The organism is Aquimarina aquimarini, assembly GCF_900299535.1.
GTDB lineage: Bacteria > Bacteroidota > Bacteroidia > Flavobacteriales > Flavobacteriaceae > Aquimarina > Aquimarina aquimarini.
The window spans coordinates 1-57,671 of the sequence record NZ_OMKE01000036.1 but is presented as its reverse complement, the minus strand read 5'-3'; the positions used below and the strand labels follow the sequence as shown (position 1 = coordinate 57,671).

General features: G+C 32.3%; 42 protein-coding genes (1 of these 42 running past the window's edge). 37 read left to right on the top strand and 5 right to left on the bottom strand.

Features of this window, described 5'->3' with window-relative positions; genetic code table 11:
- The 11 genes from DG508_RS15205 to DG508_RS15155 form a co-directional block, all read left to right on the top strand.
- On the top strand, positions 1-725 hold the 3' portion of the coding sequence (locus DG508_RS15205; RefSeq protein WP_199912795.1) for a TssN family type VI secretion system protein. It extends 145 nt beyond the left edge of the window; only the last 725 of its 870 coding nucleotides appear in the window; its start codon lies off the left edge, out of view; its stop codon occupies positions 723-725.
- 579 nt (positions 726-1,304) lie between these two features.
- Positions 1,305-1,691: a type VI secretion system tube protein TssD gene (gene tssD, locus DG508_RS15200; RefSeq protein WP_108868971.1), complete on the top strand. Its 387-nt coding sequence runs from the start codon at positions 1,305-1,307 to the stop codon at positions 1,689-1,691.
- 782 nt (positions 1,692-2,473) lie between these two features.
- Positions 2,474-4,258 carry a type VI secretion system Vgr family protein gene (locus DG508_RS15195; protein ID WP_108868970.1) on the top strand — a complete coding sequence of 595 codons (1,785 nt, stop codon included), beginning with the start codon at positions 2,474-2,476 and terminating at the stop codon, positions 4,256-4,258.
- Positions 4,248-5,330 (top strand): DUF2931 family protein, encoded by a 1,083-nt coding sequence (locus DG508_RS15190; RefSeq protein WP_108868969.1) that lies wholly within the window; start codon positions 4,248-4,250, stop codon positions 5,328-5,330. The genes DG508_RS15195 and DG508_RS15190 overlap by 11 nt, the downstream gene beginning before the upstream one ends.
- Positions 5,331-5,337: 7 nt before the next feature.
- Entirely contained in the window at positions 5,338-6,804 is a 1,467-nt protein-coding gene (locus DG508_RS15185) for a T6SS phospholipase effector Tle1-like catalytic domain-containing protein (protein WP_108868968.1), read from the top strand.
- Positions 6,805-6,818: 14 nt separating this feature from the next.
- Positions 6,819-7,709 carry a hypothetical protein gene (locus DG508_RS15180; protein WP_108868967.1) on the top strand — a complete coding sequence of 297 codons (891 nt, stop codon included), beginning with the start codon at positions 6,819-6,821 and terminating at the stop codon, positions 7,707-7,709.
- Complete coding sequence (locus DG508_RS15175) at positions 7,702-9,234, top strand: DUF4280 domain-containing protein (RefSeq protein ID WP_108868966.1); 1,533 nt, start codon at positions 7,702-7,704, stop codon at positions 9,232-9,234. Before DG508_RS15180 ends, DG508_RS15175 begins: the two co-directional genes overlap by 8 nt.
- Before the next feature lie 68 nt (positions 9,235-9,302).
- The gene (locus DG508_RS15170; protein ID WP_234418243.1) at positions 9,303-9,890 is read left to right on the top strand and encodes a hypothetical protein; all 588 of its coding nucleotides are present in this window, start codon (positions 9,303-9,305) and stop codon (positions 9,888-9,890) included.
- A gap of 7 nt (positions 9,891-9,897) precedes the next feature.
- The gene (locus DG508_RS15165) at positions 9,898-11,919 is read left to right on the top strand and encodes a M23 family metallopeptidase (RefSeq protein WP_199912794.1); all 2,022 of its coding nucleotides are present in this window, start codon (positions 9,898-9,900) and stop codon (positions 11,917-11,919) included.
- Positions 11,920-11,924: 5 nt separating this feature from the next.
- Complete coding sequence (locus DG508_RS15160; RefSeq protein WP_108868964.1) at positions 11,925-12,620, top strand: hypothetical protein; 696 nt, start codon at positions 11,925-11,927, stop codon at positions 12,618-12,620.
- A gap of 89 nt (positions 12,621-12,709) precedes the next feature.
- Positions 12,710-12,976, top strand: coding sequence for a hypothetical protein (locus tag DG508_RS15155; RefSeq protein WP_108868963.1), 267 nt, complete (start codon positions 12,710-12,712; stop codon positions 12,974-12,976).
- 311 nt (positions 12,977-13,287) lie between these two features.
- Here DG508_RS15155 and DG508_RS15150 read toward each other — a convergent pair whose 3' ends face one another.
- The 3 genes from DG508_RS15150 to DG508_RS15140 are packed head-to-tail and all read right to left on the bottom strand — an operon-like array spanning position 13,288 to position 17,645.
- The gene (locus DG508_RS15150) at positions 13,288-14,643 is read right to left on the bottom strand and encodes a DUF5458 family protein (protein ID WP_108868962.1); all 1,356 of its coding nucleotides are present in this window, start codon (positions 14,641-14,643) and stop codon (positions 13,288-13,290) included.
- An 11-nt stretch (positions 14,644-14,654) separates the two neighbouring features.
- On the bottom strand, positions 14,655-15,104 hold the full coding sequence (locus DG508_RS15145) for a hypothetical protein (RefSeq protein ID WP_108868961.1): 450 nt from the start codon (positions 15,102-15,104) through the stop codon (positions 14,655-14,657).
- Positions 15,105-15,164: 60 nt separating this feature from the next.
- Positions 15,165-17,645, bottom strand: coding sequence for an ATP-dependent Clp protease ATP-binding subunit (locus DG508_RS15140; protein WP_108868960.1), 2,481 nt, complete (start codon positions 17,643-17,645; stop codon positions 15,165-15,167).
- 474 nt (positions 17,646-18,119) lie between these two features.
- Here DG508_RS15140 and DG508_RS15135 point away from each other — a divergent pair, with 474 nt between their 5' ends.
- Positions 18,120-18,719 carry a hypothetical protein gene (locus DG508_RS15135; protein WP_159090856.1) on the top strand — a complete coding sequence of 200 codons (600 nt, stop codon included), beginning with the start codon at positions 18,120-18,122 and terminating at the stop codon, positions 18,717-18,719.
- A 54-nt stretch (positions 18,720-18,773) separates the two neighbouring features.
- Here DG508_RS15135 and DG508_RS15130 read toward each other — a convergent pair whose 3' ends face one another.
- Positions 18,774-19,760 carry a fasciclin domain-containing protein gene (locus tag DG508_RS15130; protein ID WP_108868958.1) on the bottom strand — a complete coding sequence of 329 codons (987 nt, stop codon included), beginning with the start codon at positions 19,758-19,760 and terminating at the stop codon, positions 18,774-18,776.
- Between the two features lie 284 nt (positions 19,761-20,044).
- Here DG508_RS15130 and DG508_RS15125 point away from each other — a divergent pair, with 284 nt between their 5' ends.
- From DG508_RS15125 to DG508_RS15075, 12 genes are all read left to right on the top strand, one after another.
- Entirely contained in the window at positions 20,045-21,487 is a 1,443-nt protein-coding gene (locus tag DG508_RS15125; RefSeq protein ID WP_108868957.1) for a lipopolysaccharide biosynthesis protein, read from the top strand.
- A 67-nt stretch (positions 21,488-21,554) separates the two neighbouring features.
- Entirely contained in the window at positions 21,555-22,973 is a 1,419-nt protein-coding gene (locus tag DG508_RS15120) for a glycosyltransferase family 39 protein (RefSeq protein ID WP_108868956.1), read from the top strand.
- Positions 22,974-24,743, top strand: coding sequence for an asparagine synthase-related protein (locus DG508_RS15115; RefSeq protein WP_108868955.1), 1,770 nt, complete (start codon positions 22,974-22,976; stop codon positions 24,741-24,743).
- A gap of 22 nt (positions 24,744-24,765) precedes the next feature.
- Positions 24,766-24,900: a hypothetical protein gene (locus DG508_RS21390; RefSeq protein WP_255412578.1), complete on the top strand. Its 135-nt coding sequence runs from the start codon at positions 24,766-24,768 to the stop codon at positions 24,898-24,900.
- Positions 24,901-24,995: 95 nt separating this feature from the next.
- Complete coding sequence (locus DG508_RS15110; protein ID WP_108868954.1) at positions 24,996-26,027, top strand: ATP-grasp domain-containing protein; 1,032 nt, start codon at positions 24,996-24,998, stop codon at positions 26,025-26,027.
- A gap of 184 nt (positions 26,028-26,211) precedes the next feature.
- A complete protein-coding gene (locus DG508_RS15105) occupies positions 26,212-27,132 on the top strand; it encodes a glycosyltransferase family 4 protein (protein WP_108868953.1) in 921 nt (306 codons plus the stop codon).
- Positions 27,129-28,136 (top strand): lipid II:glycine glycyltransferase FemX, encoded by a 1,008-nt coding sequence (locus DG508_RS15100; protein ID WP_108868952.1) that lies wholly within the window; start codon positions 27,129-27,131, stop codon positions 28,134-28,136. Before DG508_RS15105 ends, DG508_RS15100 begins: the two co-directional genes overlap by 4 nt.
- Positions 28,133-29,197: a DUF354 domain-containing protein gene (locus tag DG508_RS15095; RefSeq protein ID WP_108868951.1), complete on the top strand. Its 1,065-nt coding sequence runs from the start codon at positions 28,133-28,135 to the stop codon at positions 29,195-29,197. The genes DG508_RS15100 and DG508_RS15095 overlap by 4 nt, the downstream gene beginning before the upstream one ends.
- Positions 29,198-29,204: 7 nt before the next feature.
- Positions 29,205-29,966 carry a polysaccharide deacetylase family protein gene (locus DG508_RS15090; RefSeq protein WP_108868950.1) on the top strand — a complete coding sequence of 254 codons (762 nt, stop codon included), beginning with the start codon at positions 29,205-29,207 and terminating at the stop codon, positions 29,964-29,966.
- Positions 29,967-30,250: 284 nt separating this feature from the next.
- On the top strand, positions 30,251-31,387 hold the full coding sequence (locus DG508_RS15085) for a sugar transferase (RefSeq protein WP_108868949.1): 1,137 nt from the start codon (positions 30,251-30,253) through the stop codon (positions 31,385-31,387).
- A 40-nt stretch (positions 31,388-31,427) separates the two neighbouring features.
- Positions 31,428-32,204: a polysaccharide biosynthesis/export family protein gene (locus DG508_RS15080; protein WP_108868948.1), complete on the top strand. Its 777-nt coding sequence runs from the start codon at positions 31,428-31,430 to the stop codon at positions 32,202-32,204.
- Positions 32,205-32,209: 5 nt separating this feature from the next.
- Positions 32,210-34,543 carry a GumC family protein gene (locus DG508_RS15075; RefSeq protein WP_159090855.1) on the top strand — a complete coding sequence of 778 codons (2,334 nt, stop codon included), beginning with the start codon at positions 32,210-32,212 and terminating at the stop codon, positions 34,541-34,543.
- Between the two features lie 105 nt (positions 34,544-34,648).
- On the opposite strand, the gene DG508_RS15070 is transcribed toward DG508_RS15075, so the two are convergent.
- Entirely contained in the window at positions 34,649-34,858 is a 210-nt protein-coding gene (locus DG508_RS15070; RefSeq protein ID WP_108868946.1) for a hypothetical protein, read from the bottom strand.
- 561 nt (positions 34,859-35,419) lie between these two features.
- Between DG508_RS15070 and DG508_RS15065 the strand changes: the two genes are divergently transcribed.
- From DG508_RS15065 to DG508_RS15005, 13 genes are all read left to right on the top strand, one after another.
- A complete protein-coding gene (locus tag DG508_RS15065; RefSeq protein WP_108868945.1) occupies positions 35,420-39,055 on the top strand; it encodes an amino acid adenylation domain-containing protein in 3,636 nt (1,211 codons plus the stop codon).
- Positions 39,052-40,152 carry a saccharopine dehydrogenase NADP-binding domain-containing protein gene (locus DG508_RS15060; RefSeq protein WP_108868944.1) on the top strand — a complete coding sequence of 367 codons (1,101 nt, stop codon included), beginning with the start codon at positions 39,052-39,054 and terminating at the stop codon, positions 40,150-40,152. Before DG508_RS15065 ends, DG508_RS15060 begins: the two co-directional genes overlap by 4 nt.
- Before the next feature lie 192 nt (positions 40,153-40,344).
- Positions 40,345-42,618, top strand: a complete 2,274-nt coding sequence (locus DG508_RS15055; RefSeq protein ID WP_108868943.1) for a bifunctional Gfo/Idh/MocA family oxidoreductase/class I SAM-dependent methyltransferase — start codon at positions 40,345-40,347, stop codon at positions 42,616-42,618.
- A gap of 3 nt (positions 42,619-42,621) precedes the next feature.
- Positions 42,622-43,344 (top strand): VOC family protein, encoded by a 723-nt coding sequence (locus DG508_RS15050; RefSeq protein ID WP_108868942.1) that lies wholly within the window; start codon positions 42,622-42,624, stop codon positions 43,342-43,344.
- 34 nt (positions 43,345-43,378) lie between these two features.
- A complete protein-coding gene (locus tag DG508_RS15045) occupies positions 43,379-48,322 on the top strand; it encodes a non-ribosomal peptide synthetase (protein ID WP_108868941.1) in 4,944 nt (1,647 codons plus the stop codon).
- Positions 48,323-48,426: 104 nt separating this feature from the next.
- Positions 48,427-49,794 (top strand): MATE family efflux transporter, encoded by a 1,368-nt coding sequence (locus DG508_RS15040; RefSeq protein ID WP_199912793.1) that lies wholly within the window; start codon positions 48,427-48,429, stop codon positions 49,792-49,794.
- A 239-nt stretch (positions 49,795-50,033) separates the two neighbouring features.
- The gene (locus tag DG508_RS15035; protein ID WP_108868939.1) at positions 50,034-51,176 is read left to right on the top strand and encodes a trans-sulfuration enzyme family protein; all 1,143 of its coding nucleotides are present in this window, start codon (positions 50,034-50,036) and stop codon (positions 51,174-51,176) included.
- 290 nt (positions 51,177-51,466) lie between these two features.
- Complete coding sequence (locus DG508_RS15030) at positions 51,467-51,751, top strand: hypothetical protein (RefSeq protein ID WP_108868938.1); 285 nt, start codon at positions 51,467-51,469, stop codon at positions 51,749-51,751.
- Positions 51,752-52,006: 255 nt separating this feature from the next.
- Positions 52,007-53,086: a serine hydrolase domain-containing protein gene (locus DG508_RS15025; protein WP_108868937.1), complete on the top strand. Its 1,080-nt coding sequence runs from the start codon at positions 52,007-52,009 to the stop codon at positions 53,084-53,086.
- 255 nt (positions 53,087-53,341) lie between these two features.
- Positions 53,342-53,833: an SMI1/KNR4 family protein gene (locus DG508_RS15020; RefSeq protein ID WP_108868936.1), complete on the top strand. Its 492-nt coding sequence runs from the start codon at positions 53,342-53,344 to the stop codon at positions 53,831-53,833.
- A 358-nt stretch (positions 53,834-54,191) separates the two neighbouring features.
- Positions 54,192-54,515, top strand: a complete 324-nt coding sequence (locus tag DG508_RS15015; RefSeq protein WP_159090854.1) for a hypothetical protein — start codon at positions 54,192-54,194, stop codon at positions 54,513-54,515.
- A gap of 123 nt (positions 54,516-54,638) precedes the next feature.
- Complete coding sequence (locus tag DG508_RS15010; protein WP_108868934.1) at positions 54,639-56,735, top strand: leucine-rich repeat domain-containing protein; 2,097 nt, start codon at positions 54,639-54,641, stop codon at positions 56,733-56,735.
- Between the two features lie 304 nt (positions 56,736-57,039).
- Positions 57,040-57,606: a hypothetical protein gene (locus DG508_RS15005; RefSeq protein ID WP_108868933.1), complete on the top strand. Its 567-nt coding sequence runs from the start codon at positions 57,040-57,042 to the stop codon at positions 57,604-57,606.
- Positions 57,607-57,671 lie beyond the last annotated feature (65 nt).

Sequence of the window (57,671 nt, the reverse complement as noted above, 5' to 3'; positions counted from 1 at the left end):
TACTGGTGGTATTACTGTTATTTGCTGCTACAGCCTTATTAAGTAACGAGAGGGTCTTGAGTAATATCCCGCTTAATAACTTTATAAGTTTTCAGGTGGTATTTTTGATATTAGGAGTTTTACATGTTTTAGCATTGCGTAAGTTTTTTCCTGATTTATCAGAGACACCAACATCTTTTTGGTCAGAATTTCTATATACAATAGTTACAGTATGTATGGGGTTGATATCTTTTGTATACGTAATAGGGTTGTATAAAGCTGAGTATACCTATATTTTTATTGCAGCAGTAATTGCTTTTGTGATTCCTTTTACTGTAGTAAAGTTGTATGAGTTCTCATTATCCATACCAGTGCCGATATATAAAAAGTGGTTTTATCCTCTAGATAAAAAAGTAAAAGACCCAAAAGATGATGAATTGGTAAATCCATTGGTTATTTCATTTGAATTTAATAAAGGAAGAAATATTGAAGAGATTAGTAATTTTAGATTAAAAGCTCCAGAACGAATGGAGTTTGGTAAACTATTTTATTTCTTTATAAATGATTATAATGAAAGACATCCTGGGGGAGAGATAAGTTATATAGATAATGGGAATAGCCCATCTGGATGGATTTTTTATACCAGACCTAACTGGTTAGGTTTTCAGAAATTTATTAATTACAATAAGACGGTAGAAGGAAATAATATCAAAGAAAACGATGTGATCATTTGCAAGAGAGTATAATGTAAATATTAAAATTTTAGTATAAACAAGCTTTAGCCTAAGGTTAAAGCTTTTTTTATTTTAAAAAATAAGAATAATAAATATTGTGTTTTAGTATTACGAGAGTTTTTCATGATTTACCAGAAACTCCGTGATGTCTTTTTGGTCAGGATTTTTATATACGATAGTTTATAGTGTGTATGGGGTTAATGTCTTTTGTGTAAACCATGCTTCTTAATCAATACATGTGGGTGTGTGTTGTAGTAGTAATTGCTTTTATTTGATATAAGTTTATTAATTATGAATATGACGGTAGAAGGAGGTAATGTTAAATGGTATGGTGTAATTATTTGTAAAAAAGTATAATTAAAATGTTAAAATTTTACTAAAAAAAAGTTTTGGATTTAGGTTAAAGCTTTTTTTTTTAGATAAAGTTAACAATAACTAGTGTTGGTGTTTTTTATTTGTACTATTTTTCTTTCATTTTTTGCTAGGTGATTGTAAATGTATTGTGTTGGTTATAAAATTTATATACATTTATACTGTGCAAGTCACGTTTATTATTATTTATATTTATTATTAATTTTTAAAAAATTTATTATGTCTTTTAAAGCGATATTTAAAGTGTCAGGAGAAGAGTTTAATGTGTTAAGTTGTAGTTATGGTTTACTGCAAGAAGTTGATCCAACTGGGCGTCCATCTTCTGTAACTAGAGGAGGTAAAATAACATTAACTGTAGAGTCTACGGCTAATACAAGTTTAGCTGAGTGGATGTGTAATAATTTTGAGATGAAAGATGGTTCTGTCGTTTTTTACAAAAGAGATACAGATGCAAAAGCTAAAGAGTTAAATTTCAAGAATGGTTATGCTGTAAAATATGTGGAAAGTTTTGATGCGGATGGTAAAAATCCTATGACAGAAACTCTTACTATTTCAGCTAGAGAAATTGGTATAGGTAATGGAGAACATAGAAATGAATGGGTATAAGCCATTTTATTTCTGAATAGAATAATTTATCAAAAGGAGTGTTTTTACACTCCTTTTGTATTTGGTGTGCTTATTTTTTGTTTTATAAAAATTAAGTAATTCTTAAGGGTTAATTATACAAGTCTAAATCGTCAAGGTTTTTTTATTTGGGTTACTTATTAAAATATATCTTCAATTTGTAGGAATGTTTAGTTAAGAGTTAGTTGGTAAATGACATGTGAAATTTTCTTTTTATTTCTTAATTAAGTCAAGGTTAGTTTTAGGTAACCATCTCTCAAAAGAAAAAAACGTACAATATATTCTCGGATTGCTTTTTAATAGAGATACTTGTGTGTCTACAATTATAAATGTAGAATAGTTTGTATGTAGAAGGCTACTGGCTAAAGAAATCAGAAGTAAAAATCTACTTGATTATACTGCTAAGTGTATGATGTTAATTCTAATGAATTAAAATTACCTGATAAAGCCTACCGTATTATAGTGAAATACATAAAACAAATTCAGAAATTGGTTTTATAAAATAAACAAATGCACAGAGTATAATATAAAATATAGAGTATTTGATGTTATTGAGTAAAAAATAATTCAAATAGCTCTTTAATATGAAAAGCAATTTTATAAGGATAAAAACACGTTGATAAAATAAAAATACGGTTGTGTTTTATATGAGTGTATTTTTTTTAAACAGAGCTACGTTTCTATTTGCCTAGAGTATATAAAAATGTTAATTTTATATGGGCAGAGTGTTTATCCTCATTTTATTCTCTTAAAAACAAAACAATATGGCTTTACAATCCAACATACAAATCTATATAGGAGGTACTTTAATTCCTACATATAAAAGGTTAATATTAGAGCAAGACCTTGATTCTCATCATCTTTTTACCTTAGTCTGTCGCATGGATATACTAGAAAGATTAGACCAAGAAGTAGCCTCAGAAAGTAAAAATCTGTTAGGTGAGATTATTACACTACAGGTAAGTGCTAGAGAAAATTTCTCAGGATATCGAGATCTTGAATTCAAAGGAGTGGTTGTAAAAGTAAATAATACCAAAGGTTTTGATAACGGGGATGAAGATGTTATAGAAATAAAAGCTCAAAGTGCGAGTGTTATTTCAGATGATGGACCCCATTTTGCCTCACATAATGATACTAATTTGGCAGAGATATTAAGTAAAACATTTCAAGGCTATGATCAATCCAAATTAGAAACAAGATTTAGTCCAAGAACTACTGCAAATATACACTATAGTGTACAGCATCATGATAGCTCGTATCAATATACCAGAAGATTGGCGGCGCAATATGGAGAGTGGTTTTATTATGATGGGAGAGCCTTGGTTTTTGGAGAACCAGTGAACAATGAAGAGGTAACACTAATTTATGGGCATGACCTTAAAAAATTCACTTTAGAACTTAATCCAATACCTAATAATTTCAAGTACTTTACCAATGATTACCTGGTAGATGAATTACATGAAAAAGCGACTACAGAAGTAAGCACAGGAGTAAACGGTTATAATAGTTTCACTAGTAATAAAAGTGATGAGATGTATGTGAAAGAAACAAATGTATATCTCAACTCATATAATGACAGAGAACTTAAGCAACGATTTGATAAGCAGGTAGAGCAACAAAAGAAAACTCGTGAACTTAAACAAGTTTTGGTAAAAGGTATAAGTGATAACCCAGGAGTTTATCTAGGTCAGATTATAAGAATAGAAGAGGCGTCAACAGGGCAAGGTAGTTATCGTATCACCAAAGTAACGCATACAGCTTCAGAAAACGGAAACTATATCAATAATTTTGAGGGAGTGACTGCAGAGATTGATATATCACCAAGTACCAATCCAATGCTTTTCCCTAGAAGTGAATCTCAAACAGCAATTGTTACAGAAAATGCAGACCCTGATGGATTAAGTCGTATCAAAGTACAATTTCCTTGGCAAAAACCAGACGGAGAAATGACTCCATGGTTGCGAATGATGACACCGCATTCTGGTGGAGAAAAAGGGTTTCATTTTATCCCAGAAGTAGGAGAAGAAGTACTAGTTGGTTTTGAAGGGGGCAATGCAGAACGTCCTTATATAATGGGGGCATTGTATACAGGAACTCAAAACCCTCAAAGTTGGGGTACTCAAGCCAATGATGTCAAAGCAATACGTACCCGAAGTGGCCATACTATAGAACTTAATGATAGTAAAGGAACAGAGTTTATCTCAATAACAGATAAAAACAGAAATATTATTCACATTGATACAGCAAATAATGATATTACAATTTCTGCTGGTGAAAATATGACATTTAATGCCAAGAATATGCAAATTAATGTCGAAGAAAATCTAGATGTTTCTATAGGTAAAAATAAATCAGAAACGATTACAGGAGATTCTTTTATTAGTGCTACAAATGAAGATAAGCAGATAGGAGAAACAATGAAAGTAATCAGTAGTGAGTATAAACAAGAAGCTCAGGAAATTTCTACTGATGCCAGTGGAGAGATTAAAACCAATGCTGGAGGGAAAATTACTATTGCAAGTGCAGAGACTGTAGAGTATGGTGAATAATCTACAGAGATTACGTGCTGTTTTTCTGGTTTTAGTAATTACACTTACTACTATAAGTGTAGTGTCATGTCAAGATAATAATCCCAAAAAGGAAAAAATAACGAACGCAATAGGAATGAAAAAATACGAATGGAGGCCATCAGCCTGTGCACCAAAGTTTTCTCCTGTTCAAATACATAAAGGTAGTTTTATATATGAGAATGAGGAAAGCATTTACATTCCTTCTGGTCATACTCTAGATCAAGGATGGGGAAAATTGGGAGCAACTCATATAGTGGGGGATGATAGTAAGCCTATTCCTGTAAAATTAGAAATAACTTGGTTGTCATACTTAGAAAAGAAGTTTTATAAAGGAAGCTTTGATTTGCCAAGCAAAAAGATAGAAACATTATTTGCAGAAGGATACATGGATCGATTAGGGCAGAAAAAGACCTATAGCAGGATAAATGTAGGGTTGGCTCCAGGAGGAATTGTTGTTGTATGGCTTATGGGAAATGGGTGGTCAACAGAGGTAGACCGTTTTGTAGCATCAGAGACAGAAGTTACTATACAAGAATTTGCACCCTCAGCAATGATGACTATAGAGGAGTTTATAGATGACACTCTAGAAGAAGATTTTGATGAAGAAACAAAATCTAAAATGAATCCAGAGCAAATTCCCTACGGGATATGGGATACGTACAGAAAAAAGTATAACTGGAAACCTGTAGTAATGTATCAGGAACCAGATGATCTTAAAGAAATATTAATAGATTTTGTGAATGGAGAGAGTTTAAATACGATAGGAGATAACCCTGTGTTGGGGCAAAATAAAGAATGGCCTATAGCAGATTATTTTAGATTAAAGTGGAAAGATAAAAATAACAACGATTACGGAGCCAAAATCTTTTTTGACTATCGTGAAACTCAAGAAGCTTTTGAGAAAGTATATCAAAATCCAAAAGCAAAGGAAGTTGAGTTAATACTAAAAATAGATAAATATAACAGTGATATAGAGCTTAGTGTAAAGAGTGATTCAGAAGTGATAATGCTGGAGAAAGCTAGAGTAAAAATATACGAAACTTCTAATTAATAGCAGTATGGGAAGTATTGGATTAACAGCAGCTTCTACTGGAGCAGCATCAGAACAAACAAAAAACGTGTTAAGTGGCATTAATGTTCAAACGTCACCAGTTCATGTTGGTAATGCTGAGTATGAAGAATTGATACCAGAAGAGAGTGTCAATGTATCGGCAGCAGTCTTTTTTGATGGGACAGCTAATAATAGAGAAAATACAATCATACGGTTAGAGTATGAAAAAAAGAAAAGAGGAGAACCGTATAATAAAGAATTAGTTTCCAAATATCGTGATTGGTGGTGGGGTACTCCTTGGAGCCCTAATAAAACAGGAAGTTACGATAATGATCATTCTAATATATCTAGGATAGAACCAGCATATCAACCCGTAAATGAAGAGAAAATAAAGAAGCTTTCTGTTTATATAGAAGGGATAGGGACAGAAAATGAAGGGTCAGACTCTAAGATAGGAATGGGTATGGGAACTGGCTCTACTGGAGTAAAAGCAAAAGTAAAAAAAGGATGCGAAGAAGTAGCCAATGCGATAGCAGATTTAGGAGTTGATGATATCAATATTTTATACATAGATACCTATGGGTTTAGCCGTGGTGCTGCTGCTGCAAGAAACTTTATTCATGAGATTACACAGCGTAAAGGAGCAGTAAAAGAGGTAATAACAACAGGATCTGGAGAATATGCTCCAGTTACGACTACAATTATTAAGTATGAAGATGATTATGGCCCGCTAGGTGAATTTTTGAAAGAAAAAGGAGTCAAAGTAAAAACTCTGGTAATACACTTTGCAGGGTTGTTTGATACAGTAGCCTCGTTAGGAATTAATCACGATAATGATACCTCAGAATTAAAATTAAATGCTGTGAAAAAATCATTAAAAACATTGCAATTAGCAGCAGATGATGAACATCGAAGTAATTTTAGACTCACTAATATAAATAGTACAGGAAATCGAGGAGTAGAAAAGTTTTTGCCAGGAGTACATTCAGATATTGGAGGAGGATATGTGCATAATGCAGATGAAGAAGTACGACTTGATTATGGTGTAAATCTTAATACGTTGAGAACAGAAAGAGATTTCTTGATAGAACAAGGATGGTTTAAGCCTAAAGAAATTGAAGTTAGTGATTTTTGGGGAACAATTACAGGTGATAGAAAAGGACTGAGTAATAGGTATAGTTATATACCATTACAAATAATGGGCAAATTTTCTGTAGATAGTAATGTGAATTTTTTAATGGGTAAAATCACCAGATCATATCCAATTCCATCAGAGCTTAGTGAAGCAAAGCAAAAATTAGACGACTATGTGTTTAATGGTGGAGAAAAACTATCATTTGATGACCCAGCAAACAGAACATTAATAAAATTATTGCGCAATCGATACTTTCATTTTTCTGCCCACTATAGTGGTATTGGTATGGGGCCAAATAGAGTAAACGGACAAAGACAAAGAGTAACACAACCAGGATAATATAAAAAGAATACATGCAACGAACCCTGTCTCATACTACGCAGTCTCTTAAGCTTAATGAAGAAAGAGTAACTCGAGGCTATACAGCAGATATATGTACAGAAATTACTCAAAATAAAGTAAAGAGCTATAATAGAACAGGAATAGAGTTTGATCTTACGTATTCTGGTGTTGATGAAGGAGGATTATTCATCTATAAAATAGAAATAAGAAAACGCTTCTTGTTGAATAAAAAGCAAAAAATGATCAAGAGGCTTACCAAGGCACAACAAATAGCACTTAGAGTAGCAACCATAAATGATGTTCTAGAAGTAAGAGTTAATAAAAACTTTAAGTTAATTAAGGTAGTTAATACAGAACAAATTAGAGAAAAGTGGCAGGCTATAAAAAATGACTTTCTAGAAGAATTTCCAGATATGGAAACGATGGTAGATAATTTTGATTGGCAATTAGAAGAAGAGAACATTCAGCAACTATTTGTTGAAGATAATTTTTATTCCTTCTTTTTTTCTGACTTGTTTTATCATGGATTTAAAGGTAAAGAGCCTATTCATGACAAAAAAACAATAGCAAATGCTTTGAGTACAATTGATATTCCAATTATAGCACAAAAAAAGATAAGAAATAAAAATATAGCGTTTACAGATGTTACCATAGTAACAGGAGCAGAAATAGATACAGAACACCCTAAGTTCTCATTGGCTCAGTTGAATGCTTTTTTGGGGCAATTGTCGGTTATAAAAGGAGATCGACATGAATTACATTTTGATTACAAAGGAGTGTATAAAACCAAACCAGATCATGGATTGGTGACTCAAGGAAAACTAAAATATGCCTTTGAGGTAGAAAATCTTTATAAAAAAGAAACTACAATAACTTTTAATCTGAAAAAAGAAAATGAGTAGTAAAATATATGTATTAGACGGCGCATTATTGCAATGCAATCAAGGATTTGTTCCTGCCAAGCTTTTGGTTACAGAAAATCAAAAAGTAAAAATACAAGGCCAGTTCAAAGCAACTGATATGGATGTACAAGTACCTGCTACTTTTGGGCAATGTAAATTAAAGCCAACTAATAGCGGATACTTACCTTGTATTCCTGGGTTACAACGATGGACAAAAACAACAAAAACATCAACACTAGGGGGAGGAAAAAAATTTCTATATGCAGATTCAGAGTGTATGTGTGGCACGGGTGGTAAAGTAACCATTATGCAACCAATGCAAATCAATACTGCAGGAAGTATACAAGAGCAATTCAAAGAGATTGCAATGACCATTCCTGGTGCAATGTTGGGTAATGATAAAGCACCAAAGATTGTAGAAACCTATTGGATGGATGAAGAAGGAAAGGAGCGAATCGATGAAATAACATTTGATCAGAAAGCTGCTATGTTTGTGAGAACAGAAAATATGAATGTAGGGGAAAGAGTAGAGGTAACCGTTGAAGAAGAAGAAGGCAATGCATTTTGTAATGGAGAAAGCACAAAAGTGTTTTCTGGCACTGTGCGAGCAGATGGTACTGTAGCTCTTAGATTGGTAACTATAGATACTAATCAGGAGGTTTCAGATAATAATTCTGGAGCAACAGCCCAAGCCAGTAGCTCACAAAATGATACTGCTGTAGCTGGAGAAACAAATGAGAAAGAAGTTCTAGAGACGGGGGTTATCAATAAAGGTCAGCGTATTAATGAGAACGGAAAAATCATAGTTGTCAATAGTCAATTGCAAAGAGCATATGATTGGATATATGCAGATACTCCTAGTAATAGTGAGATGAAAAGAAATGGGATGACGGATTTTGATGTAAAAAACGTCAATCTCACAAAGTCATACCCTACGGCATACCTTAAGGCTGAATTCAAATCTGTTTTATGGGGTTTTTCTGATATAGAAGATGGGTTTGGTAAAAATGGAAGAGATCTAGCGAATCATTTTTTTACTGGACAAGGCCAACCATTTATTTTTGGACCTGATTCCAACCCTGTACAAGAAGTAAAAGATTCAGATCAATTTAAAAGTAAATTTTTACCCGCTTTAGAACAAGAATTAGTCGATCGATATAAAAGTAATAAGTATGTTACCAGAGATGTTAATCGACCCTATAATTTCAAGACCAGATTGCCGTATTATAGTGCATTGCAGGGAATGAATCCCAATGTAAATGAGGTAGCAACTTTTGTAGGAGGAATTCAAGGATGTCTGGCTAATTATGAGATTTATAAACAAGACGGAGAAATACAGGCTACGATTACGAACCTTTCTTTCTTTGACACTTTTGGAGCAGGCTGGGAAGATGGAGGGGCTGATGGTACTATGAAACAATGGATTCCTGGTTTGGTAGCTATGTTTTGTCTTCAACATTTTAAAAATGTAGGAGATAAAACCAAATTTCAACCCTTTGCAATAATGCTAAATATAGAATTATGATAAAGCAGGTAGTGTTCCTTTTTTTTATAAGTATTGGCTTTTTTGCTTGCAATAGTCAAAAGCAACCGATGGATATACGGTATACATCAATAAATGACTATGATGCAAATTATATTTTCAACCTAGAAAATAATACAAAAGCACTCAAAAAAATAGACCAATATGCACAAGACATGATTAAAGGTCAAATGCATATTGTAGATTCTCTTAAAAACTCTGATTATATAAAAAATACATCCAAGACATATGATGAGCATAAGCTTGGAACTTCACTTTCTCTAACAGCTACAGATGTGTATTTGTATACTCCTCCAGGAGAATTTTCTTTTGATCAAGTACAAGATGAAAACTTAGTAATAAAGTATGAGTTGGATGAAGAAAAATTTACAATAAGAGATATTATTGTAGGCAATAGTTACCAAGATTCTTCTATAAAAGTAGAGTCTTCTGTAAAAGAAAATAATTGTAAATTGATAGTAAGTACAGCTACGCTGAATTTACAGGGGTTATACCAAATTTTTGAAAAAATAAGAACATCAACTTATCACAAGCAAAAAGAACAATTCACATACTTTGTTTATGATGCAAATGATACTAATGTATTAGATATAATATATAAAAATAACGGATCATCACTTTTACTACACTATAAATAGGGCACATATGAGTACTACAGAACTTAGAATAAAGATGAAGAGTATAAGGGCTTCTGGTAGGAGTTTTTCTATCAATGTCCCTTTGGTTGCAAAAAATGAACAGGAGCCTGAAATTATATCGGCTTATTTTGCAGAAAAGAAAATAGAAAATGTAAAAGAGGCTGCAGGAACCTATACTTATACTTTTGCAGGAACAAATAATACGAGTACAGAAGGTAAAAAAAGTAGTATAGCTACAGTCATTTTAAAAAAAGTGAATGCGAGTGTTAAGAAAGATAAAAAATACACCTCTCAAGCACTTGTTAAAGAAAAACTTAAAGAAGACTCTTATAAAAAAGGAGATACTGTTACCATAGATTTAAAACAAGATGTAGAAAAAGTATCATACCCAAAAATTACATCTGCTCCCATGGGATATCAAGTATATCTTATTACAGAAACACGTAATTTAAAAGATAAAAAAGCTAGAGTAAAAATTTATGAAAAAGAAGAAGGTCTTAAGCTCTTAAAAACAAAAGATGATACTTTACCAGTATTAGTATTTGCCAGAAAAGAAGATACAACTACCAATACAGAAGCTAGTGATTGGATAGAGATTGATGTAAAAGAAGAGAATGGCAAAAAAGAAGGAGGAGCCCTTGTGTTGCATAAAGAAGACAAAGGGGATAAGATTGAGGTAGGAATCAAAAAAATACAATTACGCCCCAAAGAAGATAAGATCAAAGCAGAAGGCGAAGATGCTCACATAAGTTTTGAAGGCTGGCAAGAAGCATTGTATATACGTGAAGATGAAACTGAAGAAGGGAAAAAAGCCAAACAAGAAGCCGAAGAAAAAGCTACAGCCAGAACAGCAGAAACCTTTGTTAACCTGACCTATGATGCTAGTGCATCTAAAGTAAGTTATCCTAAAAAAATAAGCGGACCAAGAACAATTAGTATTGAGAAAGAGGCTGTGTATACAATAGATACTTATGGTGCATCTGCAAATGAAGAAGATAAAAATAATATTCGGTGGTCTTTTTATGTACAAGGAGACCCAGAAAAAACTACCGCAGATAAAGAAAAAACGTATATCAACGCTAAAAGCAAATCTGGATTATACACCTATGCCAAAACAGAGCTTGTAGCAAATAAAAATAAACTAACCCTAGTGTTTGATGAAGCATTGGTTGGTAAAAAAGTGCAGATTGAAGCGTTTAGAGGCTCACCAGACCTTAATAATAAAAAAGATTATGTAAGAACAACAACAGTTGAGGAGGATAATAAAGGCTCAATCGTTAAAAAACTTGATTCGACATCTCTTTTTCTCGCTACAGAATGTGATAGTGTAAAAAATGCAGGAGAAAAAAATAAGAAAGATTTTTTCAAAACTTCTGGTTTTTTTAGGCTTAAAGCTAAACCACTATGGACTGATCCTATAAAAGATGCTGAAATAACATTGTACAACTTTTCAGGGACATATAAACCTAAAGGAAGTACCTTTGGGAAAGTTCGTTTAAAATGGAATAAAGCCAAAACAAAATTAGTTCCAAAGGCACATACAGGTTTGGATGTATTTGCAGAAAAAGGGACGGATTTATTTGCATGTTTGGATGGTAAAGTAGAAAGAATTTACGGGAAGAGTAATGATAAAAGCTATGGAAATGTTATTGTAATAGAAGTTGATGATGCAAGTTATTTAGAAAAATCAAAAAATAAGTATATAATAAAATACCCTAATGAAATCGAAAAAGGACCAAGCTTTGATTTAAAAGGAAAAATTTATTTAAGATATGCTCATGTTCAAAAAGCAACAATAAAAGTTGGAGATAGAGTTAAATCAGGTGATAAAATAGGAGTTTCAGGAGTAACAGGTAATGCAAGTGGAACAAAAGCTCCTCATCTTCACTTTGAGATAGCAAACCTGCCAAGGCCTGGAAGAGGTCTGGTTAATAGATGCAATCCTGCATTTTATGTGAACTTAAAAGGAGAGAGTAAAGCAAATAAAAGTCATCAAAAGAAAGTGGCTAATACAAAACATAAAATTTAATTGGTATGAGGGTTTTATTATATTTTCTTGTTTTTATACTATGCTTTAGTTGTAAAAAAAATGTTTCAAAAGCTGAGATAACCAAAAAGGTTAGTATTGTAGAAAAAAATGATTTGTCTCAACCTGTAAAAAAGGACGATGCAATCAAGGAGTATCCAATTGAATATGTTAAAATAAAACCAGATTCAATTAAAAATGATTTTCGTATTGATTCTATACGGGTGGATCAATCAATTTGGATAGATTCTGTTCAATTTATTGTGGGAACAATTGATGATAATAAGAACGGGATTCATCTTTTAGTACTAAACAAAGAAAATAAATTATTATACAGGTCTAAGGGGCAACAAGATAGTTGGTATTATAGGCTTAATTTTTTCACTTCAAAAGAAACTGACAAAATAATAACGGTTAATGAAACTGGTGCTGAAGAAAGTTGGGGTGTTGATATTTATGAATATAGTGGTGGAATATACAAAGAACTTGGAAGTTTAGACGTGATGGCATTAAATGAGTATGGGGAAAGTTTAAGTATAATTCAATATATAAAAATAAAAGAGATAAAAAATAATAGTATTGAGGTTTCTTTTAAAGATGATGTAAAAGTATATGAAGATGAAGCTGAAAAAACTACTCTTGGAAAAGATCTGAAATACAGGTACGAAGATAAAAAACTAATAAAAATTGATGTTCAAAATTAAAGCTTTTTATCATCCGATTTTGTAAACTATAAAAATGGGCAAAAGTTTTGGTAAAGCTGTCTTTTTGTGATGTATTAAAATAATACAACATGAGTATTATTAAAGTAATATTGTTGTTAGTATGTATTTCATGTAATAATGCTCATAAAAAAGATATAAGTAATAGTTGGATAGGAGATAAAATATATTTCCTAAAAATCAAGACAAGTAATAATGGGGTGAATTTATCTCAAATCGATATCGCTACACTGTATGGTATTAAATTTATAGGGATGGAGCTTCTCCAGAATACGATTAATAAAAATCCTTACAAAGGATATGTTGTTGATTTTGCTGGGGCTTGTTGTCTGTATTGATAATAGAGAAAAAAGAGGTGTTGTTGTATAACTATTATGACCCTACTATTAATCTAAAACTTTCAATAAAAAACACAAGTTGGTAGGTAATAAGTTAGTGTTGGACTTTGATGATCTAAATATTTCAAAACTTGGATTAACTAATGTAGAAAAGTATTATAGAAAATCAAAAGAAATGACTAAAATACCTGTTTGAGAAAGAATTAATAGAAAACTTTAACCTTTAGATTAAATAGATGGAGTTTTACTACAAAAAAAAGAGACTGGATATACCAGTCTCTTTTATATAATTAGTGTTGAACCATTATTAATTATTGTTGCTCGTATTCAGAATTCCATTCTGATCCATCATCTCCTTTTTGTCCATCCATTTTAATCATAAAATTTTTGGCAGGAAAATAAGGCTTCATATGGATATCCAAGTGTACTTTATCTTTCTGCACTGGATCTTGCTCAAAACGTCTTATGGTAAAATCTTCGATCAGTTTATCTGGTCCTGTAATACCATCTAAAAATTTCACAATTTGTCCCATAAGTTCTTTACGGGTTCTAGCATTAAAGTTTTCAAAAGCTCTTCTGTTTAAGAAATCCATCAATACTTTGGTTATATAATCAAATACACGTACAACAGAGTATGTTTGTAAACCAAGGTTATCTCCGTTAAACAAAGTTTTGGCAGAGAATGCCATTACTTTACCGTATTCATTTACCATAGGTACCAGGCCTAGTTTTTCTAGTTGAGCAATTTCACCTTTTTTAAGGTCAAAACGTACCCCATCTACCTCATTCATTCCACCAAACTTCTTACCAGCTGTAACCTGAGACATCAATGTTTTATAGATTTTTCCTGCTAATGCACTTGATGGGGGAACAAACAAATCATCTTCTTCTCCTACTTCATCATGTTTGCCTCTACCCACAAGCCAGTTGCATGCCATAATTACATTAGAACGATACTTATCACCGCCTGTAAGATTAGCAGATTCAAAAAGCTCCATTACATCATCTGGCTCATCAAGGTGCTCAAAATCGGTCACCATCATTACCTTATTTTCATAAGCTATTTTTGCCCATTTTTCAACTACTTTGTTAGATCCTAAATAACCAGGAACGACTAGAAGCCCGTAGTTGTCTCTAAGGTCAAGACGATCATATCCTTGTACTAGTTCTTCTTGTACTGCATCGATAAACCTTGTGTTGTCAAGATCTTTAAGCTGTTCTAGTTCTGCATTAAGAATATTAATGTTTTTTATCTTTTGAGACTCTGTGTTTTTGAAAAACAAAGCTACAGATCTATACGATTGTTCTAGTTCTCTGGTTTGTTCTAGAGCGGTACCTAAATTTTTCTTAAGAGATGCTGCTGCTACCTCTGATTTTTTCTCTGATTCATCTACCATTGCTGATAAATCATCTGAAGAAGAGAGGATATCATTCCATATTTCGAGAGTCTTTTCTAGTTTTTGGCGCTCTAATTTTTTTGAAGATTCTGTAAGAAATATTTTCTTTCTTGCTTTACGATCAGGATTCATGTTCTGCACATCATCTATACATGCTTCTATCAAATCAAACCCACCATATTTGGCTAGTTTTTCTTCATTTATCTTAAGCTCCTGAGCAGGATTCTCTATTTTGATGCTGTTATCAGCTTTCTTTCCTAATAATGCCATGTATACTTTTTTTATCCTTGTTGTTGTAATTCTGCAATTAAAGATTGAATAGATTTCAAAAGTGCTTCTTTTGCATCGGGATCAGCTAATGCACTTTTTAAAATTTTATTTGATTTAAGTTGTTTGATAATTTTAAGATACTGATCCTTTTCTGTATCTAAGTCATTTAGGTATTTACTTTGCTCGATAATTCCTTTTTTACCAAAATTACCTAAATGGCTAAATTTTAAAGTTTCTTTTGATTCTACTCCATCAGAGCTTTCAAAATCAACTTCTACTTCTGGCTTATAGTTTTCAAAAACATCATCAATAGATTTCAAACCAGTAACCACTTTAGGTTTTAAAGGTTGATCACTTGTTAGTTTTTGAATAAGCAGTGTTTTGTTCTGACCAATTTCAATTATTGCTTCACTTGCGTCAGTTTGTACTTCTGTTCCTCCTAATCCGTATGTATTATCCATGGGATACGTTTTATGGTTGCTAAATTATAAATATACTAAAATTTATTACAGATTATAGAATTAACTATAATTCCATACTAATTTTTCCTCTTTTACGTCTAATTTCACGACACTTCCCTTGCTTACTTTGCCAGTAATTATCTTTTTTGACAACGATGATCGCAGTTCAGTTCGTATAATACCTCTCAAAGGTCTTGCTCCATATTTTGGTGTAAACCCTTTGTGGGCAAGATACTCTTTGGCTTCTTCTGTTAATTCTAAAGTAATCTCTTGCTTGTCTAAAGCTTTATAAAGATCTTTCATTTGTATTTCAAAAATCTTTACAACATTATCTTTTGTTATAGGGGAGAAAGGTATAATTTCTGTAAGTCGCCCTAAAAATTCTGGTCTGAAATGTCTAGACATTATCTCTAATAGATCAGTAGATTTAGGGATTTCTCCCGCTGTAAATGATTTGACTACATGCTCACTCCCAATATTTGAAGTAAATAAAACTACGGCATTAGAAAAATCTCCTGTTTTTCCTAAACGGTCGTTTAATTTTCCTTCATCAAGAATTTGAAGAAAGATATCAAATACAGAAGGGTGTGCTTTTTCTATTTCATCAAACAATACGATAGAGTATGGTTTTTGTCTAATTTTATTTACTAATAGCCCACCTTCTTCATATCCTACATATCCTGGAGGAGCACCATATAGTAATGCTGCAGAATGTTCTTCTTTGAATTCAGACATATCAAACCTAATTATAGCTTCTTCTGTCTGAAATAAGAATTCTGCAAGAGATTTTGCTAATTCTGTTTTACCCGTTCCTGTGGGGCCTGTAAAAAAGAAAGAACCTATAGGAAGACCAGGTTTACTTAATCCTGATCGGGATTCTAGAATAGCTTCTGTTATAGTTTGTATTGCATGATCCTGACCAATCACTCGTTTTTTCAAACGATCTTCCATAGTCAATAAACGTTCTTTTTCATCTGCTTGGAGTTTACCTACTGGGATACCTGTCTTATTTGCAATAGTTGCAGAAACATCATTTTTATCAATGTTTTCTTTCTTTTTGTTGGCTTTGGTCAAAAATATTTCAAGGACATTTTCTATTTTTTCAATTCCTTTTTCTATTTTTTCAATGCCTACAAACTTATCTTCATCACCAAGATCAGCAAATAATAAATAACTGAACGTATTTTTTAGATTATCCCATTGCCATTTGAGATCTACGATTTTATCAGCTTCGTCTTTTTCATTATTTGTAATAGCTTCAATCTCTTGTTTTACATTTTCGATTTTAGCAATGGTGGTTTCTAGCATATATCTAGTAGCAGACATTGTTCTGTCGATAAGGTCGATGGCAGAGTCTGGTAAGCTACGTTCTTTATTAAATCTCTTAGAAAGACGAATAGCTTCTTCTATAGTCTCATTATCAATACCTAGATTATGATGTTTTTTATATTTATCGATAGTGTCAGAAATCATAGTAAGTGCATCTCCTTCAGAAGGTTCTTCTAATGATATGATTTCAAATCTTCTAGATAGCCCTTCATCACTTTCTATATGTTTTCTAAAGGCATCATTGGTTACAGTACCAACAAAGGTAATTTCTCCTTTGGCCAATTCTGATTTTAGAATATTGACTAAGCCTTGGTTGCCACTATCTTTATCTGTAAGATTGTTTATTTCATCTATTAATAATATGGGTTTCTCAAATCCTTTTAAAGCATTAATAATTTTTTTGAATCTATCTTCTACCTCACTTTTATAACTAGCTCCCGAAACTAGATGTACAAAATCTAATTCAAAGATTTGAGCATTTTTTAGTGCATCAGGGACCGTGCCATTTACAATAGTTTCAGAAAAACCATCTAATAATACTGATTTACCAACACCTGGGTCTCCAGTAATAAGGACATTAGGTTTAGAGTGTCTACCCAATATTTCCATTACCATTTTTATTTCTGCATCTCTCCCTGAAATATCATTCAGAGTTTTATTTTTTGCTTCAAAAGTTTTGTCAGTACAATATTCGGCTAAGATTTTAGTATCTACCTTTTTATGGGTAGTAATTCCATTTTTATTTACAACTCCATTTGCAGTATTTGGTGCAGGCATATTTACTGTAGCTGCTATTAAAACTTCATCTGCTTTAAGAGGAAGTGTTTTTAATTGCTCATATGAGAACCCAACACCTGGCGTACAAATAGAAATTAATAAAGAAAGGGGGGTGATTTCATCTTCCCCTAATTTTAACTTGATACTATCAGCTTCATTAAAAATAGCTTCAATCGATTTATCGCCTTCAATTACATCAGGTATATTTACAGCTCTTGGTAATGCCTCTATCCTTACGTCAGACCACTCTTCAAAATAATAAATATCGCCGTCAATTTTATCAAAAAAATCTCTTAGACCAGCGTCTTTATGTATAAGGGCTTTTAATAAATGTGCGGCATTATATTGGTTGTTATAATATTCTTTGGCAATTGATTGCGCTATATGAATAGTATTTTTAACTTCTTGAGAAAGCTGATGATCTAATGTATGCATGAATTTATTTTAAATAAATCAAATGGTTATAAATAAAAAAATGTTATCACTTTTGTAATTGAAAAAATAGAACTACATATTTATAGCATTTATACGTATTGTACATGCAAAATAGTCCTTAGTTTAATGATGGGGATTTAAAAAACTTTACCAAATATAATAAAACGATCATTTTTTTTGCTATTTGTTCTTAGCTTTTTATTAAGATAATCCAAAAATGTGTCTTCTTTTATTAAATAAGAGAAAACTATTCTGGATCATAATGATGCTCTTTTTTTATGATATACTCATGTATTAATATTGTTATTAGTTTACATACAAGTATAGAGTGAGTGGAAATAATAAGTTATAGTCAGTTTATGTCTATTCCTGTCGTAATTCTAAAGGTATGATATATCATATTGTACATGTATAATAATTCATTGATAAGTATACTATTATACAATCTTATAGCGTTATTTTAAAAAGTCTGTGATGAAATTTATTAATTTTTTTAGTTGCTTTTTTTTAATGCTAGCAATTACCCCTATTAGAGCGCAAGGATATAAAACTCAAGATAACCCATGGATTCTTGGGATAGGCGCAAATATTGTATATGATCCTGGAGCATTGTTTTCAGGCTTGTTTGATATAAAAGATAATTATAATTACCATAGCCCAGTTAGGATATCATTAGAAAAAAGATTTAATGATGATTATGGGTTTGAGGTGTCAGGTAACTTTAATAAGTTGTTAGAAGGTAAGGTTGTAAATGGAGGAAAATTAGAAGATGAGATAGATTTTTTGGCAGTAGACGGTATGTTTAAATATTATATAACCAATGCGTATCAGAATAAATATAGAGCTATTTATGAAGGATATTTGGCGACGGGAATAGGAGGGAGTTTTTATAACGGATCAGGAGCAAAAACAGCCAATCTAGCAGTAGGGTTTAATATCTATTTATCAGAGAGTATTAGATTTAACGCACAAGCCACTGGAAAAATATCTATTGATAATAGTGCCGTAGGAACTAATTATATTCATTATAATCTTGGCTTTATTATAAGGCTTGAGGATTCTCATTTTAATTAAATAAACCGTTACCAACAGATAACGGTTTATTATGACTAATTTACAATTGTTTGCTTATTTGATTAAAACAGCATCAATAACATGAATGTATCCATTGGCAGTTTCTACATTAGAATGGATAATTTGTACTGTATCATTAACTGTAAATAAGGTGCTATTAAATCCAATAGTAATATCCTCACCAAACAAAGGAGAGAATATCATACGATTGTGTATGGCTCTGGTATCAAATTTTCCTTCTACCACATGGTGTAAAAGAAGATCTCTAAGAGCATCACCATCTGGGAGTATTCCTATCATATCAAAAGCGTTATTTGTAGGAGCAAATACAGTATAAGGAGCATCTGATTTTAAGGTAGCAGAAATTTCAGTTTCTTCTAATGCACTAACTAGCTCAGTAAACCTACTATCACTAGCCAAAATATCTACAATGGTTTCTTTTGGGGTAAGAATTTCTTTAACATTGGCAAGCCATGTTCCTGTACTTTTAGTAGAATCGGTTGTATACATGTCAAAATTACCAATAATACCACCGTTATCAGGGTTAGCATACCCAATACCACGTAGAAGAGTATTGTCTGGTAATTCGAGAATAAGATAAACAGTGTAGTCTGCTAATATTGCTCCTCTAGCCTGCGATACTTCTCCATTTCCAGAAACGTAAGTTCCTCTTAGAGCCTTAAAAACATCCCCATAATAAGTGATGTCAAAGTTTAATTCGCCATTCAGGTTTGTCTCTGCATGGTCACCATCATTAACAGTTCCATAAAAATAATAAGTGGCACCTTCTCCGCTATAGAGCCTGCCTGTTTGTTTTTCAGAAGCTACTCCAGTAACTTTTTGACCTCGATGTAGCATTTCTCCAGGAATACCCCGTGCAGTCATTTTTTCAATTTTATCAAAACTAATAAGCTTTGATTCAGTAAGCTTTGTTACTTGTGGTGAGATTTCTTCTGCGGATTCGTTTTCGCAAGAAATTGTCATAAATACCGTAGTGATCACTAATACTAGTGAAGTTGAATTTCTAAATAAACCTTTCATAGTTGATGAGTTTGTGTGATTAAAAAAATTAAAAAGTTTGTATGAATTTTGGGTATGAAAGGAATATTAGGTAATGATAAAAATAAGAAATGATTTAATAGTTTCTATATTTTAACAGGGTTTTATAATATGTAAGAATAATCTGTTAAATATTTAGTTATGAGAATGTAAGCTTTTGTAATAATATGTGGTTCGTATAAAATATAGAAATAAAAAGAGCGTTATTATGGCTTAAATCACATTTTAAAAAACTAGGTATTTGAAACAAAAATATTATTTCTGCGGTGAATAGTCTAAAAAGTAAAGCTGCCAATGGTGTTATATGGAGTGGTATCGATAAGTCTTCTACAATGCTTATCCAGTTTGTTTTTGGAATTATTCTTGCACGACTACTATTACCAGAAGACTTTGGACTGGTTGGGATGATTACAATTTTTATAACAATCTCTCAAGCTATTGTAGAAAGTGGATTTAGTAGAGCATTAATTCAAAAAAAGGATGCAAATCAGATAGATTACTCAACTACATTCTTTTTTAACTTCTTGATTAGTATTGTCGTCTATGCAATACTATATTTTACAGCACCGTTTATCGCTAATTTTTATAATGAGCCTATATTAATTGATCTGGTCAAAGTTGTAGGACTTAATGTTATTATTTCTTCGGCAGCAATTGTTCATCGTACAATTTTAATCAAACAAATTAATTTTAAAACACAAGCAATAGTAAATATTACAGCTGGACTTACTGGGGTTGCTGTTGGAATTAGTTGTGCGTTATCAGGTTTAGGGGTTTGGTCACTTGTATTACAATATTTATCAAGGAACTTTATGACTTCACTTTTGTTTTGGGTGATGAATAGTTGGAAACCATCATTTGTTTTTAGTATTCAAGCATTAAAACAACTTTTTGATTTTGGGTCTAAGATTTTGGCCACGACACTTTTATATGCGGCTTTTCAAAATATATACCTTGTTGTGATAGGGAAGATTTATAAATCAGAAGAGTTAGGGTATTATACACGAGCAACGTTATTCAAGCAGATTCCAGCAACACTGGTTACTACTATTATACAGAATGTATCATTTCCGATATTGGTAGATGTTATCGATGATAATGAGCAGGTGAAAAAAGTAATGAGAAGAAGTGTCAAGCTAACTGCTTTTTTACTTTTTCCTATGATTATTTCCTTGATCGTTTTTGCACATCCGTTGGTTTTGATATTACTAACAGAGAAATGGTTACCTACTGTTATCTTATTACAGATATTGACAATAGGAGTTATTTTTTTCCCCATTAATGCTATTAATACTAATCTATTGAATGCGAGAGGAAGGTCTGATTTATTTCTAAAATTAGAAATTATAAATAATACAATTACTATTCTCACACTAGCAGCAACTTATCAGTTTGGAATGACAATTATTGCTATAGGATATGTTTGTGTATCCTGTATAGGGTTTTTCACCTATGCTTATTATACTGGAAAGTACATTGGGTATTCAGGAATCAAACAAATTATAGATATGCTACCTTATATTTTTGCTAGTGTTTTGTCTGTTGTAATAAGCTATTTTGTATGGAGTTATATAGATAATAGAGGTGTATTTTTGGGAGGAGGAGTGGTAACAAGCGTGATAGGGTATATAATATGTTCCTATCTATTTAAGTTTAAAGAATATGAGGATATCAAAAACAGTATTCAATCAAAATTAAGAAAATCATAAATTATTTAAAAAAGAACTTTAAAAAATAAGATTAATATAGAGTGAAAATATATCTAAATCACTTAGTATGACATGGACAAAAACATATTCTGGTATAGCTCTGCTATTTGCGATAATCGTAATGGCAACGCATATATTGTTATTTCCTGAATATACCATGCCATTATTAATCCTATTAGGAGGATTGGGTACAATCTTTTTATTCTTTATTGCTTTGCCACACTATAGCAAGTATTGTGCTACTACAAACAATAATACGGGATTTATTAAAAAACTCTTTTTGCATAGTATTCTTTATAGAATACTAGGGGTAATTATGATGTATGTATATACTATGTTTTTTGATGAAGTGAGTTTGCCATTTGAGATAGGAGCGATTGATTCTATAAATTATGATGCATCAGGAAAAATGGTTGCAGAGGCTATAGAGAAGGGAAATGGTATTTTTAAGACATTATCTGGATTTTGGAAAGGGCAATCAGACTATGGGTTTTCAATTGTAATAGGAATTTTGTATTACATATTTGGTTCCTATACCATTGTAATAAAATTTTTTAATATTCTTATAGGGAGCTTTACTGTAGTTAGAATGTATCAAATTACACGATATATTTATGATGAAAAAAGAGCTAGACTTACTGGGATTCTTATGATGCTCATGCCTCCTTTTTTGTGGTTTGGGGCCATGATATTAAAAGAAACACTTTTGATATTCATTATTGTAAACATAGGTTATTTTGTAACAAAGCTTATGTATACAGAGAAGTTTAAACCTTTTGTTTTTGGTTTTATCATTTTTCAGATTGTAATTACATTGTATTTTAGAACATTTATTGCACCACTACTATTGGGATGTATTTTACTTCAGCTTATTTTTCTAAAAACAAAAAGAAAACACTATCGTATTTTATCTGTATGTATTTCGTTACTCCTTGTTTATGGTAGTTATACTATAGTAGAGCAATTAGGGATGAAAGAAAATATAGAAGCTATTGTAACAGCTAGTCAAAATCAATTTGATAATGAATTAAGCCATACAGCCAATACCAGAGGTATTTCATATACAAAAGCAATAGTAGCGCCTTTACTTTTTGCAGGAGCTATTGTAACACCTTTTCCCTCTTTGTTAGATTTTGAAGAAGTTCAACTAGGAATTTTTGCACATTTTCAGAATGAGATTATACGTAATAGTTTATACTTTTTTATGTTTTTTGGTTTGTATAGAGTTATTAAGTATCCTCCAAAAGCAAGTGTTTTTATTTTAAGTTTTGTAGTAGGATATATTCTGATTTTGGCAATATCAGGAATATCTTTTCAAGATAGATTTCAGTTATTGGCACTACCTTTTTTACTCATTTTTATGGCGGATGGTATAGTAACAGACTACCCTAAAAAGATAAAACATTGGAAAATATACTTGTTTTTCATTTTTGCAGCCATATTAATGTGGAACCTGTTTAAATTATCAAATAGAGAACTTTTATAAATGATAGATCATTTTATTATAACAGCATCAAAGAATACTGAGCCAGATAAGTATCAAATAGGGCTTACAGAAGATTGGATATTGACCACGCAAGGAAGTAGGTATACTCACTATCATGAAGATGATGTAACAATCTTTGTCTTTGGAGATTATATAGGAGAAAAAGAAGCTCTTTTTAATTGTCATTCAGATGATATCCCTAAGCTTAGAGGTAACTTTTATGCTATTGTAGTTCATAATAAAACGATTAAAATATATAGTAGTTTTCTGAATGTATTACCAATTTATTACACTACAGATAACAGCTGTTTTTCATCATCAATTCAGTATATTAGAGAAAAATCAAAAAAAGAATTTTCGATAAATAAAAAGTTTATATTAGAGACGCTATTGTTTAATTATGGCTTTTTTAATAGAACATTATATCAAGAAATACAATTAGTTCCTTGTAATTCTTTTTTAACCATATTAGAGGATAGGTTAGAAATACAAAAACATTTAGATACGGTTTCTATGTTTACTCAACACCCTGCCAAAGGAGCAAAAACTGTTGATCGATTAAGCGATTTATTTATAGAAACCACGAGTCATTATTTTCCAGATACCAGTTTTGATATTGCTTTTACTAGTGGATTTGATGGTCGAACTTTGGTAAGTTGTGCTACATTTCATAATAAAGACTTTAAAACTTTTTCTTTTGGGAGGCCTGAGAATGATGATGTATCCATACCCAAAGAGAATGCAACCAAACTTAATATACCTTATAAATATTATGATTTAGGAAGTGATGAGTATCTAAATCAAGAATATATACATAAAGCAATCTCATATATCCACCAATATCCAGGAGGGAATGGATTTATTTATCCACATTTTTTATATAGTACAGAGCAAATAGCCAAAGAATCAGATTACTTGCTTTCTGGTATTGTTGGTAGTGAGTTATTTAGGGCATTACATCTTACAGGAGCAGTAACTTCTACTACATTAGCAGATGTCTTTATAAGTAAGACCTCACAAGAAATAAAAGATAAAATAACGAATGCAAAAGCATTAAAAGTAATACAAAAAGAAAATTATAAAACAGAACTTCAAGAATTGATAGATGAGGTAATAGTATATAAAGAAGCAATACCTAATCACCTTACAGAGAATCAGAAGTTTTATGTTTTTGTATTTGAAGAGATTTTTAGAAAATTTTTCGGGCAATGGGTTAGTATACAAATGCAACATGTCAAAGTACGAACCCCTTTTCTTGATTATACATTTATCAAAGAATTACTTACCACGCAATATGCAGGAGCAAATAATGATTTTTTTACAGAAAACCCTTTAAAACGAATGAAAGGACAGTATCTATATGCAGATATAATAAAAAAGACAAACTGTACAATTTACCATCAAATAACAGGAAAAGGATATCGCCCTAAAGATGTAAGAGAGTCAATATATCTGTATAAAATTATTATTCCATTCATAAAAAAACGTTTTAAACGAAAAGTGAAAACCCCGAATCTAGATAATTTAGGTATCATATCAGGAACATTGACACATAAAAAAATAATAGAAGAGGCACTCAATAACACCTCTTTTTTTGACGCATCTGTCTTAAGTAGTATGCTCGATACTATATCACCACATACCCCAGAAAAAGAGCGAGATACATTACTTATGGCAGTGTCTATTTTAATAGCTATACAATATCAACCAAAAACAAACTCAAAACACCTTTCACACTATGAATCAAACAATGATGCATACCAACTGTAATCAAAAGTTAGGTATCAAACACATGAAAACTCCATATCGCAATATGGGTAAAGACAAGCTAGCTGGTTACTTTGCAGAAAAAGAGCGCCTAAAAGACGATACCAATAAAGATAAGTTTATTATACAGCATTTTATCCCTGATATAAATTTAAAATAATGAATTTATTAAAGAATAAATAGCAATCTAAACAATGTATACAAATAGTAATATTTTACTATTTGAGAAACTAATCAATAATAAAATGAATACTCATGGAAAAAATAGTAGCGCTTACTGATTACAAAGGGAATTTTGGGTCAAAGCATATGGATACTCCTTATCGTAGTGGTATGGATAAGTCCAAACTAGTATATTATTTTCTTGAACATAATTATGAAGTTATATTTTCTGAGTTTTCTGAAATAAACTGGAAATCAAAAGACCTATCTGAAAGCACTATTATCTATACGTCTTCTGAAGATCCTAATTATTTTTATAAAAACTATATAGAAGATATAATATATGCATTAGAGTTGTCAAAAGCTCGAGTGATACCATCATATAAATATCTGAAAGCGAACAATAACAAAGTATTCATGGAGTTATTGAGAAACATTATTTTGCCAAATCAATTTTGTAACCTAAAAACATTTAAACTAGGTACAATAGATGAATTAGAACCTTGTCTCAAAGAAATAGAGTATCCTGTAGTGCTAAAAGGAGCTATGGGAGCATCTGGAACAACAGTACGTTTGGCAAAAAATGAAAAAGACCTGATAAAAAAAACAAAAAAGATAGCAAGAACATTTTATCTGAAAAATTATTTGTGGGAACTAGGACGAACCTACAAACATAAAGGATATATCAAAGACTCTATTTATAGAAAAAAATTCATTATCCAACAGTTTGTTCCTAACCTAAAAAAAGACTGGAAAATCCTTGTATTTGGTAAACGCTATTTTGTGTTAACCAGATACAATAGAGAAAATGATTTTCGGGCGAGTGGCAGTAAAACAAATTATAAGCCAGGAACCCAATCAGAATTAACTCATCAAATACTGGATTTTGCAGAAGAAATTTTTCAGCATTTAGACATACCTCATGTTTCATTGGATATTGCTTTTGATGGAGAGAAATATTACCTGATAGAAATGCAGGGAATTTATTTTGGAACCTCTATTGTAAACATGTCTGATGCTTATTTTGTTAAAACAGAAAACGGTTGGTCTGCAAAAGAAATAGCTATAGATCTCGAAAAGATCTATGCAGATTCTATTTGTCAATACATAAAAAAAAGTATGTGACTACCGTATAAACAACAATAATAACTAACTGTTTTTTGGAGGACATTTTCGTATAAATACATACATGTACGTTTCAATATAATTGAAGCCATGATAGGATAGGCTCTAAAATTAAATAATAATATTTAGAAGCAAATGATGGGTATGCACGTATCTGGTCTCTAAAACAATATATATAAAACAGATGAAAATTCTTTTTATAAGCAGTGGGAATGCAAAAAATGGCATTTCTCCTATCATTAAAAATCAAGGACAATCTTTGATAGACTTAGGTCATCAAGTTGTCTTTTATGGAATAAAAGGCAAAGGAATTAAGGGGTATTTCAGCAATATATTTAAACTAAAAAAGTTTTTGAAAAATAAAGAATTCGACTGTATTCATGCACATTATTCATTAAGCGCAATGGTCGCTGCTCTATCAGGAGCCAAACCTTTGGTCGTTTCATTAATGGGAAGTGACGTAAAAGAATCGAGATTTTTTAAATATTTCATTATGTTTTTTAATTCTTTTTTTTGGAAAAAAGTTATTGTCAAATCCAAAGACATGCAAAAAGCATCAGGTTTAGATGAAGTTTATGTTATTCCCAACGGAGTAGATGTTAAAAAATTTAAACCCTATACAAAGGTAGAAGCATTAAAGATTACGCAATGGAACTCTCAAAAAAGACATATTCTTTTTGCCGCAAACCCAGCCCGGTTTGAAAAGAATTTTATACTAGCTGAAGCTGCTTTTGAGTTATTGCAAGAAAGCGAATTTGAATTACATACACTAGTAGATATACCTAATGATCTGATGCCTTATTATTTTAATTCTGCAGATGTAGTATTACTTACTAGTTTGTGGGAAGGCTCTCCAAACGTAATAAAAGAAGCTATGGCTTGTAACAGCAAGATTGTGGCCGTAGATGTAGGAGACATAAGAAAAGTTATAGCAGATACCAAAGGGTGTTTTATAACTGGTTTCACCCCACAAGAAATCGCAGATCGTATTCAAGAAGCATCATCTCTGGAACAAAAAACAACAGGTAGAGATACAATTAATCACTTGACCTCTGAGACCATTGCACATCAGTTGATAAAAGTATACAAAAGCGCAATATCATGACAAAAGAATATAAAACACATAACATGTTAGGTGCTATTACAGAACAACAATGGCAAGTACTATTAGCATCATCTGATACAGCCAATTTTTTTCAGACCAAACAAGCTTTACACTTTTTCAAAAATGTAGGATTAGAAACATTTGGCTTTGCTATCGAACGAGGTTCAAAAATAACAGCTTTGATTGCAGGGATTATCCAAAAAGAAAAAGGCATCAAATCTACATTTACAAGTAGAGCAATTATTTACGGAGGTCCCGTTTTTAGCAATGATGTAACAAATACAGAAATAGAAGAATTGTTGAAACAGGTAGTAAAGAAGATGCATAAAAAAGCTATTTATTTTGAGATAAGGAATCTTAATGATTATAGTAGCTACAAAGATGTTTTTCAAAAAGTAGGGTTTGAGTACGTGCCACATTGTAACTTCCATTTGGATTGTAGCGATGAGGGAGTAATGCGAAAAAGAATGAGTAGCAGTAAGCTTAGACAAGTTAAGAAAAGTATTAAAAATGGAGCCGAAATTATAGAAGCTCAAAATACAGATGATATAGCAGCATACTATACTATTTTACATCATTTATATACAACCAAAGTAAAAACCCCGTTACCTGATCTAGAATTTTTTCAGAAAATGTGGGAAAGCAAAACAGCCAGATTTCTTTTGATTCAATATCAAGGAGAAATTATAGGAGGAATTGTTTGCCCAATCCTCAAAGATAAAGTGATCTATGAATGGTTTGTCTGTGGTAAAGATGGAGTATACAAAAATGTATATCCTAGTATATTGGCAACTTGGGCAGCTATGGAGTATGCCTATAAAAATGATATAGCACGATTTGATTTTATGGGAGCAGGAAAACCAGATCAGGATTATGGAGTAAGAGAATTTAAATCCAAATTTGGTGGAGATCTAGTAGAGCACGGTAGGTTTTTGTATGTATCCAAACCCATACTATACAACATTGGTAAAACCGCAGTAAAAATTTTAAAAAAGACATCATGAAAATATTAGTCGATATAGGACACCCAGGACACGTGCATCTTTTTAAAAATTTAGCAAAGAGAATGCAACAAAAAGGACATGAGTTTTTATTTACATGCAGGCAAAAGGAGTACGAAATAGAACTGCTCAAAGCAGAAGGTTTTAATTATAAGTCCTTTGGTAAAAAATACAATACAACAGCAGGAAAGATTTTTGGTTTATTCAAGTTTGATGTGATGGAGATCATTCAAGGGTTAAAATTTAAACCAGATATATTCATGAGTCACGGTTCACCTTATGCGGCACATGCCGCAGCAGTACTTCAAAAACCACACATATCATTAGAAGACTCAGGCAACTGGGAGCAAATCAAAATATATTTACCCTTTACAAAATCCGTGCTTACCCCATCGGTGCTTGTAGAAGATCTGGGGCCAAAACAAATACGCTATAACGGGTATCATGAATTGGCATATTTACACCCAGAATATTTTCAAAGCAAACATACATACCATAAAATTCTTAATATCAAAGAAGATGAAAAATATGTTTTATTGCGATTTGTTTCGTGGAATGCTTCACATGATAAAGGACAGAATGGTTTCTCAGAAAAAGAAAAAGAAGAATTAGTAAGATATCTAACGGATAGGTATACGGTGTTTATCTCTTCAGAAAGTAAATTACCAAAAGAATACCAAAGATTTAATATCAAAATAGCACCAGAACAAATGCATGAAGTGTTATCAGGAGCCACAATGTTTATTGGTGAAGGAGCCACTATGGCATCAGAAGCAGGTGTTTTAGGCACCCCTTCTATATATGTAAACTCTTTGAAGAGAGCTTATAACGAGGACCAGGAACAATATGGATTAGTCTACAACTTTCAAAACGGAAAAAATGTTTTAGATAAAGTCAAAGAATTAGAGGAAATCCCTAGCCTTAAAGAAGTTTTTAGAGAAAGGCAACAAAAGCTTCTGGCAGATAAAATAGATGTAACTGCATTTATGATGTGGTTTGTAGAAAATTTTCCAGAGAGTCAAATTACAATGAAAACAAACCCTGATTATCATCTTAATTTTTAAAAAAACAATGGATTTTACCGTAAAAAAATATACAGAACTATTAGAGTCATTGATCAGGCAAAACTACACATTTCAAACTTTTGATGAGTTTATTGATACCCCTAATCAAAAAGCAATTGTACTGCGTCATGATGTAGACCTATTACCTTATAACTCTCTTGCGTTTGCAAAAATACAGGCAGCACATACTATAAAAGGAACCTATTATTTTAGAGCAGTGCCAGAGAGCTGGAACGAAAAAGTGATACAAGAAATAGCAGGTTTAGGGCATGAAATAGGATATCATTATGAATGCCTGACTACAGTCGATGGAGATTTGCAAAAAGGAATAAAAAATTTTGAGAAAAACCTTGAAGCCTTAAGAAAGTTAGCACCAGTAACCACAATATGTATGCATGGTAGCCCTATGTCTAAGTACGATTCTAAAGATTTATGGAAAACCTACTCATACAAAGATTATGAGATTACAGCAGAGCCCTATTTTGATGTAGATTTTGAGCAAGTCTTTTATTTAACAGATACAGGACGTCGATGGGATGGTCATAAGGTAAGTGTGAGAGATCGTGTACAAACATCCTTCACCGATACATTTCATGCAACTGATGAAATCATTAGAAAAGCAGATAGATTACCTGATAAAATCATGTTTACCTTTCATCCACAACGATGGAATGATAATATGGTATTATGGAGCAAAGAACTTTTGCTTCAGAACGTTAAAAATGTGATTAAACGATACTTTTTTGTTGGAAAAAAAGAAGTTTTATAAAAAAAATGAAAAAAAACCAAAAAACACAATAATGATAAAGTATTGTTAATCAGTTGGTAATGGTTTGTTGTGTATAAAACTGTATTTTTCAGTACAAAAATTTTACGTTGAATTAACAATACAGTATACTATTATGATTGTATCCCCGTTACCATAGGTGTTAAGGTTTGATAATTAATGCATTAACATGTTAATTTTTGTTAATTAATTTAACAGGTGTTAACTGTTTTTTCACACATACCCGTCTATCTAACCAATTTGCACAAACTCAAAAATTATATCAAATGCTAACTAAATTCCCCCAGTTTATAGACAGGCAAATTGAAGAGCTTTTAAATCCAGAAAATTCCAATGATACCAATTCGGATCATGAGTGGAATGTCGATAGGAAAAAATTAATGATCGATGAAATAGGAGAAGAAGCTTTTAAATTTATAAATGAACATGCAACACAGATACCAAAAGATGTATTTGTAACTGCAACCAGAACTCGTTTTAATATCGATAATGTAGAGGACGATCGATATAAGAGTATTGTAAACCTAAAACGAGTAAATGATTTTAGGAGGATCAATAAATATTTTAAATCTGTTAATGCTAAATTACCAGAAGGAGGTATTTTTATCAATCATGTAGAAACTCATGCTGTTCGTAAAAATAGGCTCTTAAAAAAACTCTATAAGCCATTTAATTATATGTATTATGCGGCAGATGTAGTGCTTACCAGAATATTTCCTAAACTTAAACTTACCAAAGGGTTGTATTTTCATATAACACAAGGAAAAGGACGTGTATTAACCAAAGCAGAAACTTTTGGACGACTGTATTCTTGTGGTTTTGAAGTCTTAGAAGAAAGAAATATTAATAACTTATTACATTTTGTAGCTAGAAAAGTTAAAGAACCAGTATTTGATAATACCCCCACCTATGGGCCATTGATTAAGTTAAAGAGACTAGGAAAGGATGGTAAAACAATAAAAGTCTATAAGTTTAGAACCATGTATCCATTTTCTGAATACTTACAGCAATATATTTTTGAGAAAAATAATTTGAAAGAGGGAGGTAAGATCAAAAATGATTTCAGAATATCTCATGAAGGAAAAATAATGAGAAAATACTGGATAGATGAGTTACCTATGATCTATAATTTTATCAAAGGTGAAATGAAATTAGTGGGAGTTCGCCCATTAAGTAGTCATTACTTTAGTTTATATCCAAAAGAACTTCAAGAAAAGAGATTACAGGTAAAACCAGGACTTATACCACCATTTTATGCAGATATGCCCAAAACATTAGAAGAAATTGTCGCTTCAGAAATGAAATACCTAGAAGCATATCAAAAAGCACCTTTAAAAACAGATATAGAATACTGTATCAAAATAGCAAAAAACATACTTCTACGAGGAAAAAGAAGTTGTTAAAAAAAGATTCTCTTTTCTCAATATTAAATTAATTACATATATGATCATAAAAATAGTACGTACCCTTTTTCTATATAGTACGGTAATATTATTAACTTCTTGTGCTTCAAAAAAAGATATTGTTTATTTTCAAGATATCACTAATGCCTACGAGAAAGAAGTAAAAGTACAATACAAAACCATTTTTGAACCAGATGATTTATTATCTATTACAGTATCATCATCAGATATGCAAGGATTAGAACCCTTTAATCTACCAGCGGTTTCTATAAACACGATGCCAGGTAGTGTAGTAGGAGAAAGAAAACAACTTACGTATCTCATAAAAAATGATGGAGCCATTGATTTTCCCGTATTGGGAAAAGTAAAACTAGAAGGACTATCCTTGATTCAGGCAACCAATGTGCTCAAAGAAAAACTGTCTAATTATATCAAAGACCCTATTGTACATATAGAGCTAGTGAATTTTAAAATAACAGTATTAGGAGAAGTCAATAAACCAGGAACTTTTACGATTCCTAATGAACGCATAAGTATTATTGAAGCATTGGGATTGGCAGGAGACTTAACAATCACAGGTAAAAGAAAAGATATTTTGGTTATAAGAGAACAAGATGGCAAGTATAAATACCATAGAATTGATATCACTTCTGATCAAGTTTTTAATTCCCCTGTTTTTTACCTCAAACAAAATGATGCAATTTATGTTACTCCTAATAAGGCAAAAATAAAATCATCATCATATAATAAAAATACGCCTATATGGGTGTCTGTAGCATCCGTATTATTATCTGTTGTAATTTTATTAACCCGCTAGTACATATGGATTATCAATACGAACAAGAAAAAAACGGTCTTACGGTAAAAGATCACTTTCAGAATTACTTAAAATACTGGAAACTATTTTTAATCTCAGGTATTTTATGTGTGCTATTAGCATTTTTCTATTTAAAATATACTCCCGTTGAATATAAGGTGACCTCTACTATATTGATTAAAGGAGAAAAAGCAGGGATTTTATCAGAATTATCTGCTTTTGAAGATTTAAGTATTGTAAAATCCAATAATAAAGAAGTAGAAAATGAAATAGAAATACTAAAATCTAGACCTCTTTTTGAAAATGTAGTCAAAAAACTCAAGCTACATCATCAATATTTTGCAAAAAGAAAATTCTCAAAAAGACTAGTAGAACTCTATAAAAACCGACCAATAACTGTATTTTTTGTTGATGACTCATTGTTTATCAAGGAACCAATAGAATTAAAGATTACTATTAATTCTAAAACTGATTTTACCATAAAAGAAGAAAAGCAAGATGTTGAGGTAAATGGCATATTTGCAAAAGAAGTAAAAACAAGAATTGGCAATGTATTACTGACTCCCAATCAAGAATATTTTGATGCATTTTTAGGAAAAGAAATATTCGTGTCAATTCAGGCAGTATCAGATGTAGTAGAAGATTATAAGACGAGAATTAATATAGGTTTGGTAAATAAAGATGCCAATGTAATTTCTTTAAAATTAAATACAGCAACAAGAGAAAAAGCAAAAGATATTCTCAATGGATTAGTAGAAGAATATAATATAGATGCCATTCGAGATAAAAATATGATTTATGAAAATACAGCCAATTTTATAAAAGAAAGGCTATCAATCATAAATACAGAATTATCAGATATAGAACACGGAGTAGAAAAATTCAAGACATCTAATAACCTTACCAATGTAACAACAGAAACCGAGTTGTTTTTGGAAACCTCCTCAGATAATAAGAGAGGTGTACTAGAGACGAATACACAATTAGGGCTAGTAGATTTTATGAATACCCACTTAAAAGGCAATACAGAAGATTTATTACCCGTAAATTTAGGTTTTTCTGATGAAGCTATTACTAGTATTATAGCTAGTTATAATGAAACAGCACTTAGAAGAAATGAAGTATTAAAAGGAACAACCTCTCAAAACCCCATAGTTGTTAGTCTTAATGATAAGTTAGAAAGCTTGAGAGTAAGCTTGCAACAAAGTCTTAATAATCAAAAGACAACACTAAAAATAAAACTAAAAAACCTTGAACGTCAAGAATCAAGAATGAGAGGTAAAATAGCCTCTTTACCAAAAAAAGAAAGAGAATTAAGAGATATTGTAAGGCAACAAGAGATCAAAGAAACCTTATATCTCTACTTATTACAAAAAAGAGAAGAAACAGCAATCTCACTCTCTGCTACAGTAGCCAATGCAAAAGTTATTGAGAAAGCATATTGCTCTAAAAACCCAGTAAAACCTAAAAAAAGAATTGTAGTATTAGTTGCATTGTTTGGAACATTATTGGTTCCAGCAATACTCATCTTTTTCAAAGACCTTTTTGATACCAAAGTAAAAGATAGATTAGAGATAGAAAAAACCTTAGATATTCCAATAGTAGCAGAAATCCCAAAAGTTGATACCAAAGAAAATGTTATTATATCTACTACTGATCGATCAGTTACAGCAGAAGCATTCAGGATTTTTGAGAGCAATCTTAAGTTTTTACTATCTGATGACAGTCACAAACAATGTAAAACTATTTTAATAACCTCATCAACAGTAGGAGAAGGAAAAACTTTTATATCCACCAACCTTTCTATCGCCTTGGCAGATCCAGATAAGAAAGTAGCATTGTTGGGATTAGACCTTAGATCTCCCAAAGTGCTTGAGTACCTTGCTATAGATGATTATATAGGAGTGTCAAATTATATTAGAGATGAGAAATTAACTCTAGATGATATTTGTATTAGTATGGATCATATCCCTAATTTAGATATCATCTGTTCAGGAGTAATACCGCCTAATCCTATAGAATTGATAAAAAGCAAACGATTACAACAATTAATCACAGAATTAAAAGATCGATATGATTATTTGGTAATAGATACTCCCCCCGTAAGTTTGGTAGCAGATGCTCTTTTACTAAGTGAATATGTAGATTTGTGTATTTACATTGTAAGATCTGATTTGACAGAAAGAAAATTTTTGAAAGTAGTTCAAAACCTATATAAAGATAAACGCTTTACACATCTTTCAATATTATTAAATGGTATAGAAACTCAGACAAAAAGTTATTATGGATATTCTTATGGGCAACCGCAAAAGTCGAAACCTTGGTGGAAATTTTTCTAATTTTTTAGTAATGAATTGATTTAAACTTTTTTGATTTTAGTGGAAAAGGGCATTTTTATAGCGAATTTAAGAAGTTTAAATCGCCTCAATCACCATGTTTTAAATCTATACATCAGATTTCTTTTTTTCTGATTCTTGAGTATCATCTTTATGTATGTCGTCAGTAAGACAACAGTTTTTAATAGGTTTTTTTCGCAATATTTTCTCTCTTACAAAATCAAAAAGTATTGTATATAGGATTACAAATATTCCCCCTATAAAAGCAAGAATCCCCATACATAAACGAAAAATAAAACCTGCAATTCGGTTTATCATAATGATTGTATGTTTACAATATAAAAAACCATTGAATATCCAAAGATAAAATAAGTCGGGTATGGTAGTTTAATGGTCTTAATATTAAAAAAATATTTCCTTATAATGTTTGGTGATGAGTTAGGTGTGAAAAACAAAAGTAGGCATTTTGATTTAAGATCACAACTAGACATATCAATGATCTAATTTCCCCTTTATTTAGATTCTTTTTTAAACCCAGTTTCTGTAGTAGAACTTCGTTATGAAATTTGAAAGTACAATAAAAAATGCAAGGTAACGTCCTTTTTTGCAGAACGTGTAAGATGTAATAGATTTTCTACTACATAAAGTGGGTTAAATTAATAACTACATAGGTTAATCTCCATATCCCTTATTTTAAGCGGGTTTCCTTATAACGTAGGTTATTTTCCGTTGCACGTAGAGGAATAGGGGGTAAGAATTTTTATTTTTGATTTAGAACCATTCTAAATTATTCTTTTAAACCTAACCATTTTATTACAACCACTGTTTTCCCTCAGAGATAGTATTGTAATCGAATTAAACAACAATTTTTTGTTTAGTATGATAGCAAAAAAAAACCAACAAACACCTCCTATTTTTACTGAAACTATTAATAAGCAACAACCTTGTCATTTATGTATTGGGTACATATCTTCAATAGTTGATATCGCTAGCAAAGAAAAAAGTCCTTTGTTAAACATTAGATATCATCTATCAAATACAAGTTGGCAATCTATCCAAGAAAGTGCAAAATCCAATGATATTGCACCTCTTTCAGTTTTATTAAACACATTTATTCAGGTAATAGAAAGATGGAGTACTTCATCTAGACTGATTGTTGATACAAATGTGGTTCCGAATGTAGTAGATATTCCTTATGCAGAACAATCATGGATTACAAGAAAAATACCTTGGGAAACATCATGTAAGTATTTTGAAGAACAGTTGCTTACCAATATAAAAGTTAAGTATCCAGAAGAAGAGGAGACAGATATTCCAATCTTTGTAAATACAAACATAGAGAATACTCTAGGAATAGATAAACAAGAAGCAAATTTACTATTAGAAAAAAAAGAAAAAGCCTTACACTATCAAATAATAGAAAAGAATGATGAGGTAGAAATTAACTGGTATTTCTGTGAATCTGTAATGCAAAAAGAACTGGTGCAAGAAATGTTTGATGCATATCTACAGATGTTAGACTGGTTGCAACAAGAAGATTGGCAATTCCCAATTTTAGATATACTACCAGAAGCACAACGCACCATAAGAGCCAATGTAAATAATACGATAACTAGTGTAAAAGAAAAATGCTTACATCAAGAATTCTTTGATATAGCAGAAAAGGCCCCAGAGCAAATTGCATTAATTTGGGATGAAGATGGTAAGGATAACAAAATAACATATAAAGAATTAAAAGAAAAAGTATGCTGCCTAGCAGCTACATTACTCAAAAAAAACATACAGCAAGGAGATTTGGTTGCAGTAACAACCCCAAGAGGCCCTAATCAAATCATAGCGGTATTAGCAGTACTTGCTGTAGGAGCAGTTTATGTACCCATAGGGATCGATCAACCCAAATCTAGACAAAGACAAATTCATAAAATAGCAGGTATACGTTGTGTACTTGTAGATGACAAAGAGATAACAGCATTTACAGATCCAGAAGTACAAATAGTTCAAGTAGTAGAAGGAGAACAAGAAGCTCCTTTGTCTCAACCTATATTAGTAGACACAGATCAATTAGCATATGTAATCTTTACCTCTGGATCAACAGGAGAACCAAAAGGAGTAGAAATTACCCATTGTTCTGCACACAATACAATTCAGGATATAAATAAAAGGTTTTCGGTAACAGAAAATGATAAAATACTAGCATTATCAGCCTTAGACTTTGACTTATCTGTATACGATATTTTTGGTTTATTATCTGTAGGAGGAGCAATTGTTTTACTCAATGAGAAAATAAGAAGAGAAGCCTCTGTTTGGGTTCAACTTATTCAAAAAACAGGAATTACAGTATGGAACTCTGTACCAGCATTATTAGATATGCTACTCATAACAGCAACAGAAAAAGAAAGTCTTAATTCTATCAGACTAGCGATGGTGTCAGGAGATTGGGTAGGGTTAGACCTTTTACACCGATTACAAAATGTATCAACAAATTCCTCGTTGGTAGCATTAGGAGGAGCAACAGAAGCATCTATATGGTCTAATTTTCATGAAGTAACACATGTAGATCCAAAATGGAGTTCTATTCCTTATGGAAAACCATTAGAAAATCAGTGTTTTAGAGTAGTAGATAGATTTGGGCGGGATTGCCCTGATATGGTTGCAGGAGAATTATGGATAGGAGGAACTGGCGTAGCAAAAGGATATCTAGGACAATCTAAATTAACCGCAGAAAAATTTATAACGATAGATAACCAACGTTGGTATCGCACAGGAGATCTTGGGCGATATTGGGCAGATGGTACACTAGAGTTCCTTGGTAGAAAAGACCATCAGGTAAAATTAAGAGGATATAGAATAGAACTAGGGGAGATAGAAACCATATTAAAAAAATCAGAAGGGATAGGGCAAGCAGTTGCCACAATCTCATCTACAGAAGGAGCACAACATCTTGTAGCCGCAGTAGTGCCAGAAAGAACAAAGAATAAGAGCAAAAGTCCCTTGCCCACAATATCAAAAGAAATACAATTATATAGAGAGACATCTCGAGAAGAACAAGCAATATCTATAGAATATGTATTATTCGAACTACTACAGCTAGAACAACTACATTATTATAAAGACACCACATGGGACCCAATAACCCAGTTAGAAGTATCAGAAGATAACCAAGCGATACTACAAATTTGGATACAATGGTTGATAAGCAGAAAAGTGTTGATCCATAAAGAAAACATATATTGTAGCGGAGAGAGGTTTCAAGAAGTTTTTGAAGCATTACAAGCAACAAAAACAGCATTGCCAATACATGAAATAGAGACAAAAGAACATGTATTCTTACAACGAGTGCAAAAACACTTACTAGAAAGTATACCAGATTATTATAAAATTATTTCAGGAAATCTGGCACCTACAATATTACTAGATGACCCCATACTATCCCCCGAAAACTTATCCGCAAAAGATTCAGGAACCTTATGGGGGATTCAGGAAATTGCTATAAAGATCAGTAATCTGGCCAAAGAAAAAGGCAGGCCTATCGAAGTAGCAGTTCTAGGCGGGAGAACGGGTATAATGACAGCTAGGTTATTAAAAATATCATCAGCATCAGAAATTAGTTGCACACTTCTTGAATCTGCACCCTCTATGCTCGAGGTAGCAAGAAAGAACTTAGAACCATTCTCAGAGTATGCATCTTGCTATAGAATACCAGAAAATAGAATACCAGAACCAATACAATATAAATTTGATGTAGTATTAGCAATTAATACCTTACACAGGTATAAAAACCCAGAAGAGGGTGTTGCCTTGGCCTCATTATTAGTAGCAGATCAAGGAAAAATAATAGCATTAGAACATGCAGAGCTTAGTCCAGTAGCAATAGTAACCTCGGCTGTGCTAGATAAAGGATATGTAGATTTTGATCATGAAAGAAGAGTAAAATATAGCCCCATGCTTACAGGAAAAGAATGGATGCAAATCTTTTCAAGATATGGGTATAATAAAATTCATTGTAATGCAATCGGTAAATCTTTTACAGAACTTATAGAAGCAGATTGCCCAGCAGAAAGGATAAAAATTGATACAGAAGAACTCATCAATCATGTTTCTCAGCATTTACCAAATCATATGGTACCTGAAAAAATTGCTGTATTACCTTGGTTCCCATTAAGTAAGAACGGAAAAGTAAATCGAGATGCAATTACGGAACATTTTGACTTTCAGGAAGCATCATCTATACAGATAGAGAAACCACATAAAGGAATAGAGCAAGAGATTGCAGATATATGGAAAGAACTATTGCATATAGATATCATCAGCAGACATCACAGTTTTTTTCAGATTGGAGGAGACAGCCTATTAGGAACTCGCTTCTTGGCCATAGTAAAAGAACGTTACGAAATAGAACTATCATTACGGCAAATATTTGAATCTCCTACTCTCATAGATGTTGCAGCGGTAGTAGAAGAAAAATGTAACATACTCGAAGAAAGTTTAGAACTAATGGAGGAGGGAGAGATATGATAGGGATTTTAGGAGGATATGGCGAAGTAGGAATCCATGCCACTAGACAACTGGCAAAATGGAATAAATTACCTATAAAAATTGGTGGTAGAAACCCCAAAAAAGCACAAGAAAAATTTAGTAAAGAATTTCCTGATGTTACTTGGGAATCTGTAAATGTAGAAGATGATAAGGGATTAGAAGTTTTTATACAAGGTTGTACTGTCTTGGTAAACTGTGTAGGCCCATCTCATAAAGTATCAAGTAGAGTCGCAAAACTATGTATATCGAATCATTGCCATCATATCGATGCAGGTATAGATCAAGCATTAGAAAAGATGAGCTCAATAGAAACAGAAGTTTCTATTAGGTATGGAGCAGGAACCACTCCTGGTCTTACAGGTATTTTGCCACAATGGCTAGCACAAGAGTTTGATACAGTAAACTCTTTAGTGATGTATACAGGAGCCCTAGATCGATTTACAACCTCTGGAGCCGAAGATTATTTAGTCGGTGTTTTAGAGGAAACCAATGAACCATTAGCCGCATGGAGGGATAGAAAAAAGAAATCCTCGGTATTAAAAAGGCAATCAGCAACAACAATCCCATTTTTTCCTAGAGAAGTAGCTGTTTTTCCTTTTTTTGACAATGAATCCCTATACGTTGCCCAACAATTAAATCTTATTAATGGTGATTGGAATTTGGTAATAGATGGAACTCATGTTCCAGAAGCCTTAAACGTTGTTCGATCACAATTTGAAACCGATCCAAAAGGTGCAGTAGAACGATTATGCTTGGCGGCAGATTTGGATTTGATAGGTAGGCAAACCTATTTTAATTTGATAGTACAATTAGATGGACAAAAAAATGAAAATTCAATAACACGAACAGCCATTTTACAAATGGATGCTATGTCAGTATTGACAGGAACAATAACTGCATTGATCTGTATTTCTGTACTTGAAGATAAAGTTCCTTCTGGAATAGGGCCAGCCTCAGAATTACCAAATCCAGAAAAAATTATAGATCGATTAATGACATCAGGAGTCGTAACAGAATTCAAAATAGTAGACACCTCGATTGTTGCATTATTAGAAGAAGTAGAAGGCGAAATTTAAAACAAGCCGTGATAAAAATACTAGCTATAACCTAAAATTAAGGTAATAAAAAAAAGATAATTTTTTGTTTATGTAAACAAAGAAAAAAGCACCTCATTACGATAGTTTCAATGTATAAATGTATCGGTTGATATACTATCAATAAAATTATTAGAAAACACAATCTGACCTCTTAAAATAAATAAAATATAGATGAAACCTAAAAGATTAAAAACTGTAGTCTGTGGTTCTACATTCGGACAATTTTACCTTGAATCTTTAAAGAAATTAGAAAATCAGTTTGAGATAGTTGGTTTGCTGTCTCAAGGAAGTGAGCGCTCTACAAAATGTGCAGCAGCATATGAAATTCCCTTATTTACATCTGTAGATCAATTGCCAGAAGATGTAGATCTAGCCTGTGTTGTTCTCAGGTCAGGAGTAATGGGAGGTAATGGAACAGAACTATCTCTTCAGTTTTTAGAAAAAGGAATTCATGTATTACAGGAACACCCTGTACATTATAAAGATTTGGCAATATGTCTGCGAGCTGCACAAAAAAATAATGTACGATTTCAAACAGGAGATTTATATGTGCATTTACCAGAAGTAAGACGCTTTATAAATTGTTCAAAAGCAGTATTAAAAGAACAAAAAGCATCCTATATAGAAGTAGCATATGCATCACAAGTATCCTACCCGTTAATGCATATATTATCAGAAGCGTTACCAAACACTAGACCATGGAAAATTGATCATGTGACCAAGACAGAAGGGCCATTTACAGTATTAACAGGAAGTATAGGTAAAACACCTATAATCCTTAGAGCTCATAATGAGGTAAACCCAGATGATCCAGATAATCACCTTCATCTATTACACAAAATAACAATTGGAGTAGAAGGAGGAAGCCTTTCTTTGAGTGATACACATGGCCCTGTAGTATGGCACCCAAGATTACATTTTCCTGAAAATGTAAGTAGTATGAACGCCCTATCAGGATCAGGAGCCAAGTACCTTTTAGAAAACAGTACACAAGTATTAGGCGAGTACTCCCCAGCAAATTATAAAGAAATACTATCCAAACAATGGCCCTATGCAATAGGACAAGATTTACTGTCTATAAAAGAAAGTATAGAAACAAACAAAGGGGGGCAAGCCAGATCACAAAATGAATTATTAGTTTCTAGACAATGGCAAGACCTTACCAATGCCTTAGGCTACCCTTCTTTGTCATCTGGGATAAATCATCAGCCCTTACCTGTCGAAATATTACAAAAAGTTGCTCGACAAACACCAGCAACCCAAGAGTTACTGCAAGAAATAGGAGAACCAAAGGTATATAGTGAAAAAGATATTTACTCCTGCACAGAAGTATCAGACACTATTATAAAAAACGTAACCACAGAACAAATCAAAGATTTTGTAGACACCTTAGACAAAGCAGTACTGCATTCTATGTTATTCTCATTACAAAAACAAGGAGTGTTGACCCATAAAAACGAAGAATATACATTATCAGATATTGTATCGGTAGCCAATATTTCCCCAAAACATAAAGGGTTGATAGCTTATTGGCTGGATATCTTGGCAAAGAGAGGATATCTCGATAAGCTAGACACAGGTTTTGCAAACGGAGATGAAGTAATCACTACCGATGTTTTTAATCAAAGTTGGGGATTTGTCAAAGACGCTTGGGATCATAAATTAGGAGATCCAATAACGATGGAATATTTGGTAGCAAATGCAGAGCAGTTACCAGAATTAATGAGTGATACCCAACAAGCCGCACTATTACTATTTCCAGAAGGGCGCTTAGATATTGCCAACTCACTGTATAGAGATACTATTACCGCTAAATACCTCAATCAATCAGTATCAGAAGCAGTGCATAGAATAGCAAAATACAAGATGTCAAATACCCCCTCTCTAAGAAAAATAAAAATATTAGAGATAGGCGCAGGAACTGGTGCAACCACAGTATCTGTAGCTCCAAAACTACAAGAAACGATCATAAAAGATATAGAAGTAGAATATCTGTTTACAGATCTCTCAAGTTTTTTCTTGAATAATGCAAGACAACTACTCAAAGACTATTCGTGGATAGATTTTCAGGTTTTGGATATAGATCAAGACTTTGTATCACAACAAATACCAGCAGAAGGTTTTGATATTATTATTGCCGCAGGAGTTCTTAATAATGCAGAAAATACAGACAGGGTCATTACCCAAATGATGAGTTCTTTGACAGAAGGAGGCTGGTTATTGATAACAGAGCCAACCAGAGAATTTTTAGAAATACTGATTTCACAAGCCTTTATGATGACTACTCCAGAAGATGAACGAAAAGAAGATAAAACTACCTTTTTTACACCCTCTCAATGGAGTAATGCATTCAATAAAGCAGGGGCTCAAGAAGTAGTGGTATTGCCAGAAGAAGAAAACCCATTGACACCTTTTGAGCAAAAATTATTCATTGTAAAAAAATAAGATATGTTGAAATGCAGTCATATAGTATATAAAGTAGATAATATACAACAAGTTGTAGAAGACTATAAATCCTTAGGGTTTTCGCCAGTATGGGGGAGTACCCCAGAAAAGGCACACAATGCATTTTTATGGTTTGATGAAGGACCATACATAGAGTTTTTTCAGTTACCCAAAAAATTTGAATTTTTAAAATACCCTTTACATCTATTTTATGGGCGTTCAGCTGGGCAACGATGGCAACAATGGTCAAAAACGACAGAAGGATGGTGTGATCTGGCTCTAGAACCTCAAGAGTATATAGAAAATACAGGCAAAAGCGTACCAGAATATCCATTGGATATCAAAACCATAAAAAATGAAATGAATAAATCTGGTATTTCCGCCTCTCGGATTATTCGTAACAAAAGAATAAACCCAGAAGGAGAAAAGGTGAAATACAAAGTCTTTTGCCCTAACCCAGACGGTTTTCCTTTCGTTTTTTCAGGATATGAAACTCCGCAGAAACCAGAAGGAATAAAACATGCAAATGGGGCAACCAAAATAGCATGGGTAAAACTAGATATGGATTCAGCATATATAGATCAATTTCAGGAATTTATAAAAGAAGATAAATACATAAAAACAGTACCAAGCTCACAAACAAGAGTTTTTGATGTAGGGTTATCTGGACTGAAATTAGATTTGAATCCTGATTATTTACATGGCGCAACATTTACAGCATCGTAATAACCAACAAAAATAAAATTTAGAATTTAAAGATATGTTAGCAGATACCACCACCTATATAGATTTATTAGTAAGACTTAGAAAAGACGGAATCAAACTTTGGGAAGAAAATGGAAAATTACGATACAAAGCACCCCAAGGAGTTCTTAAACCAGCCGATCTTGAAGAACTGAAAAAGCATAAACTAGCTATTATAAAACAACTAAAAGTAGAAAGTAAATCAGTAGCGGTAGTCGCAAACCCAGATGATCGATTTGCCCCTTTTCCGTTGACAGACGTACAGTCAGCGTATTTGTTAGGGCGTAATGAGGTATTTGATTATGGTGGGGTAGCATGTCATATTTATTTAGAATTACAATACGATAAGCTGGTACATAAACGAGTACAAGAGGTTTGGAATAAGCTTATCTCAAGACATGAGATGCTGAGGTCTACAATAGATAATAATGGGTATCAGTGTGTGATGGAGAACACTCCAGAATTGATAGTAGCATTCAATGATGTTAGCACCAAAGAAGAAAAAGAAGCAACTGCTGTATTGAGTGAAATTCGTGAAGATATGGGGCATCGTGTTTATGATACCAGCAAATGGCCATTGTTTGGCATAGGAGTGACTCAAACCCCAGAAAATTCGATTCTTCATTTCTCTATGGAGTTTTTGATTGCAGATTGGGCAAGTATCTGGTTATTATTATCAGAATTTGAAGCCCTTTATGAATCTATAGAAACCCCATTACCAGAACTCACTCTTAGTTTTAGAGATTATTTGATTGCAGAAAGAGGAATGAGAGAAACAACAGCTTATGTAAAAGATAAGCAGTACTGGATGGATAGGATTCATAGCCTACCGGGAGCACCAGACCTACCATTATCAAGAACACATAAACCCTCGGGAAAAGGACGATTTACACGTCGTTTTATAAAACTGGACACTACTATATGGAGTCGCATAAAAGAGCAAAGTCAGCAATTAGGATTAACACCAACAACCATTGTTATGACAGCCTATGCGGCAGTGATAGAACGATGGAGTCGCAATAACAAGTTCTGTTTAAACCTTACGGTATTAAACAGACTACCACTACATGAAGAAGTAAATTCTATAGTAGGTGATTTTACCTCTGTAAGCTTACTAGAAGTAAACTGGTCTGATAAACAATCATTTATTGATCGAGCAAAAACCTTAAACAATCAACTGTTTGATGATTTGGATCACCGCCTGTTTTCTGGTGTAGAAGTAATGAGAGAAATTACACGACAATACGGTAGAGATAGTGCCCTTATGCCCTTTGTATTTACCAGTGCGATTGGATTAACCAATTCTAGCGAAGCAAATAAGAAAAAAGGAAAACTAGGAGAGTTTGGAATTAGTCAGACTCCACAAGTTTTTATTGATTGTCAGGCGATGGATACGCAAGATGGATTACATATCAATTGGGATATCAGAGAAGATGTTTTTCCTGATCAGATGGCAGATGATATGTTTAAAGCCTTTGAATTACTATTACAGAATTTGGTAATAGATGATACAACGTGGCAGAATGATAGTGTAGTCGGTTTACCAGATTGGCAACAAAAAGAAAGACACCTTATCAACGCAACAGATGCACCATTACCCACTCATGTACTTCATGAACAAATAATAGAGCAGATAAATACAACACCCGATGCTATTGCTGTTGTTGATACAAAAGGACAAACCACTTATAAAGAAATAGGACAAAAAGCCAGTGCAGTAGCAGATGCATTAGACAAATTAGGGTGCAAACCACAAGATAAAGTGGCTATCTCTATGCATAAAGGAGCCAATCAAGTTATCGCTGTATTAGCTACCCTATCAAGTGCAGGAGTATATGTACCTATAGATGTATTTCAACCAGAAGAGAGAATACATACAATGCTCAAACATGCAGATATTCGTTTTGTGATTACCGATACCAATAATACAACCCATTGGCCAGATCATATTCAAGTAATTGTAGTAGATCAAGTAACACCAAAAACAGAGATCACCTTAAAAACAGATGCAGACCCAAATTTACCAGCATATGTAATTTATACTTCGGGATCTACAGGACAACCAAAAGGAGTTGTGATTAATCATATTGCGGCGGTAAATACCATTATAGATATCAACAAGCGCTTTTCTGTAAATGATAAAGACAGAGTATTGGCACTGGCACAATTAGGATTTGATTTATCGGTATTTGATATTTTTGGATTACTCTCTGTAGGAGGAGCAATCATATACCCAGATCAAGAACGGCAAACAGACCCATCTCATTGGGTAGAATTACTACAAAAGCATGAGATTACGATCTGGAATACAGTGCCAGCACTCATGCAAATGTTGAATACCTATTTGGCTACAGAAACCACTATCAAAATACCAGCCTTTAGACTAGCATTACTCTCCGGAGATTGGATTCCTCTTACTCTGCCAGATATTTTGGCAAAGCAATTGCCACAAGTACAATTAATTAGTCTTGGTGGAGCAACAGAAGCATCCATTTGGTCAATTCATCACGTATATAAGGGATTAGAGTCAGATTGGAGTAGCATTCCTTATGGTAGGCCTTTGGCAAATCAAGGATTTAGAGTATTGGATAGTGAGTATAGAGATTGCCCCGTTTGGGCGATTGGAGAATTATATATCACAGGAGACGGATTAGCCGATGGATATCTAAACGAAGTTGAATTAACAGAAAAATCATTCTTTAAGCACCCATTAGATGGACAACGATTGTATCGTACAGGAGATTTAGGGCGCTATACTCCAGGAGGAGAAATAGAATTCTTGGGTAGAGAAGACAATCAGGTAAAAATCAGAGGACATAGAATAGAATTAGGAGAAATAGAATCAGCCCTATTAAAACATTCTCTTGTCAATGCAGTAGGAGTAGTGGTTGATGGCTCTGTAGAAGAAAAAGCCTTATTAGGAGTTATAGAACTAAATCAGAAAGATAAAGTCGCTCTAGAACAAGATCAAGAGAAAGCTCAAAGAATCTTGAAAGATATAGAAGTAGATATCAAGAATAGCAAAGCGCTTGAAGTTGACGCATACATAGGCGTAACCCTTAATACAATACATGAAAATCATACAGGCAAACAACCTCTCAGAGTTTTACAATTAGGAGATACAGAAAAAGAACAAGTAGATACAATCATAGAACAACTACAAGATAAGTCAATAGAGTATGTATACACGCATACAGATAAAGCAATCATAAGCGAATTATCCTCAAGTTATAAAGAATACGAGAATATATGTTTTGGTGTTTTTGATAGTAAGATTGATTACAGAACTCAAGGGCTGGAACCTAATGAATTTGATGTTGTTATAACCACAAAGAAGCTAGAAAAAGAAGAGGAGATAATCGCTATAAAAGAAGTATGTCGTCCTAGTGGTTGGTTGCTACATAACAGCACAGAAAATATACGTTCTACCATACATACAGAAACAAAGCTAGAAATTTTAGAAAATCAATTATATATAACTCAATTCAAACAAAATCAATCTTATGTAAGTACATCAGAGTTATCTGGTTTTCTAATGAAACTTGTACCAGAATATATGATTCCTAGTCATTTGCAAATTGTAGACGCATTACCAATCACAAGAAATGGTAAAGTTGATCGCAAAACAATTGCAAAATGGAGGCCCCAGGTTGTAATGGGAGGTACACAATTTGGTAGCTCAGACTCGGTGATGGATGAGCTCGAGACAAAATTATCACAGCAATTAGCAACAGCGCTCAATATTTCAGGAATAGGAAGGTCACAAAATTTTTATGATCTGGGAGCAGATTCTTTGATAATGGCACAAGTAGCAGGAAAGCTTAGAGATGGTCTAGCCAAAGAAGAAACACCAGTTCATATTCCCTATGATGCAATTTTAAGACAGATGCTTAACTATCCTACTATAGCAGCATTATCAGAGTTTATACGAGAAAAATCTAAAAACTTAGATCAAGAAACAACAGCATCTAATCCTGAAAACGGAATAACTTCTTCAAACAGTAATGGAGTACTAACACCTTATGGAGAAAGTAAAAACGGTCCTCTTAGAGTAGTTTTTCATGCAGGAGTAGGAACCATGAACTATCTGCTACAGTTACTAGATGAGCTTATGAAACAAGACCTAGGACCTATCATGGCGATTACTGTCAAGGATACAGAAGTGTATTGTAATCTTGAAGCATCAGAATTGATAGAATTGATAGCAGAAGACTATGCAGAACGATTGATAGAAACGGGACATAAGAAAATGCAGTTGATAGGATATTGCATGGGAGGTCAAATAGCAGTAGAAGTTGCTAGGCGTTTAATAGAAAGAGATATAGAGGTTGTAGACTTGGTTTTGGTAGACAGTCACCCAGTTAATATTGATGTAAAAGATGATTTAGTCATAGAATCATTATTCGTTCCTAATCTAGGAGTTTCCTTAGAACAAGCAGGTTTCGGAGCCGTTGATTATATGGATATGGCAAGAGCCTTTATGCAAATTATTGAAAAAAATAACGGAGTTATCCCAGAAGGAGCACCAAAAGAAGTATCAGGAGATAAGGGGCTAGAAGCGGTAAGTACATTATTTCAGAAGTTATCAACCTATGATCTTAGAACCCGTTTCAATGCATATGTAGATGCTGTTTATAAAGAGACAGGAGATGTGATGGAGGTAGAGATGGCAGAAGGCCTGTATAAAATGTATAGACAAAGTTATATAGCATCCTATATTACACCACTCCCGTATATCGGTGATATACGATTCTTAAACGCTACAGGGCAATCTGAATTTTTACCAGGAACCGCACAAAAAACAATCGAATACTGGCGAGAAGCCTGCCTAGGAGAATTTACCGTAATGGATATTCAAGGAGATCATTTTACATGTATAGAACGACCACATCTAGAATATCTAATAGAGCTTATTACAGCACCACTTCTTCAAGATCAGAAAGTCATGAATGAAGCATAGAATTAGTACATGTCCTTTTTACAAATTTTATAAAAAGGTATGTGTTGATTATATAAGTCAGTAACAGAAATAATTATGAATAGTCAAATTAAATTTTAAGAATAATGAATGATCAGGTACAGAAACAATTCATTCTCACATCAAATATGTGGCCCGTCATGTGGAAACTCTCTTGGCCAGCCATTATAGCAATGGTCTTATATGGTTTCAATACATTATTAGACGCCGTTTTTGTAGGTGCTTTTATAGGAGAAAATGCATTAGCAGGAGTATCTATAGCCTATCCTTTGGCATCTTTTGTATTAGGAATAGGGTCATTGATAGGAACAGGAGCAGGATCTTTACTAAGCATTGCTTTGGGAGCCAATGATGTAGAAGAACAGCAACGTCTTTTAGGGAATTTTAATTCACTGAATATTCTATGCACTGTAATCTATATGATTTTAGCCTTGATTTTTGCAGAACCTTTGGTAAAGATGATGGGAGGATCAGGAGAACCACTAGAACTAGGAGTAACCTATTTTAGAATCAGTGTATTTGGAGCATTTTTTTGGATTTATGGGCTCGCCTCTAATATGGTAGTTCGTGCAGAAGGTAAGATGAAAAAAGCAGCGCTGGTGATGGGGATTGGATTGATTGTAAATATCATATTCAACTATGTACTGATTGTGGTAATGGACTGTGGGGTAGCAGGAGCCTCGTGGGCCTCTAATATTGGAATGCTGGTATATTCAATACTAGGATATCTATATTTTAATAGCAAAAAAACCTCGTTTTTATCCTTACCCAATACTTTTTATTGGGATAAAGAGATCATCAAATCCATTGTGTCTATGGGGCTTCCCTCATTGATAATGATGTTTATGACCATTGTGCAAGCAGTAGTAATATTTAATGCAATAGCCAATCACGGATCGGTGTTTGAAGTAGCTTTTTACGGAGTGGCATTCAGGGTTTTAAGCTTTATTTTGACACCAATCTATGGATTAATGAGAGCACTACAACCCGTAGTAGGTATAAATTATGGAGGAAAAAAATACAAGAGAGTTATTCAGAGTTTTTGGGTTTTTTCAATCACAGGAACCTTAATTATCCTACCGCTATGGGGATGCATGATGATAGCACCACAATTTATTCTTGCTACGATGTTAGAAGCAGGTAGTTTGAGTAGTGATAGTATATGGAATTTTAGAATGTTTATCTCGATACTTCCTGTTTTACCCATTGTTTTTAATGGAATGACCTTCTTTTCTGCTATAAACAAAGGAAAACCTGCAGCGATTATTGGTTTGGTAAGGCAGTTAATTTTTTATGTGCCTTTGATGCTTATTTTACCTTCTATTTACGGAACATCATCGATATACTGGGGAACCGCATTGATTGATACTGTTATTGTCGCTTATACCATGATATTGGTATTGATAGAATTCAAACGATTAAAATCCTTAAAACTAGAAACCAATATCATTTAATAGGAATTCATCTCAAAAACAGAAGACCCTTTGTATAAGAGAGGGAGCTACGTATTCTTTAAAAAGTAATATCAGCAGATATTAGAACTTTTTGAGTAAGAGAATATCTCCTGATATAAAACCAGAAAAGAGTATGGATACCACATATACGATACCTGTACCCATAAAAATAGAATCACACAAAAAAATAATAAACCATCTTTTATTACACATAAAAGAATTAATAATTAGATACACTCATGAAATTTAATACCAAAACAATACATGGTGGCCAACAATATGACCCTGCATATGGAGCAGTTATGACACCAATATACCAGACATCAACCTTTGCACAAATGTCACCAGGTAAGAACAAAGGATATGATTATAGTAGAACTCTTAACCCTACCCGTAAAGCACTAGAAGATTCTTTTGCCAGTATCGAAAACGGAAAATTTGGATTAGCCTTTGGATCTGGATTAGCCGCGATAGATGCAGTGATGAAAATACTACGACCAGGAGATGAGGTGATAGCAACCAATGATATATATAGTGGAACATTAAGAACATTTACCAAGATTTTTGAAGTGTATGGAATAAAATTTCACTTCATCTGTATGGAAAATGCAAATGAAATAGAAAAACATTTTAATGAGAATACAAAGTTAGTTTGGATCGAATCACCAACCAATCCTATGCTTAATATTATTGATATCAAAGCTGTATCAAAGGTAGTTAAGAAATATAATGCCTTATTGGCGGTAGATAATACTTTTGCAACGCCATACCTGCAAAGGCCCCTAGATCTGGGGGCTGATATTGTAATGCATAGTGCCACCAAATACCTAGGCGGCCATAGTGATGTAGTCGTAGGGGCTTTGGTAGTAAAGAATGAGGAACTGGCAAAACAATTATACTACATACAAAATGCAACAGGAGCGGTATGTGGGCCACAAGATAGCTTTTTGGTATTACGAGGCATAAAAACCTTACATATTCGTATGCAACGTCATTGTGAAAACGGAGAAATAGTAGCCAATTTTTTAAGAAACCACCCAAAAGTTGAGAAAGTATATTGGCCTGGTTTTGAGGATCACCCCAATCATCATATAGCAGTAGAGCAGATGAATGGTTTTGGAGGCATGATTTCTTTTGTAACAAAAGGGAGTACCTGTGATGATGCCGCAATCAAGATTGTAGAAAGATTAAAACTTTTTACACTAGCAGAATCTCTGGGTGGTATAGAGAGTTTGGCAGAACACCCAGCCACCATGACACATATTGCTATTCCTAAATGTGAAAGAGAAGAAATAGGAATACTTGATTCCTTAATACGATTAAGTATTGGGGTCGAGGATGCAGAAGATCTGGTAGCAGATTTAGCACAAGCATTAGGATAATTTATATACTAATAACCTAGTAAAAAGAGCGCTCATTGAGTGCTCTTTTTTTTGTGCTGATCACTGTATTTTTCGCTTCTAGGCAGGTTGAGAACTATGAATAAATAACAATACAGAATGTTGAAGTTTTCTTAATACCAAATGTAAAACCATAAAATGATAAAGGAATCCGACACTGACTATTAAAAGCCTCTTAAAATGCCTTTAAAACAAGTCAAACTAGCAAAAAAAATAATACTTTTTCATCTGATATATGTTTAGTCTAATTTTGAAGTTATAAAACATATAAAATGAATAAAGAAAAATTAATTAAAGTACTAAACAGAATACAATATTCTATCAAAGAGAATTATTTGAAAAGAATAAAAGGATTAGACCAAATTGGATTTGAGGAATTGACTTCTATTAGAGACCAGTTTATTGCTGAAAGTTTTGCTAATTATCAAAGTAAATATGAAAACGAGTTCAAAGATAACTTGAACAAAGAAAATGTTGAATTACTCACCGAAATTCGGATGTTTGTTACGAGAGAGATTTATAAATTAGCATATGATGAAAAATGGAATATTCTATAAACAGAGGTGCTAGAGCTATAATCTATAACATGTTTTAAAGCATTGTTTTACAGGCCTCTCTATAGGGGATGCTTAGCTTTTTTTTAAAACTAAACATAAGACTTTGTAAACTCAATTAATCAAAATCGCTAAAGCAGAGTTTACTACGACCTTGTAAATTATTAGCTATATAAAGAAACTTTATTATTTTTTTAAGCCAATGGATCAATTTTTGTTGTACTGTTTAAAAATTAAAAAAAACGAACTTTGAATAAAATGACCGCATATTTATTGATAGTAATAAGTCAACTATTTTTAATCACTTCTTGTGAAAAAGAAACAGAAGAACCCTTGAACCTATCGAGTAAAATTGAAAAGAAAGTTCTTGGAATAGCTAAAGACAAAAATATCCCGTCATTAGAGCTTACAATTACCACAGAACAAGATGTTATAAGTTTTAATTACAACCACAAAGAAGTTGAAAAACAAAGTATTTACGGAATAGGAAGTACAACTAAATTTTTGTCTTCTATATTAATTTTTAAACTCATAGAGGATGAAAAACTTAAAATAGATGATAAAGTTATAGACTATGTAGATCTCACTCAACCAATCACAGGAATTGAAAACGTAACCGTTAAAAATCTATTAAACCATACAAGTGGCTTATCAGACTATACCAAAAACTCTGGTTGGATCACAAGCGTGATGAATAATAATGCACCAAAGACATTCGAGGAAAAAATATTACTTATTAATGGCGCAACAGAAAATAGCGATAGTTTTTCATACAGTAACACTAACTATCTTTTTCTTGAAAAAATTGTAGAAACTATTGTCGGCGAATCCTATGAAGTTGCTTTTAATAACTTTTATAGTGCAAACAATCTTTCTGACATAAAAATGGGAATTGACGAAAATGGTTTACAGGCTTTTTTCGGGCAAACAGAACAGGCAAGCCCAGATGTTTCAGATTGGAGAGAATATTTTGGCTTTGATGGTGGTGCTTATACCGATACAAAAACACTTGATGAGTTTTTAACTAAATTATTTAGAGATAAATCAATCCTAAAATCAAGCACTATATCAGAAATGGAGAATTGGATAGCAATGGAGCCAATGACCATACCGATCGGAAATGGAATAATTTCGGAATACGGTAACGGAATTATGAAACTAACATATGATGAACAAGAATATATAGGGCATTTTGGAAGTACATTAAAATATCAATCGATGGCTTTTTACAATACTAAAAAGAACATTTCAATAAGCATTACAACAAATTGTAGCGGTAGATATTTTAATAATGTGTTTTTTCAAGAAATAATACCTGCTATACTTGATGAACTGTAGAGAAATAGCCTACAACACCAGTAACCGTTTTGAAGTGTTATTATTGAGATGCATTTTTGAAACACCGTTTTATTCGTCTCACTAGAAAAAAACAGAAAATTCCTTAGCTTTGGTAAAACGAACTAAATATAGTACTTAGTAAACTCCATTGATCAAATTGGTTGCTTTTGCTATCGCTGCACAAACGATTTAATCAACGGATGCTAAAGCTAAGTTTACTTCGATGTTGTACGTCATTTGAACAAATCAAATAAAATGAAATTAGAATTTTATAAAAAACTTACAAATGGAGGTTTTAAAGTTGTAAAAAACTTGAAGGAATTTGAAATTTCAAAAAAAATATTGGAGCGTTATGTAAACTTACCTGCTGAATATCTAATTTTTTTGAGAGGTTTTGAAAGTATAACTAATATGTCTGATACAATTTGGTTTAACTCAAATAATGATTTCAACGCAGAATCGGATAACGAATTTAAATGGAATGAATTTGAGCTATTAAGTTTGGAATGGAGTGAAGATGATGATGACGAATTAATAAATATTGTGGATTTTTGGAAAAATCATATTCCAATCATTTTGTCAGTCAAAGATGGATTTCAGTTTTTGGCAATTTGTTTAGAAAATGAAAAATATGGAGAAATAGTTCACGGAAGAGAACCTGTATTTGAAGATGTAACAAAGATTTGTAATAGTTTTAACGAGTTGATTTATTTATTTGAAAAAAAGGAGATAGAAAACATTATCTAAATAAAAACAAACTAAACATAACATTTCATAAATTCCATTGATTACCAAAACAACGCTAAAGTTGAGTTTACTTTGGCGTTAACTCTAATTAATAGTAAAATTAAAATAAGAAATTAATAAATGTTTAGGCAGTTCAAAAAATAAAAATTTCATTAAAAAATGAGGAAATATTTATTTTAAAGGATTGAATAAAGTTTTGTAAAAAGAATAAATAGGAAATTAAAAAATAGTGAAACAAAGATTAGTCTCAAACTTCGATAATATTCTTAGGGCAAAAACCTACTTTTTTATAAAGAAATCACTTTGGAGATACGTGGTATTAGTCTTGATTCTTGGCTTTTTGAAACCTATAAATGAAATGAATTCAATAGTATCAGCAATGCTATATTTTGCTGGAGTCAATAGTATACTTTGGCCCTTACAGTATTTGAGTGCCAAAGCTTTTGCGAAAAAGATAAATTTCGATGCAATTGTAGAATTTGGTGAAAAAGGAATTAAAGTAAATCATAACAACAAAGATTTAGTTGAAATTAAAGATTGGACTTGGATTAAAAAGATAGAGACAAATAAACAACTAGTTTGGTTAACATTAAATCAACCAATACCATTTGGAATTTCAATACCTAGATCAAAATTGAGTGATTCTGAGGTAGAGTTATTTGAGAGAATGAAAAAGCAATAGCGGTTCGGGTGTAAACTCGAGCTGTTGTTTTATTGAAATATGTATATTGTAATCCGAAAGTAGGTGTATTTAAGCTACTGCTCTTATACGTATTGATGTAATACATTCTGAACAAAAAAATAAATGAAAAATACATTTTACTATATATTTCTTTTACTAGTTTCAACAAATATAGTTATAGCTCAAAAAAGAAGTTCTTCATTAGAAGAAGCATTACAAAACCCAGAAAGTGTTGAGAGTTTAAATTTATCGTCTCAAAACTTAACAGAATTGCCAAGCAGCATAGGCAAACTAATAAATCTTAGAATTCTAGTTTTAAGCAGAAATCACTTCACTAAATTACCAGAAACTATAGGCAATCTAAAACATCTTGAAAGGCTCACTCTAGATCAAAATAAACTAACTGAATTGCCCAAAAATATAGTGAATTTGAAATCATTAAAGTATTTAAGTGCCAAAAGAAATCAGATTTATAAATTACCACAATCTATAGGAAGTTTAGACGCAATAACGATGTTGATATTATCTGCAAACGATCTAACAGAGCTTCCCAAGAGTTTAGGAAATTTAAAGAAATTAAGTTTCTTAGATATAGAATCTTGTAAAATTAGCAAATTACCTAAATCTATTGGTAACTGTACTAGTTTAGAATATATCAATGCTCGAAACAATGAGCTTACAATGTTGCCCGAATCTTTTTCTAATTTAAAACAATTAGAAAGATTAGTTTTAACAAACAATCAACTTATAAAACTACCTAAAAAAATAGGGGAGTTAAGAATGCTTAAAAAATTAGAATTAAGAAAAAATCAAATAACAGAATTACCTAAATCTTTTTATACTCTTCCTAAAATAGAAGAATTTGATTTAACAGACAATAAAATCAGTATTATTTCAAAAGATATTGGAAATTTAAAAACACTAAAATCAATACAATTACAATCTAATCCCTTGACAAAATTACCAGAAGAGATTGGGGATTTATTTAATTTAACCCTCTTTTGGCTTAATAACAATAAACTTACCGAATTACCAGCCTCTATTGGAGAGCTAGCTAATTTAGAAAAACTAAGCGTTGGGGGTATGAGTTTAAAAAGCATACCTAATACAATTACTAAACTTCAAAAATTAAAATCGTTAAGCATAGATAGAAATCAACTTACCAATTTACCTTTGGCTATCGGGGATATGAAAAGTTTAAGAAACTTGAATGTTAAAAGTAACAAACTTACGAGCATTCCTGAATCCTTAGGTAATTTAAAACTTAGTAGTTTAGATATTAGAAAAAACCTAATAAAAGAGCTTCCGCAATCTGTTATTAATATGGGTTGTTTTATTGTTAAGAAAGATCAGCATGTTTACTATCCTTCTAGGGCAGAATTAATAAAAAAAGATAGAGAAAGGATTCGTAATAAGATGAAAAAGAGGGAAGCAGAGCGCAGCCCTGAAGAAAAAGAATATATCGCTGAATTAGAAAAAATAAGATTAAAAAAAGTAAAAGAGCAAGAAGAATTTCGGTTATATCACGATGTCTTAACTGATGTAGTACGTAAAAAATCTAAAGAATTATCTGAATTAGAACCTTTTAAGTATAATGTGAAATATAATAAAATTGTAAACAGTTTAAATGAAAAGATCGATAGGTATAACGTTTCCAAATACATAACACCGCTAAATTTTATAATGTACATCTCGGAAATTCCAGATAATTATAAAACCAAATATTATTTATCAGACAGAGAAATTAACGGTTATAAAAACATAAGCCACCTTTCTGCACATGCCTTGGCAGACTCTTATATATCTACTAAAAACTACCCTAAAGCAATTGAATATCTAAAATTAGCTTTAGCTAAATTCCCATACTATTCTTTTAGTGGAACCACAGTGAATAAAGATCGTTTAAGAATTAGAATGGATTTATCAGATATGTATTTTGAATTAAAAAAGAAAAATGATGCATATATGTATCTATTGGCTAATATTATAAATGGTCAGAGTTATACAAATCACAAAAAAATACTTATAGAGTATCTTAAAAATGAGGATAAAATACAATTCAAAAAAGATCTAAAATCTGCTGTAAACACTATGATAATAAAGAAAAATAATTCTTATGAAATTATTTTCAGATCTAAAAAATACACTTTTTTTGATGGGCCGTACAAAAAATCACTCGCAGATATGAAAACAATATTATTAGCTATTGAATTGGAATAAATAACGTGCTATAACAATGATAACCGTTGCACAAACCCATGATTTAAAAAATAACAACTTTATACCTCTCTCTAGCGAGACTTTCTTTATATATGCTCTATGTTTATATAAGTAATCGCTTTGAAGTGTTATTATTGAGGTGCTTTTTTGAAACACCGTTTGTTTTCTCCACTAGATAGAAGCAGAAAATTCCTTAGCTTTGGTAAAACAAACTAAATATAACACTTCGTAAACTCAATTGATCAAAAATGTTAAAGCAGAGTATACTTCGACGTCGCCAGTAATTATTAAATCTTTAAAATTTATGAAAGAAAAGATAATCAAATTTTTAGATAAGTTTTTTGACGCAGAAGTTGATGCTTTTATGTCAAGGAGAATGCCTGATATTGATGAGTTTAACAAAAGATTAGAAAAAATGAATTCGTTTATTTCAGTGTCTTTAGAGAATAGATTTGGATTAATTCCTCAAACCAAGTTAATGGTGGATGATTTTTATGAAAGAGCACAAAAAGCTCCTCCTTGTAAAAAAAGATTTCTTTTTAGAATAGATGAGTTTGATACAAAAAATGGAGAAAAATTATTTAAGTGTTTTGTTTCAGGCTCTAATCCAAGACTAAAAACAGTTTTTAATCTTTTTATTATCAAAGTAATTGATGGGGAGTTAAAAATTATTACAAAATTTTCTCTAAGCGATAATGGAATGGGTAGTGGCTATTTATGGTATTCAGGAGGGGGAGATGAAAATTATGAGCATAAAGTCAATGGTGAGTCTCTAATAAATCCTGAAGCTTTTGATATAAAGGTTTCTGAATATAGAATTTTAGAACCCGAAAATGAAACAGAAGAAATGTTAATTTACAACCAAGAGTAAACTACTACAAACACTAGGAACCATTTCATAAACCCACAACCACATACAAAACAACAGGTCTACCC

Excerpts from the sequence above, each read along its gene's own strand:
- tssD (WP_108868971.1), top strand. The coding sequence starts at position 1,305 with ATGTCTTTTAAAGCGATATTTAAAGTGTCAGGAGAAGAGTTTAATGTG.
- DG508_RS15195 (WP_108868970.1), top strand. The coding sequence starts at position 2,474 with ATGGCTTTACAATCCAACATACAAATCTATATAGGAGGTACTTTAATT.
- DG508_RS15190 (WP_108868969.1), top strand. The coding sequence starts at position 4,248 with ATGGTGAATAATCTACAGAGATTACGTGCTGTTTTTCTGGTTTTAGTA.
- DG508_RS15185 (WP_108868968.1), top strand. The coding sequence starts at position 5,338 with ATGGGAAGTATTGGATTAACAGCAGCTTCTACTGGAGCAGCATCAGAA.
- DG508_RS15180 (WP_108868967.1), top strand. The coding sequence starts at position 6,819 with ATGCAACGAACCCTGTCTCATACTACGCAGTCTCTTAAGCTTAATGAA.
- DG508_RS15175 (WP_108868966.1), top strand. The coding sequence starts at position 7,702 with ATGAGTAGTAAAATATATGTATTAGACGGCGCATTATTGCAATGCAAT.
- DG508_RS15170 (WP_234418243.1), top strand. The coding sequence starts at position 9,303 with ATGGATATACGGTATACATCAATAAATGACTATGATGCAAATTATATT.
- DG508_RS15165 (WP_199912794.1), top strand. The coding sequence starts at position 9,898 with ATGAGTACTACAGAACTTAGAATAAAGATGAAGAGTATAAGGGCTTCT.
- DG508_RS15160 (WP_108868964.1), top strand. The coding sequence starts at position 11,925 with ATGAGGGTTTTATTATATTTTCTTGTTTTTATACTATGCTTTAGTTGT.
- DG508_RS15155 (WP_108868963.1), top strand. The coding sequence starts at position 12,710 with ATGAGTATTATTAAAGTAATATTGTTGTTAGTATGTATTTCATGTAAT.
- DG508_RS15150 (WP_108868962.1), bottom strand. The coding sequence starts at position 14,643 with ATGGCATTATTAGGAAAGAAAGCTGATAACAGCATCAAAATAGAGAAT.
- DG508_RS15145 (WP_108868961.1), bottom strand. The coding sequence starts at position 15,104 with ATGGATAATACATACGGATTAGGAGGAACAGAAGTACAAACTGACGCA.
- DG508_RS15140 (WP_108868960.1), bottom strand. The coding sequence starts at position 17,645 with ATGCATACATTAGATCATCAGCTTTCTCAAGAAGTTAAAAATACTATT.
- DG508_RS15135 (WP_159090856.1), top strand. The coding sequence starts at position 18,120 with ATGAAATTTATTAATTTTTTTAGTTGCTTTTTTTTAATGCTAGCAATT.
- DG508_RS15130 (WP_108868958.1), bottom strand. The coding sequence starts at position 19,760 with ATGAAAGGTTTATTTAGAAATTCAACTTCACTAGTATTAGTGATCACT.
- DG508_RS15120 (WP_108868956.1), top strand. The coding sequence starts at position 21,555 with ATGACATGGACAAAAACATATTCTGGTATAGCTCTGCTATTTGCGATA.
- DG508_RS15115 (WP_108868955.1), top strand. The coding sequence starts at position 22,974 with ATGATAGATCATTTTATTATAACAGCATCAAAGAATACTGAGCCAGAT.
- DG508_RS21390 (WP_255412578.1), top strand. The coding sequence starts at position 24,766 with ATGAAAACTCCATATCGCAATATGGGTAAAGACAAGCTAGCTGGTTAC.
- DG508_RS15110 (WP_108868954.1), top strand. The coding sequence starts at position 24,996 with ATGGAAAAAATAGTAGCGCTTACTGATTACAAAGGGAATTTTGGGTCA.
- DG508_RS15105 (WP_108868953.1), top strand. The coding sequence starts at position 26,212 with ATGAAAATTCTTTTTATAAGCAGTGGGAATGCAAAAAATGGCATTTCT.
- DG508_RS15100 (WP_108868952.1), top strand. The coding sequence starts at position 27,129 with ATGACAAAAGAATATAAAACACATAACATGTTAGGTGCTATTACAGAA.
- DG508_RS15095 (WP_108868951.1), top strand. The coding sequence starts at position 28,133 with ATGAAAATATTAGTCGATATAGGACACCCAGGACACGTGCATCTTTTT.
- DG508_RS15090 (WP_108868950.1), top strand. The coding sequence starts at position 29,205 with ATGGATTTTACCGTAAAAAAATATACAGAACTATTAGAGTCATTGATC.
- DG508_RS15085 (WP_108868949.1), top strand. The coding sequence starts at position 30,251 with ATGCTAACTAAATTCCCCCAGTTTATAGACAGGCAAATTGAAGAGCTT.
- DG508_RS15080 (WP_108868948.1), top strand. The coding sequence starts at position 31,428 with ATGATCATAAAAATAGTACGTACCCTTTTTCTATATAGTACGGTAATA.
- DG508_RS15075 (WP_159090855.1), top strand. The coding sequence starts at position 32,210 with ATGGATTATCAATACGAACAAGAAAAAAACGGTCTTACGGTAAAAGAT.
- DG508_RS15070 (WP_108868946.1), bottom strand. The coding sequence starts at position 34,858 with ATGATAAACCGAATTGCAGGTTTTATTTTTCGTTTATGTATGGGGATT.
- DG508_RS15065 (WP_108868945.1), top strand. The coding sequence starts at position 35,420 with ATGATAGCAAAAAAAAACCAACAAACACCTCCTATTTTTACTGAAACT.
- DG508_RS15060 (WP_108868944.1), top strand. The coding sequence starts at position 39,052 with ATGATAGGGATTTTAGGAGGATATGGCGAAGTAGGAATCCATGCCACT.
- DG508_RS15055 (WP_108868943.1), top strand. The coding sequence starts at position 40,345 with ATGAAACCTAAAAGATTAAAAACTGTAGTCTGTGGTTCTACATTCGGA.
- DG508_RS15050 (WP_108868942.1), top strand. The coding sequence starts at position 42,622 with ATGTTGAAATGCAGTCATATAGTATATAAAGTAGATAATATACAACAA.
- DG508_RS15045 (WP_108868941.1), top strand. The coding sequence starts at position 43,379 with ATGTTAGCAGATACCACCACCTATATAGATTTATTAGTAAGACTTAGA.
- DG508_RS15040 (WP_199912793.1), top strand. The coding sequence starts at position 48,427 with ATGAATGATCAGGTACAGAAACAATTCATTCTCACATCAAATATGTGG.
- DG508_RS15035 (WP_108868939.1), top strand. The coding sequence starts at position 50,034 with ATGAAATTTAATACCAAAACAATACATGGTGGCCAACAATATGACCCT.
- DG508_RS15030 (WP_108868938.1), top strand. The coding sequence starts at position 51,467 with ATGAATAAAGAAAAATTAATTAAAGTACTAAACAGAATACAATATTCT.
- DG508_RS15025 (WP_108868937.1), top strand. The coding sequence starts at position 52,007 with ATGACCGCATATTTATTGATAGTAATAAGTCAACTATTTTTAATCACT.
- DG508_RS15020 (WP_108868936.1), top strand. The coding sequence starts at position 53,342 with ATGAAATTAGAATTTTATAAAAAACTTACAAATGGAGGTTTTAAAGTT.
- DG508_RS15015 (WP_159090854.1), top strand. The coding sequence starts at position 54,192 with ATGAATTCAATAGTATCAGCAATGCTATATTTTGCTGGAGTCAATAGT.
- DG508_RS15010 (WP_108868934.1), top strand. The coding sequence starts at position 54,639 with ATGAAAAATACATTTTACTATATATTTCTTTTACTAGTTTCAACAAAT.
- DG508_RS15005 (WP_108868933.1), top strand. The coding sequence starts at position 57,040 with ATGAAAGAAAAGATAATCAAATTTTTAGATAAGTTTTTTGACGCAGAA.